This is a genomic window from Microbacterium sp. (assembly GCF_051953575.1).
Lineage (GTDB): Bacteria > Actinomycetota > Actinomycetes > Actinomycetales > Microbacteriaceae > Microbacterium.
In genome coordinates this window covers 1-57671 of the sequence record NZ_JBQCIP010000248.1, presented here as the reverse complement: position 1 = coordinate 57671, position 57671 = coordinate 1, and the positions used below count along the sequence as shown (strand labels likewise).

48 protein-coding genes and 2 pseudogenes (1 of these 50 running past the window's edge) are annotated in these 57671 nt (G+C 65.5%); 35 read left to right on the top strand and 15 right to left on the bottom strand.

Annotated features, from left to right (window positions below):
* Positions 1 to 693 carry the 3' portion of a sugar phosphate isomerase/epimerase family protein gene (locus ACTHNQ_RS15470; RefSeq protein ID WP_440334794.1) on the top strand. 420 nt of this gene lie to the left of the window's left edge, so the window shows 693 of its 1113 coding nt (coding positions 421-1113); its start codon lies off the left edge, out of view; the stop codon is at positions 691 to 693.
* A gap of 59 nt (positions 694 to 752) precedes the next feature.
* Here the strand turns inward: ACTHNQ_RS15470 and ACTHNQ_RS15465 are convergent, their stop codons facing one another.
* Positions 753 to 1730, bottom strand: a complete 978-nt coding sequence (locus ACTHNQ_RS15465; RefSeq protein WP_440334792.1) for a hypothetical protein — start codon at positions 1728 to 1730, stop codon at positions 753 to 755.
* 47 nt (positions 1731 to 1777) lie between these two features.
* Here ACTHNQ_RS15465 and ACTHNQ_RS15460 point away from each other — a divergent pair, with 47 nt between their 5' ends.
* Together ACTHNQ_RS15460 and ACTHNQ_RS15455 are read left to right on the top strand one after the other, a co-directional pair.
* Positions 1778 to 2218 carry a hypothetical protein gene (locus ACTHNQ_RS15460; RefSeq protein WP_440334790.1) on the top strand — a complete coding sequence of 147 codons (441 nt, stop codon included), beginning with the start codon at positions 1778 to 1780 and terminating at the stop codon, positions 2216 to 2218.
* A gap of 59 nt (positions 2219 to 2277) precedes the next feature.
* Entirely contained in the window at positions 2278 to 3459 is a 1182-nt protein-coding gene (locus ACTHNQ_RS15455; RefSeq protein ID WP_440334788.1) for an alpha-hydroxy acid oxidase, read from the top strand.
* Positions 3460 to 3813: 354 nt separating this feature from the next.
* Here ACTHNQ_RS15455 and ACTHNQ_RS15450 read toward each other — a convergent pair whose 3' ends face one another.
* Positions 3814 to 5001 (bottom strand): ROK family protein, encoded by a 1188-nt coding sequence (locus ACTHNQ_RS15450; RefSeq protein WP_440334787.1) that lies wholly within the window; start codon positions 4999 to 5001, stop codon positions 3814 to 3816.
* Between the two features lie 227 nt (positions 5002 to 5228).
* Here ACTHNQ_RS15450 and ACTHNQ_RS15445 point away from each other — a divergent pair, with 227 nt between their 5' ends.
* The 6 genes and pseudogenes from ACTHNQ_RS15445 to ACTHNQ_RS15420 all read left to right on the top strand — a co-directional run bounded on the left by ACTHNQ_RS15445 (position 5229) and on the right by ACTHNQ_RS15420 (position 11566).
* Positions 5229 to 6536 carry an aldehyde dehydrogenase family protein gene (locus ACTHNQ_RS15445; RefSeq protein WP_440334785.1) on the top strand — a complete coding sequence of 436 codons (1308 nt, stop codon included), beginning with the start codon at positions 5229 to 5231 and terminating at the stop codon, positions 6534 to 6536.
* Positions 6537 to 6657: 121 nt separating this feature from the next.
* Positions 6658 to 7278 (top strand): aldo/keto reductase, encoded by a 621-nt coding sequence (locus ACTHNQ_RS15440; protein ID WP_440334783.1) that lies wholly within the window; start codon positions 6658 to 6660, stop codon positions 7276 to 7278.
* A complete protein-coding gene (locus tag ACTHNQ_RS15435) occupies positions 7271 to 7522 on the top strand; it encodes an aldo/keto reductase (RefSeq protein WP_440334781.1) in 252 nt (83 codons plus the stop codon). The genes ACTHNQ_RS15440 and ACTHNQ_RS15435 overlap by 8 nt, the downstream gene beginning before the upstream one ends.
* Positions 7523 to 7557: 35 nt before the next feature.
* The gene (locus ACTHNQ_RS15430; RefSeq protein WP_440334780.1) at positions 7558 to 8655 is read left to right on the top strand and encodes a hypothetical protein; all 1098 of its coding nucleotides are present in this window, start codon (positions 7558 to 7560) and stop codon (positions 8653 to 8655) included.
* Positions 8656 to 9234: 579 nt separating this feature from the next.
* Positions 9235 to 10637: pseudogene (locus tag ACTHNQ_RS15425) on the top strand (M24 family metallopeptidase).
* The gene (locus tag ACTHNQ_RS15420; RefSeq protein ID WP_440334778.1) at positions 10634 to 11566 is read left to right on the top strand and encodes an NAD(P)-dependent oxidoreductase; all 933 of its coding nucleotides are present in this window, start codon (positions 10634 to 10636) and stop codon (positions 11564 to 11566) included. Before ACTHNQ_RS15425 ends, ACTHNQ_RS15420 begins: the two are co-directional and overlap by 4 nt.
* A gap of 55 nt (positions 11567 to 11621) precedes the next feature.
* Here ACTHNQ_RS15420 and ACTHNQ_RS15415 read toward each other — a convergent pair whose 3' ends face one another.
* Both ACTHNQ_RS15415 and ACTHNQ_RS15410 read right to left on the bottom strand, forming a co-directional pair.
* Positions 11622 to 12311 carry a GntR family transcriptional regulator gene (locus tag ACTHNQ_RS15415; RefSeq protein ID WP_440334776.1) on the bottom strand — a complete coding sequence of 230 codons (690 nt, stop codon included), beginning with the start codon at positions 12309 to 12311 and terminating at the stop codon, positions 11622 to 11624.
* Entirely contained in the window at positions 12308 to 12835 is a 528-nt protein-coding gene (locus ACTHNQ_RS15410; protein ID WP_440334774.1) for a VOC family protein, read from the bottom strand. Before ACTHNQ_RS15410 ends, ACTHNQ_RS15415 begins: the two co-directional genes overlap by 4 nt.
* Positions 12836 to 12996: 161 nt before the next feature.
* Between ACTHNQ_RS15410 and ACTHNQ_RS15405 the strand changes: the two genes are divergently transcribed.
* From ACTHNQ_RS15405 to ACTHNQ_RS15385, 5 genes and pseudogenes are all read left to right on the top strand, one after another.
* Positions 12997 to 15174, top strand: a complete 2178-nt coding sequence (locus ACTHNQ_RS15405; RefSeq protein ID WP_440334772.1) for an alpha-ketoacid dehydrogenase subunit alpha/beta — start codon at positions 12997 to 12999, stop codon at positions 15172 to 15174.
* A 1-nt stretch (position 15175) separates the two neighbouring features.
* Positions 15176 to 16491, top strand: a pseudogene (locus tag ACTHNQ_RS15400) (dihydrolipoamide acetyltransferase family protein).
* A gap of 94 nt (positions 16492 to 16585) precedes the next feature.
* On the top strand, positions 16586 to 17119 hold the full coding sequence (locus tag ACTHNQ_RS15395; protein ID WP_440334770.1) for a MarR family winged helix-turn-helix transcriptional regulator: 534 nt from the start codon (positions 16586 to 16588) through the stop codon (positions 17117 to 17119).
* A 101-nt stretch (positions 17120 to 17220) separates the two neighbouring features.
* Positions 17221 to 18228 carry an amidohydrolase family protein gene (locus ACTHNQ_RS15390; protein WP_440334768.1) on the top strand — a complete coding sequence of 336 codons (1008 nt, stop codon included), beginning with the start codon at positions 17221 to 17223 and terminating at the stop codon, positions 18226 to 18228.
* 56 nt (positions 18229 to 18284) lie between these two features.
* Complete coding sequence (locus ACTHNQ_RS15385) at positions 18285 to 19196, top strand: hypothetical protein (RefSeq protein WP_440334766.1); 912 nt, start codon at positions 18285 to 18287, stop codon at positions 19194 to 19196.
* An 11-nt stretch (positions 19197 to 19207) separates the two neighbouring features.
* On the opposite strand, the gene ACTHNQ_RS15380 is transcribed toward ACTHNQ_RS15385, so the two are convergent.
* Genes ACTHNQ_RS15380 through ACTHNQ_RS15370 form a run of 3 tightly spaced genes read right to left on the bottom strand, consistent with a single transcriptional unit; the run spans position 19208 to position 22309 of the window.
* Positions 19208 to 20845, bottom strand: a complete 1638-nt coding sequence (locus tag ACTHNQ_RS15380) for a thiamine pyrophosphate-binding protein (protein WP_440334890.1) — start codon at positions 20843 to 20845, stop codon at positions 19208 to 19210.
* A 52-nt stretch (positions 20846 to 20897) separates the two neighbouring features.
* Positions 20898 to 21281, bottom strand: coding sequence for a C-glycoside deglycosidase beta subunit domain-containing protein (locus ACTHNQ_RS15375; protein WP_440334764.1), 384 nt, complete (start codon positions 21279 to 21281; stop codon positions 20898 to 20900).
* A 2-nt stretch (positions 21282 to 21283) separates the two neighbouring features.
* Complete coding sequence (locus tag ACTHNQ_RS15370; protein ID WP_440334762.1) at positions 21284 to 22309, bottom strand: sugar phosphate isomerase/epimerase family protein; 1026 nt, start codon at positions 22307 to 22309, stop codon at positions 21284 to 21286.
* A gap of 303 nt (positions 22310 to 22612) precedes the next feature.
* Between ACTHNQ_RS15370 and ACTHNQ_RS15365 the strand changes: the two genes are divergently transcribed.
* The 15 genes from ACTHNQ_RS15365 to ACTHNQ_RS15295 all read left to right on the top strand — a co-directional run bounded on the left by ACTHNQ_RS15365 (position 22613) and on the right by ACTHNQ_RS15295 (position 39413).
* On the top strand, positions 22613 to 24199 hold the full coding sequence (locus tag ACTHNQ_RS15365) for an ABC transporter substrate-binding protein (protein ID WP_440334760.1): 1587 nt from the start codon (positions 22613 to 22615) through the stop codon (positions 24197 to 24199).
* Positions 24200 to 24284: 85 nt separating this feature from the next.
* Positions 24285 to 25964: a GMC oxidoreductase gene (locus ACTHNQ_RS15360; RefSeq protein ID WP_440334758.1), complete on the top strand. Its 1680-nt coding sequence runs from the start codon at positions 24285 to 24287 to the stop codon at positions 25962 to 25964.
* An 80-nt stretch (positions 25965 to 26044) separates the two neighbouring features.
* Complete coding sequence (locus ACTHNQ_RS15355; RefSeq protein WP_440334756.1) at positions 26045 to 27100, top strand: ABC transporter permease; 1056 nt, start codon at positions 26045 to 26047, stop codon at positions 27098 to 27100.
* On the top strand, positions 27097 to 29118 hold the full coding sequence (locus tag ACTHNQ_RS15350; RefSeq protein WP_440334754.1) for a dipeptide/oligopeptide/nickel ABC transporter permease/ATP-binding protein: 2022 nt from the start codon (positions 27097 to 27099) through the stop codon (positions 29116 to 29118). The genes ACTHNQ_RS15355 and ACTHNQ_RS15350 overlap by 4 nt, the downstream gene beginning before the upstream one ends.
* A complete protein-coding gene (locus ACTHNQ_RS15345) occupies positions 29090 to 30178 on the top strand; it encodes an oligopeptide/dipeptide ABC transporter ATP-binding protein (RefSeq protein ID WP_440334753.1) in 1089 nt (362 codons plus the stop codon). The genes ACTHNQ_RS15350 and ACTHNQ_RS15345 overlap by 29 nt, the downstream gene beginning before the upstream one ends.
* Before the next feature lie 77 nt (positions 30179 to 30255).
* Entirely contained in the window at positions 30256 to 31224 is a 969-nt protein-coding gene (locus ACTHNQ_RS15340; protein WP_440334752.1) for a hypothetical protein, read from the top strand.
* A complete protein-coding gene (locus ACTHNQ_RS15335; RefSeq protein WP_440334750.1) occupies positions 31221 to 32261 on the top strand; it encodes a Gfo/Idh/MocA family oxidoreductase in 1041 nt (346 codons plus the stop codon). Before ACTHNQ_RS15340 ends, ACTHNQ_RS15335 begins: the two co-directional genes overlap by 4 nt.
* Positions 32262 to 32290: 29 nt before the next feature.
* Complete coding sequence (locus ACTHNQ_RS15330) at positions 32291 to 32731, top strand: hypothetical protein (protein WP_440334749.1); 441 nt, start codon at positions 32291 to 32293, stop codon at positions 32729 to 32731.
* Positions 32732 to 32826: 95 nt separating this feature from the next.
* Positions 32827 to 33456 (top strand): YceI family protein, encoded by a 630-nt coding sequence (locus ACTHNQ_RS15325; protein ID WP_440334747.1) that lies wholly within the window; start codon positions 32827 to 32829, stop codon positions 33454 to 33456.
* A 190-nt stretch (positions 33457 to 33646) separates the two neighbouring features.
* On the top strand, positions 33647 to 34636 hold the full coding sequence (locus tag ACTHNQ_RS15320; protein ID WP_440334745.1) for a hypothetical protein: 990 nt from the start codon (positions 33647 to 33649) through the stop codon (positions 34634 to 34636).
* 140 nt (positions 34637 to 34776) lie between these two features.
* Positions 34777 to 35412: a flavin reductase family protein gene (locus ACTHNQ_RS15315; RefSeq protein WP_440334743.1), complete on the top strand. Its 636-nt coding sequence runs from the start codon at positions 34777 to 34779 to the stop codon at positions 35410 to 35412.
* The gene (locus ACTHNQ_RS15310) at positions 35402 to 35983 is read left to right on the top strand and encodes a flavin reductase family protein (protein ID WP_440334741.1); all 582 of its coding nucleotides are present in this window, start codon (positions 35402 to 35404) and stop codon (positions 35981 to 35983) included. The genes ACTHNQ_RS15315 and ACTHNQ_RS15310 overlap by 11 nt, the downstream gene beginning before the upstream one ends.
* Entirely contained in the window at positions 35980 to 37149 is a 1170-nt protein-coding gene (locus ACTHNQ_RS15305; RefSeq protein ID WP_440334739.1) for an acyl-CoA dehydrogenase family protein, read from the top strand. The genes ACTHNQ_RS15310 and ACTHNQ_RS15305 overlap by 4 nt, the downstream gene beginning before the upstream one ends.
* Positions 37146 to 37853: an SDR family NAD(P)-dependent oxidoreductase gene (locus ACTHNQ_RS15300; RefSeq protein ID WP_440334737.1), complete on the top strand. Its 708-nt coding sequence runs from the start codon at positions 37146 to 37148 to the stop codon at positions 37851 to 37853. The genes ACTHNQ_RS15305 and ACTHNQ_RS15300 overlap by 4 nt, the downstream gene beginning before the upstream one ends.
* 96 nt (positions 37854 to 37949) lie before the next feature.
* Positions 37950 to 39413 (top strand): MDR family MFS transporter, encoded by a 1464-nt coding sequence (locus tag ACTHNQ_RS15295; protein WP_440334735.1) that lies wholly within the window; start codon positions 37950 to 37952, stop codon positions 39411 to 39413.
* A 47-nt stretch (positions 39414 to 39460) separates the two neighbouring features.
* Here ACTHNQ_RS15295 and ACTHNQ_RS15290 read toward each other — a convergent pair whose 3' ends face one another.
* From ACTHNQ_RS15290 to ACTHNQ_RS15265, 6 genes are all read right to left on the bottom strand, one after another.
* Positions 39461 to 40291 carry an ABC transporter permease gene (locus ACTHNQ_RS15290; protein WP_440334733.1) on the bottom strand — a complete coding sequence of 277 codons (831 nt, stop codon included), beginning with the start codon at positions 40289 to 40291 and terminating at the stop codon, positions 39461 to 39463.
* Positions 40263 to 41087: an ABC transporter permease gene (locus ACTHNQ_RS15285; protein ID WP_440334731.1), complete on the bottom strand. Its 825-nt coding sequence runs from the start codon at positions 41085 to 41087 to the stop codon at positions 40263 to 40265. The genes ACTHNQ_RS15290 and ACTHNQ_RS15285 overlap by 29 nt, the downstream gene beginning before the upstream one ends.
* Positions 41088 to 41141: 54 nt before the next feature.
* Positions 41142 to 42170, bottom strand: coding sequence for an ABC transporter substrate-binding protein (locus ACTHNQ_RS15280; protein WP_440334729.1), 1029 nt, complete (start codon positions 42168 to 42170; stop codon positions 41142 to 41144).
* Between the two features lie 108 nt (positions 42171 to 42278).
* A complete protein-coding gene (locus ACTHNQ_RS15275) occupies positions 42279 to 43241 on the bottom strand; it encodes an amidohydrolase family protein (protein WP_440334727.1) in 963 nt (320 codons plus the stop codon).
* Position 43242: 1 nt separating this feature from the next.
* Complete coding sequence (locus ACTHNQ_RS15270) at positions 43243 to 44868, bottom strand: thiamine pyrophosphate-binding protein (RefSeq protein ID WP_440334725.1); 1626 nt, start codon at positions 44866 to 44868, stop codon at positions 43243 to 43245.
* Between the two features lie 125 nt (positions 44869 to 44993).
* Positions 44994 to 45179 (bottom strand): hypothetical protein, encoded by a 186-nt coding sequence (locus ACTHNQ_RS15265; protein ID WP_440334723.1) that lies wholly within the window; start codon positions 45177 to 45179, stop codon positions 44994 to 44996.
* 23 nt (positions 45180 to 45202) lie between these two features.
* On the opposite strand from ACTHNQ_RS15265, the gene ACTHNQ_RS15260 reads away from it, so the two are divergent.
* Entirely contained in the window at positions 45203 to 46000 is a 798-nt protein-coding gene (locus tag ACTHNQ_RS15260; protein WP_440334722.1) for an ABC transporter ATP-binding protein, read from the top strand.
* Positions 46001 to 46169: 169 nt separating this feature from the next.
* Positions 46170 to 47312 carry an alpha-hydroxy acid oxidase gene (locus ACTHNQ_RS15255; RefSeq protein WP_440334721.1) on the top strand — a complete coding sequence of 381 codons (1143 nt, stop codon included), beginning with the start codon at positions 46170 to 46172 and terminating at the stop codon, positions 47310 to 47312.
* An 810-nt stretch (positions 47313 to 48122) separates the two neighbouring features.
* Here the strand turns inward: ACTHNQ_RS15255 and ACTHNQ_RS15250 are convergent.
* Positions 48123 to 48899, bottom strand: coding sequence for a LysR family transcriptional regulator (locus ACTHNQ_RS15250; protein WP_440334719.1), 777 nt, complete (start codon positions 48897 to 48899; stop codon positions 48123 to 48125).
* A gap of 198 nt (positions 48900 to 49097) precedes the next feature.
* Between ACTHNQ_RS15250 and ACTHNQ_RS15245 the strand changes: the two genes are divergently transcribed.
* The gene (locus tag ACTHNQ_RS15245; protein WP_440334717.1) at positions 49098 to 49904 is read left to right on the top strand and encodes a LacI family DNA-binding transcriptional regulator; all 807 of its coding nucleotides are present in this window, start codon (positions 49098 to 49100) and stop codon (positions 49902 to 49904) included.
* A gap of 149 nt (positions 49905 to 50053) precedes the next feature.
* A complete protein-coding gene (locus tag ACTHNQ_RS15240) occupies positions 50054 to 50191 on the top strand; it encodes a hypothetical protein (protein WP_440334716.1) in 138 nt (45 codons plus the stop codon).
* A 103-nt stretch (positions 50192 to 50294) separates the two neighbouring features.
* Here ACTHNQ_RS15240 and ACTHNQ_RS15235 read toward each other — a convergent pair whose 3' ends face one another.
* A complete protein-coding gene (locus tag ACTHNQ_RS15235) occupies positions 50295 to 51506 on the bottom strand; it encodes a tyrosine-type recombinase/integrase (protein WP_440334714.1) in 1212 nt (403 codons plus the stop codon).
* A 586-nt stretch (positions 51507 to 52092) separates the two neighbouring features.
* Here ACTHNQ_RS15235 and ACTHNQ_RS15230 point away from each other — a divergent pair.
* Together ACTHNQ_RS15230 and ACTHNQ_RS15225 are read left to right on the top strand one after the other, a co-directional pair.
* Complete coding sequence (locus ACTHNQ_RS15230) at positions 52093 to 55014, top strand: family 43 glycosylhydrolase (RefSeq protein ID WP_440334712.1); 2922 nt, start codon at positions 52093 to 52095, stop codon at positions 55012 to 55014.
* A gap of 103 nt (positions 55015 to 55117) precedes the next feature.
* Complete coding sequence (locus ACTHNQ_RS15225; protein WP_440334711.1) at positions 55118 to 57577, top strand: family 43 glycosylhydrolase; 2460 nt, start codon at positions 55118 to 55120, stop codon at positions 57575 to 57577.
* Positions 57578 to 57671 lie beyond the last annotated feature (94 nt).

Below are 57671 nucleotides of genomic sequence, written 5' to 3'. Positions count from 1 at the left end.
GCCGAGCGCGCCAATGTCACTCTGGGCATGGAGATCCATGCACATCACAGCCCCAATCATCCGACCATGCTGAGGCTGCTTGAGCGCTATGAGAAGCTCGACTCCCCGCTGCTCGGTTTCATCCCTGACTGGGGCGCGACGATGGTCCGGGTGCCACGCTCGCTTCTGGAGAAGTGGCGCCGCCGCGGAATCTCGCCTGAGGTGATTGCGGCGGTCGACGACTACTGGAATGGCAAGCACGGCAATGGCGGGCTTACTGACGAGGAGCAGGAACGCCAGCTCGTGGAGTTCGCCGAGCTCGCCAGCTCGCTCGGTGCGGAAGAGATCGCCATGGAGCTCGCCGTCAACGCGGTTACGCTTTTCGGGCACGCTCCACTCGAAGAATGGCGCGACATCATGCGCTGGGCCGTGCATACTCACGGCAAGTTCTACGAGATCGACGAACACGGCGAGGATCCGTCCGTGCCGGCGCGCGACATCATCGACCTCTATGTCAAAGAGGGATATTCGCGAACCATCTCCAGCGAGTGGGAAGGCTTCCACTGGAACGATTGGGAGAACGCCTTCGACGTCATCGCCAAGCAGCAGGCGCTGCTGCGGGATGCGGCCTCGAAGAGCGGATCTCGAATGATCGTCGACGCCGCGGAAGCGCGGACCCTCCGCGGGTGGGACCGACGACGACCAGAGAAGTGAAGGGGTGCCGTCCGCGTCGGCGGCGCGGACGGCACCTCGATGTCTCGGTCGTGGTGGGGCTATTCCGCTAGGAGTGACCGTCTGAAGAGCTTCCGGTGCGAACGGGTCATCGTCGTCGCGTCGGCGTCCTCCATCGATAGCCACTCATGACCGCCCCACTCGCTGGTGATCGGGCCCTGGAAACCGATCCGCGTGAGCTCCCCGGCAAGGTCTCGCATCGGGAATGAAACGATGCCGTCCTGGTCCTCGAGGTCCCAGAACTTCAGATGCACGATATCGACGAGCCTCAAGAAGTCCCGGAACTCAGCGACCAGCGAGTTTCCGAACCGTCCGAAGGGCATGGACAGACGCAGTCGCGCCTCCGGGCTCACGGCGCCCGCCGCGTCGAACACGCGATCCCGGATGGCCTGACCCGACGACGGCCATTCATCGGCGAGGAGACGCACGGCTGCTGCCGGCACTCCGCGTCGTCGAAGGTCCTCGAGGTAGGTGATCGGGAGGCCGTACATACAGGCGGACAGGTCGAAAACGAACCCGAAGTTGTCGGGGAAGCGCAGTGCCATCGCCACACGCCGAGCGAGGTCCGCCGAGTCGGCGCGAATGGATCCCTGAGCCTCCTGCGTAAGGGTCACTCCGAATCGATCCAAGCACGGTCGCAGCCCGTCGAGGACGTCGAGATCGACTCCCCAGGCGATCTTCGCGGTCCGAAACCCCAGATGTGCTGCGGAGGCGATCTGTCGTTCCAAGTACGCGACACGAGCAGTCACGTCGGCGCGACGCTTGGGGTTGACGAACAGGTCGTCGTAGATGCCGAGTTGTGTGAGGCGGACGCCGTTCTCATCGACGGCCCTTCGAAAGGCTGCTGTCTCGCATTCGTCGACATCAGGAAGAGTAGCGAAATGCTGGAATCCATCTATCTCGAAGGCAGAACCAAGATCTGCTTTCCGCGCCCGCACGAGCAGGTCAGTCGGGCGCACGTTTCGGGCCATGAGTTCACGAGTGAACGAGAACATCGTGACCGCCCACTGATCTTCCACCGCACTCCTCCTCAAGACTGATAGTTTTGTAGGCCGCAGCATAGGTTATGCTTGCCAAGAGCATAACTCTCTCACAAAGGACGCGCGTGTCGTTCACAACGGGATTCATCGTCGAAGTGTCGCCGGCAGCCAGCGATGGCGAGATGGTCGTGACGCTCCGTCTTCCGTGGATGCGCAGCATCCCGTGGTCCTGCGTCGAGGAGATCGCCGTCTACTGCGGGCAGGGGGCCGCGCTCGCCGGGGTCCGCCTCGTCCGCGGGGGTGACGAGATTCCCGTTCGGCTCTGTCAAACACTTCGTGGCTACTGGACCATCGGGGAGCGGATCCGACTCGTCCTCGGGCGCGATGGGGGATTGCCGAGGGTGACCAACCTGGAGGTGCACGTGAACTTCTACATCCCTTATGTGAACGACGCGGGGCGCCCACCCATGCTGTCCGCACGGGACACCATGCCGCACGTCCTTGCGGTGCCTGGGGAGCTGGCATGAAGCGGGGGGTGCCGCGGGCGAGCGAGCTTCTGCCGCTTGTGCAGTTCCAGCGGCCCCCGATGAACCTGCGTGAGCGCCTTGCGCACGCCCACACCATCGGAGATCTTCGTCGTGCCGCGCAACGCCGCACTCCAAGGGGCGCGTTCAACTACACCGACGGGGCGGCGGATGATGAGATCTCGATCCGCCGGGCCCGACAATCCTTCGCCGACGTGGTCTTCCATCCGTCGGTGCTCCGCGACGTGGCGACGGTGAACCCGGCCGTCGCGGTGCTAGGGCAGCCTGCGGGGTTGCCTTTCGGCATCGCTCCTACCGGGTTCACCCGGTTGATGCACACCGAGGGCGAGCTCGGTGGGGTCTCCGCTGCAGCAGCCGCAGGTATTCCGTTCACCCTGTCGACGATGGGGACCGCGGCGATCGAGGACGTGGCTCGGACAGGAAGGTCGATCTCGGCGTCGGCGCGAACGTGGTTCCAGCTGTATATATGGAAAGACCGAGCGCGATCGATCGAACTCATCCAGCGGGCGGCGGCTTCCGGGATGGAAGCGCTCATCGTCACCGTGGACGTTCCGGTTGGGGGACGTCGGCTGAGGGATATCCGCAGCGGGATGACCGTGCCTCCAGCGTTGACACCAAGAACCATCATGGAGATGCTCCCGCATCCCGCCTGGTGGTTCGACGTCTTGACGACCGAGCCGCTTGCCTTTTCGTCGTTGGACCAGTCGACTGGCAGCATTCGCGCACTGTTCGAGAGCATGTTCGACCCCTCTGTGACCCTCGAAGATCTGGAATGGATCAAGCAGAACTGGCGCGGACCGCTTGTCGTCAAGGGGATCCAGACGGTGGGTGACGCTGTGCGCGTCGCCGACGCCGGGGCGGACGCGCTCGTCGTCTCCACCCACGGCGGGCGTCAGCTCGATCGAGCGCCTGCCCCGCTCGCACTCCTACCCAAGGTCGTTTCATCGCTCCGAGAGCGAGGGAGCCGTACAGAAGTCTGGCTCGACACCGGAATCATGACCGGAGCTGACATCCTGGCCGCGATAGCACTCGGAGCGAATTTCACGCTGATCGGGCGAGCGTATCTTTACGGGCTGATGGCCGGGGGGCGACTCGGTGTCGACCGAGCAATCGAGATCCTGCGGAGCGAGATCGAGCGGACGATGCGGTTGCTGGGCGTCAGTGAGCTGAGCCAGCTCAGCCATGATCATGTGTCGCTCATGCAACGATCGGACTCGTTCTGACCGCCACGCCGTGAGCGAATCACGCCGCGCTAGCTGCGTCGCGAAGATCTCGTGCGTGTAGGCGGAACCGTGGTGTTGATCGACTCCAACGGCATTGGCGTCTCGTCGGCCTATCACGCTGTTCGCCACTCAGGGCCGATCCGTTCCACGGCTGGCGCGGCTGGCGGGCGCGCGGGGTTACGACGGCCAGGAGGCGCGGTGGCGTTCAACGCCGCCTTCCCCGGACGCCGTAGCGGTCCGCTGCGGAGGGCTTCTTGCCGCCACCGTCGACCGGTCCGGTCGTCGCCGGCTTCCCCTGGGCCGAGATCTCGACTCGAGCGATCGAGCCTGTTAGGCGACTCGTTGATCGCTACGTCAACGCGACTCAGACAGCGAATCGAGGAATGTATCACTGGCAAGGCGTGCCGCGCCGATCAGGCCCGAGGTCTTCCCGAGGGTGCTCGGTATGACCTCCAGCCCGGCGGTCGAAAGCGATGACGAGCGCTTGAGGATCATGCTGTGAACCTCGCTGAGCAGGGGAGGCCCGAAGGTCGCTGAGGGACCGCCGAGGACGATGCTCTGAGGATTGAAAAAGTTCACCAAGGCGGATAACGCCTCTCCGATGAGGGCTCCTGCTTCCCGGATGATGCGGGCCGCAGCGGGGTCGCCGGCCGCGCTCGCCAGTGCCAGATCATACGCAACCACGCTGCCAATACTGGCCAGGCGTTCGGCGAGGAACGGCGACTCCCCGGATCGCGCGGCGGCCAGCGCGCGCGCACTCAGCGCATCCGCTCCAACCTGCGCCTCGAGGCAGCCGCGTCGTCCGCAGTGGCACAGAACATTGGAGTCGCCTGCCGAGACATGGCCAATGTCCCCTGCGGCACCCGAGTGCCCTCGATAGAGCGCGCCCCCCACGACAATGCCGCAGCTGATGCCCGACCCGAGCTTCACGAACAGGTAGTCATCGACACCCTGCGCGGCTCCGCGGTGCCCTTCGCCGAGGACCATGAGGTTTGCGTCCTTGTCGACAGTGACCGGTATCCCCAGCTTTTGGCTGAGTTGATCGCCAACCGGGAATCGGTCCCACCCAGGCATCAGGGCGGGATCGACGGGTTCCCCCCGCTCGATACTGACCGGGCTCGGTATGCCCATACCCACGCCCGAAACGCGGAGGGGACCGTGAGCGTCTCCGGTGAGCCGACGTGCGCACTCCTCGATCTGCGCCATCACGGAGGCGGGTCCCGCCTTCAGGTCTGTTGGTTCCTCGAGGGTCGCGACCACCTCGAGGTAGGCGTTCGTGATCCCCGCCGAGATGGAAGCGGTGCCGACATCGATTGCCAGGAACTGGACGGCCTCCGAGAGCTCCACCACGCGCGAGGGTCGCCCGCCCCGCGAGCGGGACTCCATTCCCTGGGCGACGAGGCCATCGCGGACGAGGGCGCCGATCTCCTGCATCGTCGTCGACCGAGAGACGTCCCGGGACTCCACAATCTGCGCCGCCGGCAGCGGTCCGCGGTCACGCAGCAACTCGACGATGTCTCCTGGCCGCCCGACCACGCTCACCCCCGACCTTGTCATTCCTCGGCACATCTTGGCAGAGACCGTTCAATGAACCAACCGCTTTCGATAGTTTCGACAAAAGATATGTTAACTCTAGCGAATCTGCGCCGGTGCCCCCGACGCAGTCGGTGGATTTCAGTCGAGGAGCATCCATGAACCTTACGAGCACCCTCTACCCGATCGAGGTTCTCGGACCGAGCGGGCGGTACACCTCACGACAGCCATCGTCGGTGACCGACGTCGCCGGCGAGCCCGTGGCGGAACTCAGCCTGGCCCCCGTGCCTTACGTCGCCAGAGCGATGGCAGCCCTGCGCAAGGCCGAAGATCGCGCCATCGACCGGCCCGCGATGATCGCCGAAGCCGGTCGTCGCTTCCGCGACGAGCGGGTAGCGGGCTTGGACCCGAACGAGTACAAGCACCTCGTGAGCCGCGTCACCGGTCTCCCGATCGTGGAGATCTCTGCGGCGACGGACCAGGTTGCCGCAGGAGCAACGGATGTCGCTCGACGCGCTCGTTTCGGCATCCCTTCGGACGCGGTCCTCCGTCGTGAGGATGCCCCGCACGGCGTACCTGCCCCACTTTGGGCCCGTCGCGGACGGGTCTTCGCGATGCACGCCTCGGGCAATCACCCGGGCATCAACGGCTCGTGGCTGCAGGCGCTTGCCCTCGGATTCCGAGTGGCGGTCCGCCCGTCGAGGCGGGAGCCGCTGACGGCCTACCGGCTGGTCTCCGCGCTCTGGGAGAGCGGGTTCCGCCAAGACGAGGTGGTGTTCCTGCCCACCGACTACGCCGCCGCCGACGAGATCCTGCGAGGCGCGGATCTTGCGATGGTCTACGGCGGCGACGACGTCGTCGCGAAGTACAACGGACTGAAGGTGCGCCCGAACGGGCCGGGGCGGTCCAAGATTCTGATCACCGCCGACGTGGACTGGCGCGATTACGTCGACCTCGTCGTCGACTCGGCGGCCAAGGGCGGTGGCGCCGGCTGCGTCAACGTCACTGCCGTGTTCGTCGAAGGCGACCCCACCGGTCTCGCGGAAGCGGTAGCCGAGAAGCTCAAGAGCATGCCGAGCCTGCCCCCGGAGAACCCGGCGGCGGTGTTGCCGGTTCACCCGATCGCACAGGTGCAGAAGACCGCGGATTACGTCAACGCTGCGGCGGAGGGAGCGCGCGTCGTGCTCGGTGGTGCCGACCTCGTCGGCGATCTCGGAGACGGCAGTGCCGTCCAGCGACCGAGCGTTCACGTCCTGCCGTCCGCTGACGACGCCCGCGCTCGGATCGAGTTGCCCTTCCCCTGCGTCTGGTTTGCGGCGTGGTCGCCTAGCGACGGCCTCGACCCGCTAAAGGACACGTTGAAGCTGACCGTGGTCGGCGCCGGGGACGATCTCATCGACGACCTTGCCGGAGAGGCCTCGATCGACACCGTGTTCGTGGGTCCTCGCCCGACCTACTGGGCACCTCCCGGACTGCCGCACACAGGTTATCTGTCGCACTTCCTGCTGGAGCCGCGCGGCTACTTCGAGGGAGGGGCGGCCTGATATGGAATTCCGCAGAGCTGGCGCGTCCGGCCTTCACATCTCCACCGTCGCGTACGGCAACTTCCTGACGCACGGCGACAAGATCGATGTCGACCGCGCGACGGAGATCGTGCGCGCAGCCGTGGACGTCGGCATTACGACGTTCGACACCGCCGACTCCTACGCCGGCGGCGCCGCGGAAGATGTTCTTGGGGCGGCACTGCGGGGACTGCCGAGAGACTCGTTCGAACTGAGCACCAAGGTCTTCTTCGCGCTCGACGACTCCGACCCCCGTCCCAACTCTCGCGGCCTGTCCCGCAAGCACATCCGGGAGTCCATCGACGCGTCCCTGCGTCGCCTCGGCGCCGACTACCTCGACGTGTACATCGCCCACCGCTTCGACCCGGAAGTTCCGCTGGACGAGATCATCCAGGCTTTCGCCGACGTGGTACGCGCGGGTAAGGCGCTCTACTTCGGGGTCAGCGAGTGGCCCGCCGAGCAGATTCGACAGGCTGCGCCCATCGCGAAAGAGCTCGCGGTACCGATCGTGCTCAATCAGGTTCAGTACTCGATGCTCTCTCGTCGCGCTGAGGCTGACGTTGCCGCGGCATGCATCGACGCGGGCATCGGGCTGTGGGCATGGTCGCCACTGCAGCAAGGCGTGTTGACCGGGAAGTACCTGCCTGGACAGCAGCCTCCCCCCCGGCTCACGCGCAGTCGACACCGGCCGTGGGTCCCAGCTGATCCGACGCTGGATGACTGACGAGATCCTGGTCGCAGTTCAGAAGCTCGGCGCGCTGGCAGCGGAGCTGGATGTCCCGCTGGCGCGGCTCGCCCTTGCGTGGGTTCTCGGCCGGCCCGGCGTCTCAGGTCTCATCGCCGGTGGTTCGAGCCCCGCCCAGGTCGCGCAGAACGTGGAGGCTGTCGATCTCGTCATCCCCTCCGACGTGCTGGCCCGCGTCGACGAGATCCTCGTCGGCGTCGAGCCTTTGCCGGTCGGCAGCTAATTCATCCAAGACCCCACAGAAAGCGAGACAAGCTCATGACGACGCCCATCCTCGACCTCCCGTTCGGCGAACGTCCCGATCCTGACGAGTTCATCCGTGCGGCCATGGCGTGGCACTTCGATCCCGACACTGGTTCGGAGTTCTGGGTCGAGCGCGCGAAGACGCTTGGCTTCGACCCACGCAGCGACATCCGCTCGTGGGACGATCTCGAACTGTTCCCGAATGTCACCGACGAGATCCGTGATGTGCCTGCGGCGCAGCTGATTCCGCGCGGGTACGGGGCCAAGCCCGACGTGGCGGGCATCATCGAGAGCGGCGGAACGACCGGAGCCCCGAAGTGCCTTCCGCTGCTGTATGACTACGCCAACCGCATGGTCCAGCGCGACATGTACCAGTTCGAGCGGTACGGCATCCAGCACGGCAAGAACTGGCTTTCGATCACCCCGAGCGGACCGCACGGTGCGTTCGAGGAAGTGCGGCGGTCTGCGCGGGAGTGGGGTGCGCTCGTTTTCGCCGTCGACATGGACCCTCGGTGGGTCAAGAAGCAGATCTCCGCCGGGAACGCGGCCGAGGCCGGCGCGTACGCCGAGCACATCCTCGACCAGGCGACATACGCGTTGCGGCTGCAGAACATCGGCTACCTGCGTCTGACCCCGCCGGTGCTCGCTCGCATCGCCGGACGAGACGAACTGGTCGACAAGATCAATGAGAACGTCGACGTGATCACGTGGGGCGGGGCGTCCATGGATGCAGACTCGCGCGACTTTTATCGCCGAGAACTGTTCCCCGACGTGAACATCGTCGCCGGCTTCGGTACAACCATGGCGTTGGGCAGCTGCGCCGCCGAGCGCCTCGGCGTCGATACGGAGGACGCGATTCTGGACCCGACTATCGACCCGTACAGCACCTTCCAGGTGCGCAATCCCGACACGGGCGAGATCGTCGAATACGGCGAGCGCGGCCAACTGGTGGTGCATCACGTCAGCAAGTCGTTCCTGCTTCCCAATAACGCGGAGCGCGACTCTGTCATCCGTCACGCACCTAGCAGGGGAGATCAGCTCGGCGACTCGATCGGCAGCATCGCGCCCCTGGACGCATTCAAGGGCGTGGAGGTTATCGAGGGCGTGTATTGACACCTGCGCATGGGCTCGGTTTGCTACCTCGTGGGGTCGACCACCGGTCGCAACTCCCACTGAGCCGTCTCGTCTGATCGGTCCCGGAGGGACAGACTTCTCGGCGACGCCGAAAGGTGCCGCTTCGTGTTCGAGCGACGCGGTTAGGGCGATCAATACGGCCTTCGAAGCCTCGGGAGGGCCAGGAGCCGGCTGTGCGATGCCCACGGCGGCATACTCTGTCTCTATCGCCGCATCGTCCAGCGTTGACTTACGTCGGCCGAGGCGGAACACGTTCGCGCCCCGGGCTGCGGGCGATCGGGATAGGGCCTCCCCTCCCGATCCGGCGGCAGCACGACGGCGGTTTCCCTCCGAAATGCGTTCACGATCCCGGGACTTCCATCGTCCCCGACGTGCCCCACCGGCGCCAGGACCCGCAGGGTGCCTCGGAATGTCCCTCGCGCAGGACTGAAGCATGTCTCCGGCGGGTACGCATGCAAAGAAGGCAACCCATTTACTTGCTTTCTTAATGATGAGGCTTCAAACTACCATCGATGGTTTACGCTCCTCTGGCAGGGGCCGGGTGGGCCAGCACCACGCATGAGGTCGGAAAGGAAGTTCATGAGTATTGCCACTCGCGGGACAATGGGCGTCGACTGGGAGGCTCGCGTCGACTTCGATCGCTTGCGGGACGAGCGGCTGGTGAGGCTTCGTGCTGAGCTGGAACGGTCCTCATTAGGGGCCGTCCTGGCGTTCGACTTCAGCAACATCCGCTACGCGTCCGGGACGCATATTGGCACGTGGGCAATGGACAAGCTTATCCGCTTCTGCTTGGTCACACGGAAGTCGGATCCCATCGTTTGGGACTTCGGCTCCGCCGCAAAACACCATGCGCTGCTCAGCCCTTGGCTTCACGACACGCACATGGAGGCGGACGCTGATCCTCACGCGCCGCACCACGGCGCGAAGCGCCCGCGCCTGGAGTCGGGAGCCCGGGCTGGCATCTCGACACTCCGCGGCGCGTTCCCCCCAGGCGCAGGGATCGCGGAGGAAGTGGCGCACAAGATCAAGCGCGAACTTCTTCGGTTCGACCTCGCGGGAGAACCTCTCGGCGTCGACGTCGTCGAGTTGCCGATCCTGTTCGCACTGCAGAATGAGGGATTGCAGGTCGTCGACGGCCAGCAGGTGTTCCTCGAGGCACGGCGGGTGAAGACACCGGACGAGATCACCCTCCTCTCGACCGCGGCGTCCATGGTCGACGCCGCGTACGACCAGCTCTACGAATTCCTGCGACCCGGCGTGCGCGAGAACCAGTGTGTCGGGCTCGTCGCGAAGAGTCTTTACGACCAGGGATCCGAGTACGTGGAAGGCGTCAATGCCATCTCGGGTGAGCGTTGCGCACCGCACCCGCACGTATACTCCGATCGAGCGGTTCGCCCTGGCGACCCCGCCTTCTTCGACATCCTTCATTCCTTCAACGGATATCGCACCTGCTACTACCGCACGTCGCAGTGGGGTCGGCGAGTTCCGCTCAGGTCGACGCATACAAGCGAGCCCGCGAGTACATGGACGTCGCAATCGCCGCAGTCCGGCCGGGGGCGACAACTGCCGACATCGTCTCGCTCTGGCCGCGCGCAGAGGAGTTCGGTTTCCCCGACGAGGAGGCGGCATTCGCGCTGCAGTACGGACACGGAGTCGGTCTATCCATCTGGGAGAAGCCGATATTCTCGCGCTTGACGTCGCTCGACCACCCGGAAGTGCTCGAGGAGGGCATGGTCTTCGCGCTCGAGACGTACTGGCCTGCCTCTGACGGCTGGGGTGCAGCGCGCATCGAGGAGGAGGTCGTCGTGACTGCTGACGGTTGCCAGGTGATCACCAAGTTCCCGGCTGAGGAACTGCTCGTCGCTGGCGGTGGCCGCTACTTCACTGTGAACGGGCCCATGCCCCGAGTGCGCGACTCGCAGTCTCACCTCAACACTCCAGAAGGGCGCGGCGGGCGATGACGGAGACGGCCCCCCGGATCGGCTGGATCGGCGTCGGCCGGATGGGGGAGGAGCTCGTGAAGCGTCTTCGGTCCGCCGGATACCCTGTGACGGTCTACAACCGTACTCGGGCGAAGGCCGAGCGACTGATCGACATCGGGGTGGACATCGTCTCGCGACCTGTCGACCTCGTCGACTGCGACATCGTCGTTAGCATGGTCGCCACCTCTGCCGACTTCGAGGAGGTGATGCTGGGCGCGTCGGGGGTCCTCACCGATTCGACGCGCGCCCCCGGTGCGATAGCCGACGCCTCGACAATCTCGACCGAGGCGAGCCAAGCGGTGAGAAGCGTCGCCGAGGCGCGCGGGGTCGGGTTCCTGGCAACGCCGGTCTCCGGAAACCCCCGCGTCATCGCGGCCGGCAAGCTGACCACCGTGGCGTCCGGGCCCCGGGCGGTGTTCGATGCGGTCAAGCCGGTCCTCGCATCATGGGGACGGGCAGTCGTCTATGTGGGCGAAGGGGATCTCGCTCGCACCGTGAAGATCGCCCACAACGTCTTCCTCGGCGTTGTCACCCAGTCGTTGGCCGAGGTGACCGTGCTCGCTGAGCAGGCGGGGGTGCCGCGACATGCATTCCTCGAGTTCCTCAATGACTCCGTGATGGGTTCGGTGTTCACGAGATACAAGACGCCCGCCCTGGTCAATCTCGACTTCACCCCGACCTTCACCACAGCGCTGCTACGCAAGGATCTCGACCTCGGCCTCGCTGCGGCGGATCGACTCGGCGTCGCCATGCCCGTTGCGCGGCTTTCGCGAGAACTCGTCGCCCAAGAGTCGGACGCGGGAGCGGCTGATCTCGACTTCGCGAGCATCATCCTGGCGATCGCGCGATCCTCCGGCGTGGACATCCGCCCCGAGCATGCAGCGGTCACCGACGGCTTAGAGGATTGAGCGGGGTCACTCGCGAAGAGGACCTCCGACGGCTCCGCAGGCGCAACTGACGATATCAGCGGCTTTCGGCCGTGTCGAAGACCTCGGGATGCCGGGTTAGCTCGAGTCGGCTCCTGCGGATATGCCCCGCAAGCACTCGCTCGGCTTCCTCGGCGTCACGCGTTCGCAACGCGTGGACGATGAGCTGATGATCGTGGTGCACACTCCGGTCGCCGTCGGTGTAGAACAGTCGAGTGGCGCGCCGGCGGTAGTGCTGCGTCCGATTCCACAACCCCCGCACCGTGTCGGCGAGAAGCGTCGTGGGTGCCGCCTCGAGACAGGAGAGGTGGAACTCTCGATCGAGCTCGAGGAAGCGTTCGATATCTTCTGACGTCTCCATCGTGTCCGCGAGGACCTGGAGGCGATCGATCTCGCTCTCGGCAAGCAGTGGGACGTTCAAGCGGAGCAGGAGCGGCTCGAGACGCTCGCGCATCTGATACAGCTCCTGACACTCCACGGCATTCAACTGCGAGACCCAAGCGCCCGTGTTGGCGACCAGATTGACGAGGCCCTCTGCTTGAAGCATCCGCAACGCGTCGCGGACCGGAAGGCGGCTTGCGCCCGCCTCTTCAGCGACCCTGTCGGGGTGGATGCGTTCGCCGGGCCCATAGTCGCCGGCCAGGATGGCGCTCCGCAGTGTGTCGGCGATTCGGGCTCCGGTCGCTCCATGCGGCGCGCGTGTGACCTGCATCGATTCGCCCTTCATCGTCTGTCTGGATGTGCCGGGTGCCAGAGAAGGCGGCTTGCGCCATTCTCGTACGCCTTGCCTTCAGGGAAGCTCACCAACTCGAACTGCAATCCCCACGGGCTGCGGAAGTACAGCCATCGCTGCCCCTCAGCGGACTCCCTACTCGCCGTGGGTGTGCCCATGATCTCCACGCCGCGTTCCCTGAGGTAGTCGCATGCCGCGTCCAGATCGTCCACGTAGAACGCGATGTGGAAGCCCCCCAGATCACTGTTGCGAGGTTGCGGCGCCTGCCCGTCCGCGGAGTCGTAGAGGAAAACTTCGAAGTTCGCACCCAGGCCCAGGCGATAGAACCGGATGCCGCGCACCACCGTTCGCGGGTGAACGCCGAGGTGCGTCTGCATCCAGTCATCGTCCGACTGCTTGGGACCCAGCGTGTAGATGTGCTCGCAGCCGAGCACGTCGACGAGGAAGGCATGGGCTTCCTCGATATCGGGAACCGTGAATCCGATGTGATCCGTCCCGCGCAGCCCTGGAATGCCCATCTGGTCTCACCTCTTGGTAATGGTTGGATCCAACTAGGCGTTCGTCGCCCATCTTCGGCCCCAGAATATGCGGGCCGTTGACTGGAATTATATCCAATCGTCGCCTAGCCTCGCAGAGGCATCGGCGACAGCCGCGCCGTTCGACGAGGGGAGTGGCGAAGATGCCGATCAAGAAGCGACTAGTGACAGGCGTCGACTGGTTCGAGCTCTCGACGACGAAGGACGACTGGGATGCCGCGGATCGTCAGCTGCTGGGGACAATGCTCGCCGAGTTGCACCTCATCCGCGCCTTCGAGGAGACCGTGCTCGAACTGGCCGGGGAGGGCCTTGTGCACGGTCCGGCTCACTCGAGTATCGGCCAAGAGGGCGGTGCGGTTGGGTCGATCATCGGGCTCCGCTCCACGGATGGTGTGAACGGCTCCCATCGCGGGCATCACCAGTTCCTCGCCAAAGCGCTGACCCATGTCGCTCGGGGCGTCATCGATCCCGCTGAGCCGGTGACCGACCAGATTCGCGCGGTGCTCCGTCGCACCCTCGCAGAGATTCTGGGCCTCGCGGAGGGCTATTGCCACGGGCGGGGCGGGTCCATGCATCTGCAGTGGTTCCAAGCGGGCGCGCTCGGCACGAATGCGATTGTCGGCGGTGGGGCGCCGATGGCCGCGGGGAACGCCTGGGCACAGAAGCACAGCGGCACCACCGATCTCACTGTCAACTACTTCGGCGACGGCGCCGCGCAGATCGGCTCCGTGCTCGAGTCGATGAACCTCGCGGCAGCCTGGAAGCTGCCCGTCTGCTTCTTCATCGAGAACAACCTCTACGCCGTCTCGACACGGGCGGACGAGGTCACCGCCGACCCGCGCTTGTCCGTACGCGGACAGGGATTCGGCATCCCGTCATGGCGCGTCGACGGCATGGATCCGCTCGCCGTCCACCTGGCGATGTTGGAAGCCGGCGCGCACATGCGCGCTGGCGACGGGCCGGCGGTCGTCGAGGTCGAGGTGTATCGCTATTTCCACCAGAACGGCCCGTATCCCGGAAGCGCGTTCGGCTACCGCACGAAGGATGAGGAGGCCTCGTGGCGCGCCCGCGACCCGCTCGAGCTGGTGGCGACGCGCATGATCGAGCGGGGTCTCAGCGACTCCGCAAGTATCGACGCACTCCGCCGGCGCGTCGTCACGGCGATGACCGAGATCGTGGAGGAACTCCTCGAGTCCGACCCGGAGAGCCGGGGCAAGCGGCGCATCCGCCCGGAGCTATGGCCGGAACCCGGTTTCGTGAACGTCGGGGTACGCGGCGACGCTTCCGAGCTCGTCGGGCTTCCCGGCGAACCGTCGAGTTCGCAGACCCGCTCCGTGAAGTTCATTGATGCCGTTGCTCAGGTGATGGACCGCCGGATGGAGGCGGATTCTCGGATCGTCGTCCTGGGTGAGGACATCCATCGCCTGAACGGCGGAACCAATGGCGCGACCAAGGGCCTGCGGAAGAGGCACGGGGAGGACCGCGTGCTCGGCACCCCCATCAGCGAGAACGCCTTCACCGGGCTTGCCGGGGGAATGGCCCTCGACGGACGCTTCCGTCCCGTCGTGGAATTCATGTACGCGGACTTCGTGTGGGTCGCCGCAGACCAGGTCTTCAATCAAATCGGCAAGGCGCGGCACATGTTCGGCGGCGAGAACCCCGTTCCCCTCGTCCTGCGTGCGAAGGTCGCGATGGGCTCCGGCTACGGTTCGCAGCATTTGATGGACCCCGCGGGTCTGTTCGCGACCAGTCCCGGTTGGCGGATCGTCGCGCCGTCCAACGCCGCCGACTACGTCGGCCTGATGAATGCGGCGCTGGCCCTCCAGGACCCCGTCCTGGTCATCGAACACGTCGATCTCTACGGCAAGTCGGACATGGTGCCGGTCGGCGATCTGGACTACGTCATTCCGCCGGGCAACGCTGCGGTGCGGCGCAGCGGTGGCGACGTGACCGTCATCGCCTATTTGTCCATGGTGGACCACGCTCTGGAGGCGATCGACCAGACGGGCATCGATGCGGACTTGATCGATCTGCGGTGGCTCGACCGAGCATCGATCGACTGGGACACGATTGAACGCAGCGTGAAGAAGACGAACGCGGTTCTCATCGTCGAGCAGGGCGCGCAAGGAACCTCGTACGGCGCGTGGCTCGCGGACGAGATCCAACGCCGATTCTTCGACTGGCTGGATCAGCCGGTATCCCGCGTCACCGGCCAGGAGGCATCCCCGAGCATCTCCCGTGTCTTGGAACGTGCGGCGATCGCACGCACAGAAGAAGTGGTGAGCGCATTGCGCTCCGTGCGCGACGGGCTGGGAGACTGACATGGCCGATGTGATCCGCATGCCGGAAGTTCTCGCCGGCGCCACCGAGGCGGCCATCCAGACCTGGCTCGTGGCAACGGGCGCCACAGTGGCGGTCGACCAGGCGCTCGCCGAGATCGAGACGGATAAGGCCATCGTCGAGGTCGCGGCGGAGAACGCCGGGATCGTCGGCGCTCTACTCGTGGCGGAGGGTGAAAGCGTCGCCGTGGGCGATCCCATCCTCGTGATGATCGGTGAGGGCGAGGGCGAAGACGACATCACCGCGGCTCTCCAGGCAGCGGTCGCACGCACAACCGGTTCGACGCCGGCAGGTGAAGATCCGGACGCCCCCACCGAGCACGATGGCACGCACGCCGCACCGGAGTCTTCGTCAAGGGCTCCTTCCCGCTCCACGACCGGGGCAGGGGGCAGGCTCTTCGCGAGCCCCTTGGTTCGCAGGCTCGCCGCCGACTCGGATGTGGACCTCGCGACCATCGCGGGCACGGGACCGCGCGGCCGCATCGTGAGGCGCGACCTCGAGCGTCACCTCGCGGAAGGGCGTGGCACGGCGCTCTCACCGGCGGGACCGGTGCTCTCACCCGCGGAACCGGTGCTCATCGCCGCTGATGCTCGAGATGCCGGCTCCGCATCGGCGGCGCCCTACACGGTTGTCCCGCTTGACCGTGTGCGCAGGGCCATCGCACGCCGACTCACTGAGAGCAAGGCGACGGTTCCGCACTTCTACCTCGTCGTCGATTGCCGGGTGGACGAGCTTCTGAAGCTTCGAGCGTCGGTCAACTCGTCGGCGCATCGCAAGATATCGGTGAACGATCTCGTTGTGAAAGCTGTCGCGGCTGCGCTCGTCGAAGTGCCGGCCGCAAATGCGGTGTGGGCGGAGGATGGCATCCGCCGCTTTTCGTCCGTCGACATCTCCGTAGCAGTGGCGACCGACGGCGGCCTCGCCACTCCGGTCGTCCGCGGGGTCGACACGAGTCTGCTGAGCGTTGTCAGCCAGACCGTCGCCGACCTCGCCGAGCGCGCCCGCGCAGGCAGGCTCAAGCAGCATGAACTTGAAGGAGGTAGCTTCTCCGTCTCCAACCTGGGATGTATGGGATCTCTCACTTCGCCGCAATCCTCAATCCTCCGCAATCCGGCATCCTAGCGGTGGGCGCTGCTCGACGGGCACCGGTCGTCGGCGCCGATGGACAGCTCGCTGTCGGCACGATCATGACGGTCACTCTCTCGGCTGATCACCGTGTCCTCGACGGAGCCGTCGCAGCGAAGTGGTTGGCCGCGTTCCAACGCCGCATCGAGAATCCGCTGTCCATACTGACTTGAACCCGCGGTCCACAGCGGTGAGAGTCCTAGGTGATTGAAGATCAAACAATCAGAAGCTAGCATAGCGTCGGGGACGGCAACGACAGGAGCTCAGGTGACGACGACGGCCACAGTGCCACCGACGGGAACGATCGATGAGATCGCGTACCAGGAGAAGGCGAACGAGCTCTACGCGCGGCTCTTTCCGGACCTCGATTCCGAGCCGTACCTTCTGGGGATGGCGCTCCAGCGAGTAGCTGCTCGCATGCGTTTGGAGATGGATACTGAGATCTATCAGCCCGCCGGTGTATCGATCGCGCACGTGCGCATTTTGATTGCCCTCGCGGCTGTCGGTCCCACAACCCCGACCGAGCTGGCACGCTTCACTCAGGTCAGCCCATCGAGTGTCTCCAGCGTCCTGCGCACGCTGCGCAAGAACGGACATGTCGTCGTCGAGAATCCCGACGACGATTCGGACGGACGAGTGAAGAAGGTGCGACTGCTCCCGGCGGGGCAGGCTGCGATGGAGAGCACGATGTCGCAGATGCGCGAGCTTGAGGAGAACTGGGCCAGTCCCCTCAACTCCCGCGAACGCCAAACGCTCCTCCACCTGCTTCGGCGGATGGCCAGCGCTCCGGATCGATCCTGACGATCTCGAAGTCCCGGCCCGCACCGGATCGGTGCCCTGAGCAGGTCGAGTGTGACGCTGTGGTCACGTAACTGCCATCCGGAAAGGAAAGCTTCGAGTCCATGAGGGTCGACGTACACGCTCATTACTCTCCGACCGTCTACTTCGACCACATGGCCGAGCTGGGCGCTTTCGAGGAGCTTCCTGTCTTCCGCATCATGAAGGCGCTCTATCGCCCGGGATCGGGTAAGCCAGGAGGCGAGCGTCCTCCCAGCCGCGACGACGTCGAAGGTCGGATTGCGGACATGGATGCTGCCGCCATCGACATCCAGATCGTCAGCCTCGGGGCGGCGCAGCCGTACTTCTCGGAGGAGGCGAAGGCCGTCGAGGGAGCCTCGCTTGCCAACGATCTCTTCCATCGTCTGATGACGAGCCATCCCACGCGATTCTCCGCATTCGGCGCACTTCCGCTCCCGCACGTTCGTCCGGCGATCGCGGAGATCGCGCGATGCCTGGACGATCTGGGGTTCGCGGGGCTGTCGATGGGTTGTTCGGCGGGGGGCGTGCCGATCGACGATCCGGTTTTCGACGACCTCTGGCTCGAGCTCGATGCCCGGCACGCGCCCGTCTACATCCATCCCGGCGCGGCGATCGACGGCGTCGTCGGTTGCACGGAATTCCATCTCGCACCGGACTTCGTCAGCCCTGCAGAGATGGGCGTGGCAGCGGCACGCCTGGTGATCGGCGGGCACCTGGAGCGTTTTCCGAACGTAGACATCATCCTTGCGACGACCGGAGGCAGCCTGCCGTTCTTCGCGCGCCGTTTCGATCGCGGGCTCCGCCAAGATGACGCCGTCCGGTATGAGGAGCTCGGCGGCTTCCTGACGCACCTGGACAAGTTTCACTACGACACGAGCGTGCTGGAGGAGCCGTTGGTCCTCGAGACGGCGCTCGGACTCGTCGGCGCGGCGCGGCTGATGCTGGGGAGCGACTACGCGCGCCCTGGAGTGACCTCTCGCGCCGCAGTCGACTATGTCGAGGCCGTTTCCGGTCTCACCGACCAGCAACGGCGAGACATCCTGGGATCCAACGCGCTGCGCGTGCTTGGTTCCCGGTTGCCCGCGGTGTGACCGTGGAAGGGTGGAGCCCCTCATCGCCCGCCTGCCGGCGGACGGTGCGAACGTACTTGACGGACTTCGCGGCGTACCGCGACGAAGTCTTCGGCCAGCACGCGAAGGGCTATGCGGCGCGAGAGATCGGAGACAGAGCGACCGAATGGATCGATCGATACCTGTTCCGCGAACCCCCACCGCTGGACTCCGAGGCCGTCTCGTCGCCGTGGCATCTCAGAGCAGCACTAGTGCGCGGCATAGGTGGTGACGCAGCCTGGGTCGGACAACTGCTGCGGGCCGTGGAGCTGCTCGCCTTGGGGGCATCGATGCACGACGCGATCGGTGCCGAGCGGCCTCTGGCGCCGATCGCCGAACGCGATCTCGTGCTCCTGGGAGACATCCTCTTCAGCCGCGCGTTCCTCGAGATCAACCGAGGTCCCGCCGAACTCAGATGGCTGATCGAGAACACATTCCGCGAGCTCGTCCTCAATCAGTTCCTTGCAAGCTCGCCGCGCAAGCGCGAGGCGACGAGCGTCCTTCATGCCACCACCGTGGGGGGAAGCGGCGTGCTGGCGTCGGCATCCGTTCGCTGCGGCGCGCGCCTTGCCGGCTTCGATGAGCGCGTCTCCGCGCAGGCGGGAGCCGTGGGTGCGCGCCTCGCGCTGAGCGCTCAGCTCGCCTTCGACCTGACGCATCCGGAACGTGGGGTCGGCGGATTCGACGAGCTGAACGTCCGGAGTGCCCCGATGCTCGCTCTCCGCGAGCTCGGCGGCGAGCCTGCCGATCTGTTGCCCTTCACCAGAACGTTTCGCGAGGCCAAGAGCGCGGTCGCCGAACGCGGGATCGGTTGGCTCTGGCACGCTCGGAAGCTGGGTGAGGGGCTGTCACCTTCACTCCTTGCCCCGCTGCAGTCGGTCGAGCGAGTGCTGGAAGGAGCGCTTCTCGTCCATGCGGGAACCGCCCAGCATGCGATCGCATCTCGGTAGGCGTGCCCGCCTCAGCTGTTCACCCGAATGATTTCCTGCTGGTAGGGCGCGATAATGGAGCTGGAGATGCGCACGTCGAGCACAAGGAAGCGGCGCGAGTCGACCGGCTGAGATGCCCATCGCTCCAGGTGCGCCAGGTCGGCGAGCGCGCTGACGATCACCCCCTCGGCGCCGAAGGCGTCCGCCAGCGCCGCGAAGTCCACCTGTGGAATCAACATGGGCGGAGTCGCCGCCCCCATCAATCCGTAGAGATTCAGTTCGGCACCGTACGCACTGTCGTTCCACACCACAGCGATGCCTCGGCCGCCAGCCACACGAACGGCCGATTCCAGATCTGCCAGCGCCATGAGTGCTCCACCGTCACCCGTCGTGAGAACGACCACCGACTCAGGTTTCGCTCGGGCGGCCCCCGGAACGCTTGGCAGACCGAAGCCGATGGACTGGAACGCCGTCCCGACCATCATCATGCGATCCGGAGAAGTGACGGGCCAGTACATGTTTGCCCAGCCGATGAAATGACCGCCGTCCGAAACCACCACACGGTCCGCGGGCAACAGCTCGGCCATCCGAGAGGCGACTGTGCGCGGGTCGAGACGCCCGTCCGCGGCGACGCCGCCACCGACGTCCCGTCGAGTCAGCGGCGCCACATCGATGGCTTCGCGCCACGGTGTCGAAGCCGCACCGGTGAGCTTTAGATCCCGTGCCAGGATCCCGGCCGTCGTCGCCGCATCGCCCCGAATGAAGTCGTCGACTCTCCCGTGAGTCGCAGCCGGCTTGATGTCGATCTGCGTGACGTGGGTGTCGGGGTGGAAGAGGTCGCCGAATCGCATCGTGAACTGGTTGAGGGATGCCCCGAACACAACCGCGACGTCTGCCTCGCGTACGGTCTGCATCGCCGCCTCGGCACCAAATCCGCCCGTGACGCCCAGGTCGTACTCAGCTCTCGGAAAGATTCCGCGAGCGAGCGCGGTCGATGCCGTCAGTGCGCCGCAGGCGTCGGCCAGTGCACCCAGTGCAGGGCCGGCGCCGGCCACCCACGCGCCGCGGCCGGCGAGGATCACGGGGCGCTTGGCTGAGCTCAGTCTGGCGTGGAGGCCCGCCACGGCATTGGCGTCCGGCACGAGAGGGAGTATCTGCCGTGTGCTTACGACGCCGTCGCCGTCAAGGGCGGCGGCAGTCGCAAGATCGTAGGGGATCGCAACGACCGCCGGAACCTGATGCGTCTGCGCGTGGGCGACGGCGCGAGCAACCGTCTCGTCGACGTCGTGGATGCCGACGCGGAAGGTCTCGGCGCCGATGAGGGCTGTCACACCCTCCTGATCGACGTCCCACGGCCGAAGCCCGCCGGTCGGAGCATCACCGACTACGAGAAGCAGCGGCACAGACGCGCGGACCGACTCGGCCAGTGCCGTGAGGGTGTTGGTGAAGCCGGCTCCGTAGGTAGCCGTTGCCGCGGCGATGCGACCTGACGCGCGAAAATACGCGTCGGCGGCCACCACAGCGCCGGCCTCGTGGCGTACCGCGGTGAAGGTCACCGGCGTGAAGCGCTCGAGCGCGTCTAGGAACCAGGCATTGCCGTTGCCCATCACGCCGAACACGTCATCGACATGCCGTGCGGTGGCCAGCGCCACGCGGGCCGACACCGACATCTGCGAGGAGGGCGGTGTCGTCCGTTGTGACAGCGCGACGAGCTCGCTGCTCTCAGAGGCTGGAGAGCTCAAGTGTCTTGGTGTCCTCTCCGCGCAGAATCCCGCCCGGCATGTAGATGATCCTGAGGGACTGCGCGAAGCCCACCTGATGACTACCCGCTTCGAGCGGATGGCGGCGGTGGACGCGGATCGTCGCGATCTCGCCGAACTCCCAGCGGACGGCGCTCTCGTCGTCCATCTCGATCTGGCTGTACGCGTCGCCGCGCAGTACGAAGCGGATGTCTCCCGCGGGGACGGGTTCGCCGTCGATCGACACCTTGAACGCATCGACCATGGATAGGGCCACGCTTCGGTAATACGCCACACGAACATCGAACTCGATCCCGTCGGGGGTCGATCGCAAGCTGTTCTCGACGATCAGGTACTTGTCATACATCCTCAGGCCTTGCCTTCCGCATCGTCGCCCTCACCGAGAAGTCGTGACAGAAGCGCGTGCTGTCGTGCCACCTGTCCGACCTCATCGACCTCGAACGCGTCCTGAATGTGCCGTTGGCCCTCGTACTCCGATGAAAGGTAGCCGTCGAAGCCGCTGGCCTGGAGGATCGGCACGATCTCCTCGTAGGGGATGCTGTGGTCGGTGCCATCGTCGTCGATCTCGTAGAACTTCGCGTGTACGTGATGGATGTACGGACCGAAGTCGAGGATGCGGCGAGGGTCCGACCACAGAAGCATGACCGCGGCGAAGTCGACGACCTCGAGGTCCTTGTCGGTGCCACCCAGACGACGGACGTCGCTGGAGAGTGTCTCGCTGTTCGGAGGTGCGCCATTCTCGGCCACCGACCGGTCGTACGCGGCGACGATGTGCTCGACGATCTCCGGGGTGGCGCCATCCCGGATGAATCGGTCGGCCACCACGCGGGGGAACCTCCGGACGTAAATGCCCAGATCGAGCACGAAGCCCAACCACTCGGGGCCGTAGCGCTCGTAGACATCGAAGTGCCGCTGCGTCTGCTCATGGTCGAAATCGCGCGGAGAATGAATCTCGAGCGACAGGCGCACGCCCTTCGCTTCGGCATGCGGCAAGCATGCCTCCACGATTTCCGCCGGCGTTGCGGAGGTGGTGCGGACGAGTGTGGCGCCGAGGCGGGCGGCGTGGTCGATATCGCGCTGCACGAACTCGATCATCTCGTCCCGGGTCAGAAGTCGGCCCTTGTGCCGGCGCACCTCCAGGAACATGTCGTGGGCAGTCGGTACCGTGCCGTACCTGTCCATCCACTGGTGCCACTGGTAGTAGAAGTCGTCGCCGAGGCGAGGATATCCCGGCATCATCTGGTCGGCGATCGTCTCGATGCCGTAGGCGCCCACCACGGCCGCCTCGGCGATGCACTGCTCCAGATTTCGCTCACCGAGGTAATACGCCTGCTGGTAGCTGTACAGGCTCACGCCGCGCTTGATCGAACTCATGCGCGAACGCGCCGATCGCCCAAAGCATCCTCATGATTCGTCGTACGCATCTCGCGTCCTCTCTACGTCGCTGTGGAAAAGCTGCTTGCGATGTAACCGGCCCGAGTTGGGTGGCCGACTACCGGCAGACTGAGCAGTGCTTGCTCGGCAGATTGTGAAAGGTCTAACCGTTGACACCCTAACAGTTTTACGTTTATCTTACACAAGGTGCTCACGGATGAGCCCGGATGGAACCCCATCAGAAGCACAACGGAGTGCTCCCGGATCAAGTCCGGCGCACTAGACAAGGATGTGAGGACTGGTATGAGCGAAGGTCGCGTCGCCAGGTCGCGCAGGGGAATCGCGGTCGCCATGATCGCAATCGCCGCTCTCGCCGCAACTGCTTGCAGCAGCAGTGGCGCTGAGCCGAACTCCACTGCATCGGACCTGCCCATCGGGGGAACCCTGCAGCTGGCCACCAGCACGCCGGGCGCGTACTCGAGTTTTGATCCCTGGAGTGCCGGATTCGGCATCAATAACTCGCTGTGGATCTCGCAGGCCGTCTATGACTCGCTCGTTCACCTCGACGGAGACGGACAGCCGGTGCCGTCGGTCGCCACATCGTGGGAGGTCGACGGCGAGACGGTGACTCTCGAACTTCGCGAGGGGATCGAATTCGCCGACGGCACGCCGCTCGATGCCGAGGCTGTGAAGGCGAACCTCGACTACGCCGGAGCGAACGCCGCGGGAGCGGAATGCAATTCGCACATCGAAGGCATCACCACCGACGTGGTCAGCGCCACTTCGGTGAAGCTGACCCTTCCCCACCCGATGCCCGATCTCCTCCAGAACTTCGGTCAGTGTGCGGGGTTCATCGTGAACCCGAAGGCGCTCGAGACGGAGGGCGCGCTCAGTTCAGATGCGGACGGCACAGGTCCGTACACCGTCAACACGGCGGAGACCAACATCTCGCAGAGCCGATTCGTGTTCGATCGCAACCCGGATTACTGGGACAAGGAGAACCCGGCTCGCTTCCAGAAGATCGTTCTCACGGGGTACGAGAGCCGCACGGCCGCCATCAACGCCGTGCGGGGCGGCCAAGCGGATGTGCTCGCCAACCAGCCGCCTCGTGAGGTGGCGAACATCGGAATCGACGTTCTGCAGACGGTTCCCCAGCAGCTCAACGGAGCTTGGATCATGGATACGACCGGTGATCTGGTTGAGCCTCTCGGCGACGTCCGCGTTCGGCAGGCGCTGAACTACGCGCTGGACCGCGAGGCGATCGGCAAGGCGATCTTCGGAGAAGACCTGGAGATCGTCGGGTCGACCCCCTTCCCCAGCTTCTACGACGGCTACAAGGCGGAGCTCGAAGACTTCTACACGTATGACCCCGACAAGGCGCGTGAGCTCCTCGAGGACGCGGGATATGCGGACGGCTTCGCGCTGCCGGTGCTGATCAGCCCGAACGGTCAGCAGCTGGCCGAGGCCTATGCCGGCTACCTCGCCGACATCGGTGTCGACATGCAGCTGAGTGTCCACACGTCGGACTACATCTCCGAAATGCTTACTGGCAACTGGCCGATGATCTTCGCAAACTTCACGCTGAACCCCGCCCAGCTCCAGACGGTCGAGGGAGTCGTGGGACCCAACGGGTTCTGGAACCCTCGAGGCAACTCCGACCCGGCGGTCGAGAAGCTCATCGAGGAAATCCAGAACACTCCGGTCGACGACACGGACACGATCACCGACCTCTATGAGGAGTTGTCGACGGTGATCGCCGAGCAGGCCCTGCTGGTGACTCCGTTCATCATCCCGGCCGCGATGGCATTCAACGCGGACAAGGCGGAGATCTCCGAACTCGTGCCCGGGCTCTCGGTTCCCATGCTGTACGACCTAGTGCCTCCCAGCTGATCCAATGACCGGGGTGGGGCTGGGTCGCGACCCGACCTACCCCGGTCGTTTGATGTGCACAGGCGAAGATAATGATTGGACTGGCGTGAACAAGCGATTTGACGTTGTCGTGGTGGGATCCGGAGCGTCAGGGAGCATCGCGGTCAAAGAACTGACCGAACGCGGGCTCGAAGTGCTCCTGCTCGAGGCGGGCCGGGACATCACCGAGGCGGACTTCGCGCCTACCCCTCCGCGGCCGCCGAAGCCGATGGGCGTGGGGATCCTGCCGCGGGGTCGCGCCGCGTTGCGAGGTCAGCCGATCCAGGCCAGGCGGGCGTTCTACAGCGACAAGACCACGCCATTCCTGGTCAACGACATCCAGAACCCGTATCGCTCGTCCGGCGAGGACTTCCTGTGGATCCGCGGTCGGCAGCTCGGCGGGCGCCTGAATGCCTACGGTCGGGTGCTGCTGCGCATGTCGGACTATGACTTCGCCGGCGGTGCCACTGTGCACGGCGATGCCACCCCGTGGCCGATCACCTACGCGGACGTGGAGCCGTGGTACGACCGGATCGAAGAGTTCCTCGGTCTCTACGGCAACGAGGATCGGATCGCCGTGCTGCCTGACGGGAAATACCGCGGTGGCTCGAATCTCAGCAGGATGGAATCTGATTTCGCGGCGAAGGTCGAGGAACGGTGGCCGGGACGCCGCTCGGTCGCGTGGCGCTTCGCCGCCCCCAATCTTGGCCGGATCCCCATGGGGGTAGCCGCTGCGAAGCTGACGTCCCGGCTGACGATTCGAACGGACTCCGTGGTGCGGCGCGTGGATGTCGATGATTCCACCGGGCGGGCAACCGGGGTCACCTTCGTGGATCGCCGCACGAAGCGGGAGCACTCCGTCCACGCGGACGTCGTCATGCTGTGTGCATCGACGATCGAGTCGTTGCGGATCATGCTCAACTCGGGCGGGACGCGGCATCCTGATGGTCTCGCGAACTCGTCGGGATTGCTCGGCCACTACTTCATGGATCAGACTCCCGGCCTGGTTTTCGGATCGAATCCGGCCTTCCGCGGGTCCGAGCGAGACCTCGGGGCGCCACCGGACGAGTATTACGGACCATCCGGTGGGGTGTACCTCCCGATGATCGAGGACGATCACACCCCGACGCGCTTCGTCGGCGGCTACGCCGTGCAGGGCGTGATGGGGCGGATGCCGCTTCCTGACGACGCGCCCTCGGCATTCGGCATGATGAGCTTCGGAGAGATGCTGCCTGCCCGAGAGAACCGGGTCACCCTCGATCGCTGGGTGAAGGACGCATGGCGGATGCCGGCACCGCGAATCCATGTCTCCTTCTCGGAGAACGAGCGCGCCCTGCTGCGCGAGCAGGTGCGCGGCGTGCGCGAGATGGTCGAGTACACGGGAGGCCAAGTGAGCTTCGCCGGTTCGTCGCTCGGGCTCGATTCGAAGAAGGTCTTTCCCGACGCTGATCCGCTAAGCCGACTCGTGTTCCGCATGGCCTTCAAGAAGAGCCTCGCCCTTGGTGCGGCGATCCACGAGTGCGGAGGCGCCAGGATGGGTGGCGATCCCGCTACATCGGTTCTGAACTCCTATAACCAGGCATGGGATGTCCCGAACTTGTTCGTCACGGACGCCAGCTCCTACGTCACCAACGGAATCGTCGGTCCGACGCTCACCATCATGGCTCTGACGGCCCGGACGGCCGAGTACATCGCCCGAGAGCATGCGACCGGCGAGATCACGCGAGGGCAAAGCCGGCAGTGGTGAATCGGCAGATTGGATTGAACTCCAATAATCAAAGCTTTGACGATTGACATCGACATAGTTTAGCCGTAACGTCATATCTGTTGGCAGCCATTGGCGGCCCACTCCGAATCAAGCGTGACCGCAGTCCCGACTGCGGGATGGAGCAAATCAATGTCGATTCTGACTCGTGTCGCAGCGTCGAGAGAGAAGTCGGCGTGATCAGGTACATCGGTCGTCATCTCCTGACGTTGATCCCGATGGTCTTCATAGTGAGTACGCTCGCCTTCGTTCTGGTCCAGCTGGTGCCCGGTGATCCGGCCACCTACATCCTCGGCGAGACGTCGACACCCGAGAAGATCGCCGAGATCAACGCCCGTCTCGGCCTCGACCGCCCGCTCGCCGAGCAGTACTTCTCGTGGCTGGCCAGCGCCATCCGGGGCGACATGGGAGCGTCGTTCATCACGAACGTGCCGGTCACCCAGACGATCGGGCAGACGATCGAATCGACGCTCTCCATCGCGGTGCTCGCCACGATCGTCATGCTCGTGATGGGGATGTTCCTCGGTATGCTCAGCGCCATCCGGGGGGGCGCGCTGGACACCTTCCTCCAGTCGATCTCGAGCTTCTTCCTCGCGGTTCCCAACTTCTGGCTCGCGCCGCTTCTCGTGCTCGTCTTCGCGATAGGTCTCCACTGGTTCCCCGCAGTCGGGTACACGCCGTTCGGAGTCTCGCCCACGGCGTGGGCGACAGGATTGGTCATCCCCGTGGTCGCGGTCGCATCGAGCTACATCGCGCAGGTCGCATTGCACGCCCGCAGCAGTGTGCTCGATGTGATCAGCCGTGACTTCGTCCGTACCCTGCAGGCCGCTGGCGTCCCACGCCGACGGATTCTCTATAAGCACGTCCTTCGCAACGCCGCGATACCCGTCGTCACAATCGGCGGGCTGAACTTCACCTCCATGCTCTCGGGGGTGATCGTCGTGGAAGTGCTCTTCAACATCCCTGGAATGGGCTCCCTCATGGTGAATTCCGTCTATCGACATGACTTACCGATCCTTCAAGCCACCGTCATCTACTTCGCCATCGTCGTGATGGTGGTCAACCTCGCCGTCGACCTCCTCGCCGCCTGGCTCGACCCCCGGATTCGTGTGCGATGAGCCAGAACTCGACAGTCGCCATTGCGACGCAGACGCGGCCGGCAGCCGAGGTCTCGCCCCTTCGGGCCGCCTTTGCGAAGGTGGTTAAGAAGCCTTCCTTCATCCTCAGCATCACCTGGCTGCTGATCGTCGTCCTCGGAACCGTCTTCGCGGGACTGATCGCGCCATACGACCCCTACGACCAGGACATCGCCAGCTTCCTGCAGCTGCCGAATGCGGCTCACCTGCTAGGAACCGATCACGTCGGCCGCGATCTTCTGTCGCGGCTGTTGTTCGGGGGCGGTCCCCTGCTCGTCGGGGTCCTCATCGCCGTCGCCGTCGCCCTGCTCATCGGGGTGCCGTTCGGGCTCCAGGCTGGGTTCCGCGGCGGGAAGGTGGACGCCGTCGCATCGTTCTTTTCGGATGTGCTCCTCGCGATGCCCGGGTTCGTGGTAATCATCGCGATCGTCGTGATCTCGAACAATGAGCTCGCGATCGTCATGGGCTTTCTCGGCATCCTCATCAGTGCGAACTTCTTCCGGCTGGTGCGCGCGACGACCACGTCGACCAGAGCACTGCCTTACGTTGATGCCGCACGGATCTCGGGGCTGTCGACAGGCCGGATCCTGAGCAGGCATATCCTGCCCAACATCACGGGGCCGCTCCTCGTCCAGACCTTCGTCACGTACGGCATCTGCCTGCTCATCGCGTCGGCGCTGGCATTCCTGGGACTCGGGCTGTCGCCGCTCACCCCGAGCTGGGGGCAGATGATCTATGACGCGACGCAGTACCTGACGTCCCAACCTTGGCTGCTCGTGCCGGTGGGAGTGGTCATCACCCTAACGATCCTCGCAGTCAACCTGATCGGCAGCGGTTTGCGCGATGCGCTCCCGCACGCGCAGCGACAGAGGCTTCTCACGGTCTGGAAGCTGCCGTCGCGCCCGGATCGCAGCCGAGAGACGTCCCGGCGGCTCACACCCGACACCGTCATCGGCATCGCGGGCAGCTCCCCCGACGGCGACGGCAACCGCGGCGACGAGCTTCTCCGGGTGGAGAATCTGACGATCTCCTTTCCCATGGGGAGCAGCTGGCACCCGGTGGTCAGCGGCGTGAACATGACCGTGACCCGCGGTACATCGCTGGCGCTCGTCGGTGAATCCGGATGCGGAAAGACCATGACGGGCCTCGCGCTCATGGGTCTGGTTCCGCCGCCGGGGCAAATCACGGGAGGGTCGATCACGCTCGATGGCACGACCCTCACGGGTCAGCCGGAGTCAGTCTGGCAGCATCTCCGTGGTCGGAAGATCGCGCTTATCTCCCAGGAGCCGATGGTGGCCCTCGACCCGTGCTTCACGATCGGGTCACAGCTGGCCGAGGCCGTGCGACTGCATCGGAAGAAGTCGAACCGTGCGGCGAAGGCGGTGGCGCTGGACCTGCTCCGTCAGGTCGGAATCGCCCACCCGGAGGCCGTGCTGCGAAGCTACCCGCATCAGATCTCGGGTGGGATGGCGCAGCGCGTCGTCATCGCGCTCGCCCTAACGGGTGACCCGGAACTCCTGATCGCCGACGAGCCCACGACGGCACTGGACGTGACGATCCAAGCCGAGATTCTGGACTTGCTGCGCTCGCTTCAGCGCGAGCGGGGGATGACGCTGATCATCACCACCCACGACCTCGGTGTGGTCGCGGACATCGCCGATGAGGTGGCGGTCATGTATGCCGGCCAGATCGTCGAGCGGGGGACCGCCGATGAGGTTATGGACGCTCCGGTCCACCCATACACGCGAGCGTTGGTGGGGGCCTTTCCCGACACGGCCCAGCGCGGTCGACCGCTGCCCAGTGTGGACGGCAGTGTCCCCCTTCCTCAGAACTGGCCGTCCAGCTGCAGGTTCGCCTCACGGTGTGCCTATGCCACCGAGGAGTGCAGGGCGGCTCCAATTCCCCTGATACCTGTCGGCGTCGAGCACGTCGCTCGCTGCATTCGAATCGCAGACCTGCCTGGAGGTGAAGATGTCCGCCGAACCGCTGCTGTCCGTTAGGGATCTGCGCGTCGAGTTCCGAGACCCGACGCGGCGCCGGGCTAAATTGAACGCGGTCGACGGAGTGTCGTTCGATGTCAACCCGCGAGAGACCGTCGGTCTCGTCGGTGAATCCGGCTCCGGCAAATCGACCATCGGCCGCGCGATCCTCGGTCTCATCACGCCCTCGGCTGGATCCGTAGTCCTCGGGGGCCGTGACATCAACGGTAAGAAGGCGAGCGGGGCAGCCGATGCGTCTCAGGTGCTGCAGGCGGTGTTTCAGGATCCGTTCGGATCACTCAACCCCGCCCGCACGGTAGGGCAAACGCTCCTCGAGCCGCTCGAGGTACGCGGTCGCCTGGGCCGTTCCGTCGCCGACGCGCGGCGGCGCGAGCTGTTGGAGAGTGTCCGCCTGCCCTCGAACTCCTCTACCCGGTATCCGCACAGCTTCTCGGGTGGCCAGCGCCAGCGCATCGGCATCGCGCGGGCGCTGGCGCCGTCGCCACGACTGCTGGTGTGCGACGAGGCGGTCAGCGCGCTCGACCTGATCAGCCGTGCTCAGGTGATCAATCTCCTCGCGCGGCTTCAGCGCGACGCGGACCTCGCGATGCTGTTTATCGCGCACGATCTAACGATCACCACACACCTCTCACACCGCACCGTCGTCCTCTACCGCGGGCGCATCATGGAGCAGGGGCCCGCCGAGACAGTCCATCATCGTCCGCTTCATCCGTATACCCGTGCGCTCCTCGCTGCGGTGCCGGTCCCTTCGCCCCGGCTGCAGCAACGCCGGCGGGAGGAGCGCAAGAATGCGGTGGCGATGACAACGGCAAACGCCGCAGTGGCACCGAGGGAGGGCTGCCCATTCGCGCCGCGCTGCCCCTTCGTCTCCGACATCTGCTGGTCCCAGCGGCCGGCCGACACCGTCATCGGTGAGGTGACGGTGGCATGCCATCGATTCGATCCCAGCTCGGGCCACCCGGACCCCGAGCGAGTCGAGACATCGACCGTGCGCGCCCCGGCCTCCCCCGCATCGGCCGTTCCTCCGCCGGCCGTCGCTGCGAGCGGGAAGCTAGCGTGAGACCAGCTGAGAATTTTCCGTCGACGATCGTGCCGGCTGCACCCGATGGTGCCGCCGGCGTGGCGGATCGGTGGGCCGTGGCGATGTTCTCGTTCACACCGAGCATCGTCGACGGCGCACGCCGTCCCCAGCAGATACTCGTCGATGCCGTCCGTGGAGGGGCAGCCTCCGGGGTCGGGCTGGACGGCTTTCAGCACTTCGTGACCTTCCCTGATGTCTCCGATGAGGAGGCCGTGGCGTTCCGGGCGGACGTCGAGCGGCTGGGCATCTTCGTCACCGAGCTCGGACTGTACGACGATGTGTTCGTGCAGCCCGGTCGCCGCGCAACGATCGCCGAGCGTGCAGGGCACCTCGAACGGCAGATACGGTCCGCAGTCAAGCTCGGATTCGCGCGGGTCAAGCTCGGCTGGGGCACTGACTTCGAGCTTCTGGATCAGCTCGCTCCCTGCTTGCGCTCAACCGGGGTTACCCTCCTGGAAGAAGCACAGGGGCCGCTTCGGGCGGGCACCGACGACTACGAACGGCGCCTGGCCTACGCCGCCGCGCACGCCGACCACTTCGGGTTCGTCTTCGACCTGTCCGCTTCCATGGCGGATCTTCCGGTGACGTTCATCGAGGAACTCCACCGGCTCGCCCTCCCTCCGGAGGTCATCCGGCTGCTGGCGGACGAGTGGGCGGAGGACCGCAGTGGATCGTTGCGCGATCGGGTCACCGCGATCACATCCAGTCTGGATCTTGGAGCCGATGAAAGGCTGCGCCTGATGACGCCGTTCACGAGGTTCGGCAACGCCACGGTCTCGGATTTCCGTGATCTGTTCGCACACCTCGGTGGCGTTCACGTCAAATTCTGGGATCTCAGCGACGACGACGGCCGCGTTTCCCGCCCCATCGCAGACCTGGCGAGGGAGCTCGATCGTGTCGGTTACCAGGGATCAATCACTAGCGAATGGGGAGGCCACGCATGGCTGGACTCGTTGACTCACGACTCACTCCGCATGGTTCGAGCGCATCGAGCGCTGTATCTGAAGACGGTGGACCGGGGATGACCGTGTCACGTCCCCGCGCGGTCATCGCGGGCTTTGGTTTCGCCGGCAGTAAGCTGCACCTCCCGTTGCTGCGAGACGCAGGCTTCACCGTTGTCGGGGCGCTTGCGCGGTCGGATGCGGCCGCCGAGCGCGCGGCAGCGCTCGGCATCGCCGCGACAAGAGAACCGGCGTCGCTTTCGGAGCTGCGGCCGGACGTGGTGATCGTGGCAGTCCCCGATGACGCACATGAAGCCGTCGTCGATGAGATCCTCCCCTTCTCGCCCCGCGCGATCGTTGTGGACAAGCCTGTCGCGCCGACGGTCGCCGCAGCCGTTCGCATGGCCGAATCGGCGGCCTCGGCTGGTGTCGCGCTCGTCCCGTTCCACAATCGACGGTGGGACGGGGACTACCTCACCCTGAAATCGGTCGTCGACGAGAACCGGCTTGGCGATCTCATTCGCGTGACATCTCGCTTCACGCACTGGTCGCCGAAGTCGGGCGCGGGGTGGCGTTCGCAATCCCGCTGCGGAATCGACGGCTGGCTTGGCGACCTTGGCAGCCACCTCGTCGATCAGCTCGTCCACCTGCTCGGCCCCGTCGAGTCCGTGTCCGCCGAGATCCGATCCGTACGTCACCCGGGTGGACCCAACGATGACTGCTTCCTTCAGCTTCAGCACATCTCTGGGGTGTTCGGACATGCCTTCATGTCGGCGGTAGCACCCCCTGCTGGCGCGCGATTCGAGGCGCAGGGGAGAGAGGGATCGTTCCGCATCGAGGGGACGGACCCGCAGTTCGATCAGATCTTCCAGGGCGTCAACCCGGGCGAGCCCGGCTGGGGCGAGAACTCCAGCCGTGCGAACGGAGTCATTGCGGGGTCGCTCACTGCGGAGGTGCCCACGGCAGCGGGCGACTGGACGAACTTCTACCGGGCTCTGGCCGAGCACCTGGATGCGGGCGCACCGGCGCCCGTCGACATTCAGGACGCCATCCACGGACTGCGGGTCCTGGATGCAGCCCGCCGTGCAGCCGCGACGCGCTCTGTCGTCGAAGTCGTCTGAGCGAACGCTCGTCAGCCGAGAGGGAACGCATGCCCCTGACATACCCCGTGCTGCGAACGGACTCGCTATCGATCCGGGAGCGTTCGCTGGAGATCCGCGTCTGGCTACCGTGGATGCGCAGTCTTCCCTGGACCTGCATCACCGACGTCGCGGTCGAAATCGATGGGCGAGCCCTTGAGGGTGGCGTGGCGGTGTTCGATGACGTGGAGATTCCTTTGCGGGCAATCGTCGAGCTGCCCGGCTACTGGATGGTGGGTACATCGCTGGCGGTCAGGGTGCCCCACGCGCCGGCGTCGGTCGGCGAGCGGCCCGTCCGTGTGCGGGTCACCGCCGCGATTCCCTATATCTATTCGGACTCCGGGCCGCTCACCGTGACGTCGACGGGCGAAGCGACGCTCAACGACGCCGGAGAGGCATCGCCCGTCACAGAGGCGAGACAGATGCAGTCCCAATCATTGATTGACAAATAGTGAAAAGGCTAAGTACTATTTTGAGCAGTAATCGAGCAGACGACGCTCGCCCGGCTTCGACCGGCGCTGTGCACGTCATCAATGGAGAGACGATCGTGTCGAACACCGAACAGACCACCGCTGAAGTGCCGTCCTGGATCCCGGGCGACTGGTACATCGACCCGACGCACAGTCAGATCACCTTCACCATCCGGCACGCTGTGGTGGCCGTGCGCTGTGCCTTCCTCGATTTCAGCGGCGACATCCGCATGGGGGACTCGCCCGAGGACTCCGAGGTGCACGTCGAGATCAAGACCGCCTCCTTCACCAGCGGCTTCGAATACCGCGACAATCGCGTGCGGACCTTCGACGACCTGCTCTGGAGTGAGAAGTTTCCGACCATCACGTACGACTCCGTGCGTGTCACCAAGGAGCCGGATACCGACAAGTACCGCATCTCGGGCAACCTCACCGTGCTCGGCGTCACCCGGCCGGTCGACCTGGACGTGAAGTTCCTCGGTCTCGGCCGCGTCGAGGAGTACGGCACGCGAGCCGGCTTCATCGCCCATGCGCGCATCGACCGGCGAGACTTCGGCCTCACCCGTGACACGAGTGTGCTGGTGAGCGACCGCCCCCTGGGCGATGGGAACCGGCTCCTCGGCTGGACGCTCGATGTCGAGATCAACCTCGAAGCCGTTCTCGCCTCGGACCCGGGCAAGTATGGCGTGAGCCGGATTCGCGGCTGACGAGACCGCGATGACTGCGCACAGACAGAACATCGCGAGGGTAGGCCGACTCTCTGAAGGAGGCCGATTCGCCGAAGTCCTCGAACACGTCGAGAGCATCGGCGACGTCCTCCGGTCGACAACGGACGAGTCGGAAGAAGCCGGCCGCTTGGCCACGTCGGCGTTAGAGGCCTTGCGTGAGAGCGGTGCCATGCATATGCGCGCTCCGCTGGAGCTCGGCGGCTCCGACCTCGCACTGGCCGAGCAGATGAGCGTGATCGCGAGACTTGCCGAGTTCGATTCGGCCAGCGCCTGGTGCACGATGGTGGCGAACAACGGGATCGGCGCCATATCCGAGTATCTCGACGATGAAGGCATCGCGGAGGTCTACGCGGCACAGCCCAAGCCGATCGGGGCCGCTGTGGCGGCCGTGGGCGGCCCGGCCACGCCGGTCGCAGGCGGCTACAAGGTGAGCGGACTCTGGCGATTCTGCAGCAACGTTCACGGGGCGGACTGGGTGCGCTGCACCGCGCTCGTCGAGGGTGATCCGGGGCATCCCGTCATGATCGTTGTTCCCCATGAGGATCTGCAGATTAAGCCCACGTGGCGCGTCACAGGCCTCCGGGGGACCGGGTCGGCCGACTTCATCCTCGAGGACACCTTCGTCCCCGCGCGCCGCACCGCCGACATGCGGGCCCGTACGCAGCTGAGAGGCGACCGTGACTACACGCGGGACGTCGGCGGGGCGCTGGCGGTGTACGAACATGCCGCATTCGCGATCGGACTCGCCCGCCGGGCGCGCACGGCCCTGGCCGAGTCGCTCCGAAACAGCCCCGATCGCGCGCAACGCGAGGTCGTGAAGGACGAGTTCGCGCGAGTGTGCCTGGAGATGGATGCGGCAGAACTGCTCGCGTTCTCTGCGTTCGGGGCTGTCGACGATCCTGAAGCGACGTGGAGCAGCGATCCTCTGCAGGGACTCCCCGCCGTCGCGACCTACGTCACCGAATTGTCGCAGCGGTGCATCGCGCTGGCCGGCCGGCGCGCCGGCAGCCGAGCTCTGTTCGTGCCGAACGAGTTCGACCGTCTTAGTCGCGACATCACCGCCGCGCTGGCGCACGCACTCGTGAACGACGCCAATTACGCCCGTTTCGGCGAGCACCTTATCGCGTTCGGCGCGGCACCACAGCTGGCGTCGGCCTAGGCGGACAGCGCTCTTCCTAGCCGGGGTACGGCAGACTCAGGCTAACTGATTGATTGACAAATAGTTGGATCTTTAAGTACATTGAGCTTGAGCGGCGATACTGCGATCGCCGACAACGATCGATCGGGTAGAGGACGAGGATGTCAACTGTCGAGACGCCGATGTGGCTTAGAGCCACCTCGGCAGATGAAGATCTGTCGCCAGACGCGTTCAAGGCGGTCTTCCGGGATCACCCTGCCGGCGTCGCCGTCGTCACCGCCCAGGGCGGTGACGGCCCCGTTGCGATGACGGTGAGCTCGCTGTTCTCGGTCAGTGCGGTGCCGCCACTTCTCGCGTTCTCGGCGTCTGCGCTGTCGTCCGGCACGCCCGGCATCCTCGGCGCGGAGTTCCTCATGATCCACATGGTCGACGAAGCCAGCTTGCCCCTCGCCCAGGTCTGTGCGACCAGTGGCGCGGACCGGTTCAGCGGCGAGCTTCCATGGGCCCGCCTGGCCACCGGCGAACCGTACTTCCTACAGCCAGCGGTGCGGATCCGCGGGCAGGTCGTGCGCTGCGTCGATGCCGGTTCGTCGACGATCGTCATCGTCCGCGCCCTCGAGGTGATCTCGAATGCAGTCCCGACTGCCGCATCGCGGCCGGTCGTCTATCACGATCGCAGCTGGCACGTGCTAAGCGACGACTCCCGAGTGGGGGAGTCGCCGCGGAAAGGCACGGCAGGCCGAGTCGCCGCAGGAGGCGCATCGGAGGCCGGGAAAGGATCAGCTGGTGACTGCTGAGCTTGTGTGGAACGTTGAGTTCTCTGAGTGGCAGGCCGACGCCAAGACCCGCGAGGCGGCGTCGCACCCGCAATCTGACGCATCGGCGACGGATCCCCGCGTGCTGCGCAACGCGCTGGGGAACTTCGCCACCGGCGTCACGGTGGTGACGTTCGAGGCGGGTGGCAAGTTCCGCGGGGTGACCGTCAATTCGTTCACGTCGGTGTCGCTGGATCCGCCGCTCGTCCTTGTGTCGCTGATGCGATCCAGCCGATCGCTCGCGTACGTGCAGGATCGACCGTTCGCCATCAACATCCTGAGCGACGCGCAGCTGAGGACGGCACTCGAGTTCGCGGGGAAGCCTCAGGGGCACCCGATTGAGTGGGTCACGGACGGAGTCGCCCCCCGCCTGGGGAACTCCCTGGCACACTTCATCTGCGACCCCTGGGCGGGGTACGACGGAGGTGATCACCTCCTGCTCCTCGGGCGTGTTCTCGACTTCGGACAGCAGGACGCGATCGATCCGCTCCTCTTCTATAGGGGCAGCTGGGGAGCATTCGGCCCGCACGCATCAGAAGGAGCATCGGCATGAGCGGCTCGACCCGAGTACTTTCGACCGCCGAACAGCTGCGCTCGCGACTGGCGCCGGCCCTGGACATCTTCCAGGCTGAGGCCGAGACGGCGGAGCGGCTTCGCCGACCCACACCCGCGACACAGCGAGCGCTGCGCGAGAGCGAGGTCTTCACGCTGACGGTGCCGGCAGAGCTCGGCGGAATCGATGCTTCACCGCTCGAGGTGCTCGATGTGGTCTCGGAGGTCGCCTACGCCGACGCATCCATTGGATGGCTTCTCATCGCGTTGCACACCGAGACGGCACGCGCGGCCGTGGAACTCGACGACGCGGCGGCAGCGCGCGTTTTCATGACCGAGGACCCGCCGCTCATCGCAGGCCCGGCGGCCCCGGTAGGGTCCGCGCGGCGGGTGGGTGACACTCTGGTCGTCTCGGGCTCCTGGAAGCTCGCATCCGGACTCCCCCTCGCATCACACGTGCGTGTGTCCGTCCGGATCGACGACGATGTCGTCGTCGTGCTGCTTCCACGCGAGACGCTTGCCGTCAGCGACAACTGGAATGTCCTCGGTCTTAGAGCCAGCGCAGGTCTGGACTTCACATGCGATGACGTCCCGGTTGCCGCTGACTTCATCACCAATGGGACGGTGCTGAGAGGCGGTGCGTTCCACCGGCTCTCTCCGGCACTGACCATCGGCCTGAATCAGGCTGCGTGGGCGTTCGGGGTCGGCCGTCGGCTTCTCGACGAGCTCGCCGCACACGCCACCGAGCGTACCGAATCCGCGGCTGCGTCCTTCGGCGACGAGTTCTACGTCGAACTGGGTCGCGGCGAGGCGCGACTGCGCTCCAGCCGCGCCCTTCTCAACGAGGTGTGGTCGCAGAACGAGATCCTTGTCGATCCCGGAGGCAGTCTGCCTGTCGCGCAGGTGACGCTGAGCCATCTCGCGCACTCGCAGACCGTCCGGACCGCACGCGAGATCGGCGCGCTCGTTCATCGGTTCGCCGGTCCTGCCGTCATCCGCGATGGCGTTCTGCAGCGCTTCTTCCGCGACGTCCACGCCGGAATGATGCACCGCGGATCGTCCGCCGTCGTGACGGAGAACTGCGGCCGAATGTTCGCCGGTGCGCAGGGTGCAGGCTACGGCTGGAACGGCTTCGATCTCGTGGCCCCAATGAAGGAGAATCCATGACAAGCGACCGCAATGTCGTCATCATCGGCGGAACGAGCGGAATCGGGCTTGCGCTCGCGCAGAGGCTCGTTGCGGAAGGATCTCATGTCGTCATCACGGGACGCGACCGCGAGCGAGCGCAGCAGGTGGCGGAGGGCATCGGCGAGAACGCCGTGGGAATCGGGCTGGACCTCGCGAAGCCGGACTCAATCGCCGAGAGTCTCGCCTTCGTTGAGCGCGTCGACGGACTTGTGCTGTCCGGGGTGGAGCGCGATAACAACACGGCACGGGAATTCGACAAGGACCGTGCATCGCGTCTGGCCACCATCAAGCTGATCGGCTACCTCGAGACGATCCACGTACTGGCAGATCGCATTCCGGCGACCGTGGACTCGGGCATCGTCATCATGGGAGGCATCGCCAGGTACCGTCCGTACCCCGGTTCCCTCACCGTCTCCACAGTAAACGGAGGGGTGGAAGGCATGGTGACCGCGCTGGCGCTCGAGCTCGCCCCGATCCGGGTGAACGCCTTGCATCCCGGCATCATCGGCGATACCCCGTTCTGGGCGGGAAAGGAGCCCGCGTTGGCGCAGTACCGTTCCCGCACGCCGGGTGGTGAGCTGGCAACCGCTCAGGACGTCGTGGACGCCACACTGTTCCTGCTCCACAATCGGGGGGTTTCGGCCGCGTTCCTGCATGTCGATCGTGCCACTCTCGCATCGTGAACTATGACACGAAGGACTAGGCGCACGCGGGACGAGGGAAACGCATCTTCGAACGGGAGGATTCCGCACTTCCGCTGGATGCTCACGGGATTGCTCATGGCGATGGCGCTGGGGGCGCTCGACCAGACCATCGTCACGACCGCCTTGCCGACGATCGCGGGGGACCTTCACGGACTCGACTACCTTGCTTGGGTCGCAACTGCCTACATGCTTGCGGCGACGATCGGTCTTCCTGTCTATGGAAAGGTCGGCGATCTCGTCGGCCGCAAGCCGGTGTTCGTGTTCGCGATCGTCCTCTTCCTGGTCGGCTCAGCGCTCGCCGGCGCATCGCAGAGCATCGAGCAATTGGTCGTCTTCCGCTCCATTCAGGGGCTCGGTGGAGGCGGGCTAATGATCGGTGCCCTCGCGATTGTGGCGGAAGTTGTCGCTCCCCGTGATCGCGGCAGGCTCATGGGAGTCATCGGCGCCGTTTTCGCGTTCGCCAGTGTCGCAGGCCCCCTCGTGGGCGGTTACGTGACGGACACCATTGGCTGGCGTTGGGTCTTCTACATCAACGTGCCGTTGGGTGCTTCGGCGCTCGTGCTGGTCGTGCTGACCCTGAGAGTTTCAAGGCCAGAGCGCCGCAGATACCGGTTCGACATCGCCGGCGCTCTCCTGCTCGCCCTTGTGTCAACAGCGATCGTGCTGTTCTCGACGTGGGCGGGAACTACCTACGCATGGCTGAGCCTGCAGACTCTCATCCTTGCGGGAATCGCAGTCGCCGGCCTCGTGGCATTCGTCCTCGTCGAGCGACGCGCACGGGAACCGCTCATCCCGCTGAGCCTCTTCGCCGAACGCAATTTCGTTCTGCCGACCCTCGTAGGAGTCACGGTGAGCATCATCATGTTCGTGACCCTGGCCTACCTGCCGCTGTATCTGCAAATGGTCGCGCGCGTGGATGCCACCGTGTCGGGTCTGATGCTCGTGCCGATGTCGCTCGGGATGCTGGTGTCCACCAGCGTCACGGGCAGGTTGATCAGCGCAACCGGCCGATACAAGCTCTATCCGATCATCGGGTGTGCACTCAGCGGGATCGGCCTTTTCATGCTGTCGAACCTGCATGTCGACTCGCCGCTGGTTACGCTGATCGCCGCGACGACCGTTATCGGCCTCGGTATCGGGTGCTCGATCCAGAACCTCACACTCATTGCGCAGAGCAGCGTGTCCTTCGACGTGATCGGCGCGGCGACATCCAGCCAGAGCTACTTTCGTCAGATGGGGGCCTCGATCGGGATCGCCATCGTCGGGGCGGTGTTCGTCGCTCGGTTAACTGACTCACTGTCCTCCCTCGGGGCGTCAGCTAGTGGGCGGTGGGGATCGCTCACCCCCGCTGAGCTGGCCACACTCTCCGACGCCGTGCAGCAACGGGTCGCGACCGCGTTCGCCGATGCGCTGCCACCGGTCTTCGTGTTCGGGGTGCCGCTCGCCCTCGCTGGTCTCGTCTTTGCAGTGTTCATCGAACAGCGACCGCTGCCGCGCGTTCGGGCGGGTCTCAGCGCGGGGGCGCCGATCACGGACTAGCTCCGTCGGGCGCTTCGCGGGGGCAACGCTCGAGCGGGACCGCCGGCTTACAGTGCCTCGTTCGCCTTGGCCCCACGATGCCACGCGAGGATTCGTCTCTCTACGAGGGCGAACAGCAGGTTGAGCCCATAGCCCAACACTCCGAGCAGTACCAGGCCGGCCCAGAGCGAAGTCATATCGAAAGTGCCTTGGGCGTCGACAAGGAAATACCCGATACCCGATCCTTGACTCGCCCCGAACAGTTCAGTGACGACGGTCACTATCAGGGCGACCGCGATCGCGACCCGCAAGCCGGCGAAGATCTGTGGTGCCGCGGCGGGCAGGATCACGAACCGGTAGCGATCGGCCCCCCTAATCGAATAGGAGCGCACGGAGTCTCGGAGAGTGAGGTCGATCGACCGCACTCCATCCATGGTGTTAATGAGGACCGGCCACATGCACGCGAGGACCACGACCGTCACCTTCTGGGCATCACCAAGTCCGAGAAACAAGGTCACGATGGGGATGAGAGCGACGCCGGGCAGCGAGCGGAAGAACGTCACGAACGGCAGGGCCGCCAAGCGGACGGTCGAGTACACGCCCAAGATGACTCCCCACCCGATGCCCAGCAACGTCGCGACTGCGAAGCCGATCACAAACCGCACCAACGTGGGCAGGACGATCTCCCCGAGCCCACTGCCGCCGAAGCTCTCGATGAATTGTGCGGCGATGGCGGGGGGCGTTGGAAAGAAGAACGTCCGGGCCGGGTCAACCGCGGGCATGACGACGCCCACCGCGAACCACCAGACGAGGATGATTACGACCGGCGCGACGATCCGGACACCCAGCAGCGGTATCTTCCGAGACATCTCAATCCTCCTGTCCGCGCTGTGACTCATGCCAGAACAGGAGCCTGCGCTCAAGCTGACCGATGACGAACACCACCAGGTAGCCCGTCATGCCCATCACGAGCACCATTCCGTAGACGGCAGGGTAGTTGCCGACCTGTGCATAGCCGCTCAGCATGCCGCCGAGCCCGATCCCGCCGCCGAGAATGAGCTCGCTCGAGATCGAGACGAGGACGCTCACGACTACGAAGATGCGGAGAGCGGTCGCGATGTATCCGGCAGCGCTCGGAAAGACCACCCGGAGCAGAATCGCGCTCGACGACATGCCGTAGCTGCGCGCGGTCTCGATCGCGACGGGGTTGACGTCCCGAACACCGTACAACGTCTGCAGATAGATGGGCCAGAACACGGTGAACGCGACCAAGAAGACCCGGCTCGTATCAGTCGGGCCCCACATGATCACCACGAGAGGGATGAGCGCGATGGTGGGTAAGGTTCGTAGGAAATCGACGCCGAACAGCAGACCGTTGTATACGTAAGCGTTCCTCCCCGACAGTAGACCTAGCACCAGCGCCGGGATGGCGCCAAGTGCGAAACCGCCGAGTGCGATGACGAGCGTGGAGATCAGGCCGCGTAGGAGGGCACCAGAACCCGCCGACTGCGCGAGTGCGGATCCGATGGCGGGTATACGTGGCAGAAATGTCTCGCTGACGATGACGCCGGCGACCGCGAACTGATAGATGACAAGGAATGCGACAACAGCTAGAGCCGGGATCGCGACCCGCCTGATTGAGGACCAGTAGTGATGCTGTCGGTGCTGTCTGGCCCTGCTAACGGTGGAACCCACGACGCCTCCATAGGGTCGTGCCGGGCCCCATTCCGCGATGGGGCCCGGCCATGATCAGCAGAACTTGGTCTCGACGCCCGAGTAGAAGAGATCGTCGACATCGAGAGGCTTCTGGACCCAGCCGTAGGAGACGATTCCATCCAGCAGAACAGACGTGGCCTCTTCGAAATAGCAGTCGCGCCAGTGGCCCTCGACCTTGGCGGCCGCGGCCGCATTGGGGACCTGCTGCGGGTAGTACTGGGGGAGGAGGGCGCGCCACTCCTCGATGTTCTCGTCAGCGAAGATGGCGGATTCCTGGGCCGCCGCCACGAAAGCGTTGACAACGGCGCGATTCTGGCCCGCCCAGGTCACGTTGACTCCGAACGGAATGATGGGCTGCCCGGTCGCCGTCTCGGCGATCTGGTTGCCGATCGAGCGGTACCCCTTCGATTGAAGGACGGGTACCAGCGCTGAAAAACCACTGATCGCATCCACATTCCCCGCCTCGAGTGCTGCGGGTGCGTCGGCGGAGGCGAGAACCACGAATTCGACCTTCGCCGAATCCCCGCCTGCCTCGTCGACGACCGTCCGAACCCACAGGTCCGAGACGCAGTTGATACACGGAACCTGCACACGTTTTCCTTGCAGGTTTGTCCAGTTTTGGATGTCGCTTTCAGGCTTGACGAAGATGCCGTCGGAGTCGGAGACCTCTTCCGGCGAGGTTACGCCCGCGACTGCCCACCGAACCGGGAGGCCCTTGTCGATCGCAGTTGCGAGCACCGGGGGATTGATCGTAGCGAAGTTCACAGAATTCGAGATCAGGCTTGTCACCGCGACATCGCTCGTCGCGACGTCGACGAACTCGAGGTTCAGGTTGCGCTTCTGAAAGAAGCCTTCCTCGACTCCGAGGCGAAGGTATGCCATCGAGCTCGGCGGCTGAATCCCGACCTTCACCGTCGTCAACTCGGCGGGCATCTCGTCTGTGTCGGCGGTGCTGTCGGGAGTCCGCGCGCCGGCGTCGGCCTGCGCCGCGCAGCCCGACAGCGCGATCGCAAGAGCTGCCGCGGCGATCGCCGCCGATAGGGTTCGGATTCGGTGTGTCATTCTCAGATCTCCGTTCTGAATACCCGGCGGTGGGGCGCCCTCGCCCCACTCACCCTGCCGGGGGCCTGTGCTCGGGCGCCGATACGCCGGTTGGTCATGGAGGCTCCCTCAATCGCCGAGCATGCGCTCGAAATTGGCGTGGAAGACCTTCTCGCGCACAGCGGGATCGAGGATCGCCTGCTTGACTGAGTCGATGGTGCGGGGCGCGAAGCTACTGGTGAAGCCGAAATCAGTACCGAAGACGACGTGATCTTCCCCGAAGAATTCGACTGCTGCCCGGACCGCGATCGGATTCCCGAAGGCCGCGGTGTCGGCATACAGCCGCTTCAGCAACGGAGTCGGCTCGAGATCTTCACGCTCTCGCGGCGGCTCGACAAGCCGTCCCGCGATCATAGGAATGGTGCCGCCGGCGTGATGTGTCAGGATGCGCAGTGCCGGCCATCGTTCGAGGACTCCCGAGTACGCCAGCCGCAGCATGGCGTTGGTTGTGTCGGTGGGCCAGCCCGTCTTCGAGTAGAGCGTGTAACGCGAGCTCTCCTCCGCATCCGGATACTCCGATTGCGAGAGGCGTCGGTTCGGGTGCACCCAGATCGGACGCCGGCGGTCGGCCATGTACTCGAAGAACGGCTCGAAAAGTGGATCGTCGAGGGCCCTCCCTGCGATGTGTGTGTTGATCTGCGCACCAAGAGCGCCGCGCGAGAACGCCCTCTCGAGCTCTCGGATCGTTTCCGGCATGTCGAGAAGTGGTGCCTGCGCCACCCAGCCTCGATACCGCGCGGGGTCGGAACCGGCAAGTTCGGGGAGTTCGTTGTTGGCGAGCCGCGCCAAACGGACGTTGATCGACCTATCGATGTACTCCACGGAGGTGAGCGCCATCGTCAGCACCTGCCGGTAGTCCTGCCCGACCGCGTCCATGATCGCCGCGCGCTCTCGTACTTCGGCAAGCGACGGGTCCTTTGCGAGCATGAGCTGGAAGGCGCGAGATTGCGCGTCGCCGAGCGTCCCGAGCAGTCGAGCAGCTTCCTCGCAGTATCGGGGGGTAAGGATATGCGCGTACGCGTCGACCTTCATGTCACGACGCTCCGGCCGCGAGGAGCGCTCGCTGTTCCGGCGTGGCCCGCTCCAGATACCAGTCAGCGACACGAGTGGGGTCGATCTTGCAATCAAGTACGAGCGGCCCGCGTCCATCTGTCACCCAGCGATCCACGACCTCCAGGTCGGAGAGGGATCGGATCGTGGCAGCCTCTGCTCCGAGGCCCCGGGCGACGGCAGCGAAATCAATGTCTTCGAATTGCGCGCTGGCGGGCGGCAGGCCGAAGCGGTTCAGTTCATGCACCTCCATGCCGAACGCTGCATCGTTCATGATGCAAAGAAGCATGCGAGCGTTGTAGCGGCATGCGGTGTCGAGTTCACCGATGCTCATAGCAGCGCCTCCGTCGCCTGCAACCACCACCGATATCGCGTCTCGTCGCGCGATCGCCGCCCCCACGCCCGAGGCGATGCTCAGTCCCATGGACAGGAATGCCTGCGAGAAGACGTTGGAACGTGCGCCATCCGGTTCGATGTGCCGGATCGGAAAGCCGAAGAAGTGGCCGCTGTCGACGCTGAGTGTGCGCGTTCGCGGCAGGGCCTCGGCCAGGTGGCGGCATACCTCTTCTGCGTCCACCCTGCCGGCCGCCGGAGCCGGACGCGGCGAGCCCGACCCAATCCGGCCCCACGGGCCGCTCTCCTTGCCATTGCGGAGTTTGGACCCGATCAGGTCGGCGACCTGCCTCGCGTCGCCTGCGATCTTGACTGTCGACTCCTTACCCTGCGCGAGCGCCTCTCTGGAGAGGTCGCACCGGACGAAGGCAGTTGTTGTGTCGAAGAGGCGCCCGTGCCGAAGCGTCCACTGATTCAAGCTGGCGCCGAACACAGCGACGACGTCCGCCTTGCTGAGAACCTCGGCCGCTTCCGGGCTAGCGAATCCGCCACAGACGCCGAGGTTGCGCGGGTCGCCGGCGAACATGCCGTGAGCCATGGCGGTCGTTGCGAGCATGGCTCCCGTGGCGTCTGCCAAGCGTTGGAGGGCCACGTCCGCATCAGCCACGACCGCGCCTCTTCCCGCCAGAATCAAGGGTCTCTTGGCTGCAGCCAGGAGCGTGGCAGCGGCGGTGATTGCGTCCTGACGCGGGAGAGGCGGATCGGCAATGGCGGGAAGGGCCGGATGCTCAGCCGACGCCGAGAGCTCGACGACCACCGGCTGGTGAGCGGTGCGCGCAAAGGTGAAGATGGCCTCCAGAGAGTCTTCGACATCGTTGCGGCACAGTCGGACGTAGTGAATCCCGACGGACCTCACGAGTTCTTCCTGCTCCAGGAATTGGGTGTCGTGAGGAGACGGTGCGCGCTCGCCGACAAACAACACCAAGGGGGTTGAACTCTTCCGGCACTCGACGAGGGCGGTGATCCCGTTTGCCAGCCCCGCGCCGCGGGAGACGGTCGCGACTCCGATCCGCCCGGTCACTCGCGCCCAGCCGTCTGCGGCGGCGACCACACCATTTTCGTGCCGCCCCGCGACATATGCCACGTCAAGATCGCCGAGCGCCAGGATCAGGTGCAGGTTGCCGACTCCCATAAGGCCGAACACCGGGGGGGATCCGTGTGCGGCCAGCCATTCCGCGGTATCGATCTGCAGTTGTGTGCTCGTCACTTCGGCCATGGAATCCCTTCACAAGCTCGTCATCGATGCTCGAGTTCTGGGAGCGGCCTGCTCGGTGACCGCCGCTCGCCTCTGTGCCGAGGTCGTTCTCGGCAACGGCGTCCTCGAATCTGTCGATCCTCGGGTCAGATCTTCACCACCGCTGCCCAGTTCGCGGTGGCGAGGATCACGTCGCAAGGAGCATGGCACAGCGAATCTTGAAGGTCAACCAGTTGCATCTCAAATGATGTGAAGGTTGACAGTGGGGTTTTGAAGTCATTACGCTCGCGGGAAGCCAGAAGCGTGGCACGGCGTGCCGGATACAGAGTCACGTGCACATCGAGGGAGATCGTGGATGCTCGAGGTACGCAACGTATCGAAAACGTTTGAGGGGCGGTCGGGTACGGTCCGCGCTCTCGGGGACATTACGTTCACCGTTGAGCAGGGGCAATTCATCTGCATCGTGGGTCCGTCCGGGTGCGGAAAGACCACACTGCTAAGGAGCCTCGCGGGGCTTCAGTCGGTATCCGGTGGCAGCGTGAGGCTCGATGGCGAGCTCGTCAGCAGGCCGCCCGAAAGCATGGCTATCGTCTTTCAGGACTACCGCGCCTCATTGATGCCGTGGCTGACCGTTCGCAAGAACATCCTGCTGCCTCTGCGGCGCAAGAAGCTATCGTCCTCGGAACGACAGCGGTTGATCGAGGAATCGGCTGCTTCCGTTGGCCTCGCGGACTTCCTGGACCACTACCCCTGGCAGCTTTCCGGCGGCATGCAGCAAAGGGTGGCCATCGCTCGCGCGATCGCATATCGTCCTCAGATCATGCTCATGGATGAACCTTTCGCCTCCGTGGACGCGCAGACGCGTGCGGATCTCGAGGACCTCGTTCTGCGCATTCGACGGCAGTTCAAGATGACCATCGTGCTTGTGACTCACGATGTCGACGAAGCGGTTTACCTCGCCGAGCGCGTGGTAGTCCTCAGCAGTCGCCCGAGCCGGGTTGTGGAAGAGGTCGTCGTGAACCTTCCGGAGGAGCGCGATCAGATCACGACCAAGGAACTGCCGGAATTTGGCCACCTGAGGGCGCACGTTTTCCGTGCCGTGAAAGGCGTCGCAGTCCCGACGGCGGCGACGAACCTGGGGGCGGCGTCGTGATTCGACCACTTGCCCATCGCGGTTCGCTTCGCGGGGGAACGGGAGCACCCCGTTGAGCCGTCGGCTCCCGCGCCTGCAAGAGCTTGCGCCTCTGATCCGGTTCCAGGCGCCAACCTGGAGCCAGGAGCGCAGGCTCGCAGCATCCGTCACCATCCATGATCTTCGAAGCATGGCTGAGCGCCGCACACCGCGGGCGCCGTTCGACTACGCGGATGGCGGGGCAGACGAGGAGATCGCTCTTCGCCGGTCGCGTTCCGCGTTCGCGGACGTGATCTTCCATCCGCGAGTGCTGAACGACGTCGCAACCGTCGACACCACGCGGTCGGTGCTGGGCAAGCCGGTCTCTCTTCCATTCGGAATTGCCCCGACCGGGTTCACCCGCATGATGCACGCGGAAGGGGAGTTGGCAGGTGCGGCGGCAGCCGCGGCCGCCGGCATTCCGTTCACCCTCTCCACGATGGGGACTGCATCCATCGAGGAGGTGGCAGCCCGGTCGCGGCAGGTCGACCCAAACGCCAGGACGTGGTTCCAACTCTACGTATGGAAAGATCGCGAGTGCTCCGCCGAACTGATCCGGCGCGCGGCCGCGGCCGGCATGGAGACTCTCGTCGTGACTGTGGACGTGCCAGTCGGAGGTCGCCGGCTGCGGGACGTCCGGAACGGGATGACGGTGCCGCCGTCGCTGACACCTCGAACCGTCATCGATACGGCGCTTCACCCCGCCTGGTGGTTTGACTTTCTGACCACCGAACCACTCAGCTTCTCGTCTCTGGACAAATCCTCGGGAAGCATCAAAGAACTGTTCGAGAAGATGTTCGACCCATCGGTGACGATCGCCGATCTCGCCTGGATCCGCAGCGAGTGGCCAGGAACGATCGTGGTGAAAGGCGTGCAGACCGCAGCTGACGCGGTTCGAGTGGCCGACGCCGGAGTGGACGCCATCGTGCTCTCGAATCACGGAGGGCGCCAGCTCGACCGAGCTCCTACCCCGCTGGACATTCTGCCCGGCGTCGTCCGCGCGCTCGAGCACGTACCCGTACGACCCGAGATCTGGCTTGACTCGGGCATCATGTCCGGAGGTGACATCGTTGCAGCATTGGCACTCGGTGCGAACTTCACATTCATCGGTCGGGCTTATCTTTATGGCCTCATGGCGGGCGGTCGGGCAGGAGTCGATCGATCCATCGCCATACTCCGGAGTGAGATAGAGCGGTCGATGCGACTCCTCGGAGTCGCGCACCTGGACGACGTGACGCCCGAGCACGTCTCGCGACGTTCAGTCCCGACCCTCGTGGGAGCAATCGAGCGCTGATCGTCCGGACGATGCCACCCCTTTCATGCACGCGGCTCTTGCGGCGAGTGCTGGTCGTGGCCCGGTGCCAAGGAGAATCGTTCCTGATAGAGATGCTCCACGCTGCCACCGTGGCACGGGATTCGTGACAAGGCATGCTCATGCCGTCCGCACGACGGGAAGCCGAGTAGCGGGCTTCGTCGGCACGCCCATCCACTGTGCTGCGGCTGCTAGGGAGTTGGTCCTGAAGCGCTGGCGGCGACTCCCTGGCGGAACTGATCTCGCGGCGCGTCTATGTCCTGCACGTCGCGCGCCGAACCACTTCCATCTGGCATATGCCGAGGAGGCGATCGCCCGAAACGCGGCTCGTTCGACGGAGGGCACAGCCAATCCGATTCGGCGCCCGATTGGCGTGGACGCGGAGCAAGTGCGACACGTCCGCGACGAAGCCTGCCGGTGAGCCCGATTGCCGACCACCGTGCCACTTGCTCCCATCCCCGCCCGCGGCTCTGAGGGTTGACTGGCGCAACACCGACCGAGTTTGCAGCCGTTAGTGGGCCGATATTGTCCGAACGCTCGCCCCCGGCAGGACGGCGTCCACCCATCGCCCGCTTTGGGATGGCTGAGCGGCGAGCGGCCACCGGGGTTGTCCAGGGAATCGCCGGTGGGGAGCGACCCGACGATCCAGCTCAAGTTGCGGCAGGACGGTGGGCGTTTCGGCAGCGCCTCCGGCTGGGCTTGGCCGCGCCGACCAACTATTACCGCTATGCGGTATTCAATCCGCCGTGGACGGACAGCGCCACGTTGCTACGAAGGTCGTCGATTGTCCTCTCACTTGAGCGGTGCTTCTCGGGCGATCCTCTGAAGGATCCGGTGTGCCAGGCGCATGAACTGCGCGGTGGCTGGGGAGATGGCGCCGCCCTTGCGCGTCACGAACGCGTAGTGCTCCACGATCGGCGGGTCCAGCGGCGCCCACGACAGCCCACGCGCCCGCATGAACTGGCGCCCGACGTGGAATGAGACGAGCGAGTCGCCGACACCCCGCGCCGCGAGCTCGAGCGCGTGGGTCTGGAACTCGACCTCGACGATCGGGTGGATGACGGCGCCCTCGCGCTGGGCCCGCTCGGTGAGCGAGACGCGCAGCGGGTCGTCGTGCGACCAGCGTGCCTCTGACAGGATGAGCGGCCGCGACGCGAGGGTCGCGATGTCGATGGGTCCGCTCGCGTGCTCCGGGTTGCGCGAGACGTACACCGCCTGATCGCGGAAGACCGAGGGCGTCAGCTCGAGTTCCCGATCGTCCACGGGCAGCTGAACGAGCCCCGCCTCGAGGTGCCCGTCACGCACCTCGTCGGCCACCTCCGACGAGTTGAGCCCCACCACCTGGATGCGCACCGACGGGTGCAGCTCGTGAAACTCCCGGATCAGATCGGTGAGCAGATACAAGTGCGCGCTGTTGAAGGTGCCGAACGAGACCGTGCCCTCCTCGAGCGATCGCAGACGCTTGCTCCAGTCGGCGAGTTCGCGGGCATCGCTCAAGGTGCGTTCCGCGAGCGGCAGCAGCTGCTTGCCGGCATCGGTCAGCAGCAGCCGTCGAGACGTGCGCGTCAAGACTGGGTTCCCAACAGCGAACAACGCATCGAAAGGCCGGAACTCACATGCAGGACCCTCAGCAAACCGTCGTCGTCACGGGAGCAGCATCCGGGATGGGACTGTCCACTGTCCAGACGTTCCTGCGCTCCGGATGGAAGGTCGTCGGCCTACCGCGGGAGCGCGGTCGCTCGTGATCTGCGCCGGGGGCGAGCGGGCGTGATCGGGCTGTACCTCCCCGTGGATGTGGGGATTTTCGAGTACTACATGCGCTTCGTGTTCGGTGCAACAGCGCGCGCCCGCGACGAGGGATTCGCGCTGACGATCCTGTTGGCTGGACGGGACGCCGTCTCTCAGCAGGAAAACCTGGACGGGGTTCTCATCGTCGATCCTCTGGCCGGCGACGATGGCGTGGCCGCCCTGCTGTCGCACGGTGCACCTGTTGTCAGCAGCGAGCATCCGCCCGATCTCGACGGCGGATCCGCGATCGTGGTAGAGCCCGATCACCGCGCGATCATGTTCGCACTCCTGGATCATCTCGCCGACCGTGGTGCGCGTCGTCCCGCGTTCATCGGCGCCGGCGACACGTCGACATGGGGGCGTCGTATCGCTGCCGAGTATCTGACGTGGTGCGGTCTGCGTCGCGTCGAGCCGGTTCTTCACCAGACGTCGTTCACGGCGTCGGCTGAAACTATCGGCGGAATCGCCGATGACCTCCTCCGGAGGACTGAGCCCCCGGACGCCATACTCACTGCGCCCGACGGGGCAGCGCTAGGAGTGTTGGACGCGGCCCGTTCGCACGGACTGGAGGTAGGAAGGAATCTTCTCGTGGCCGCCGCAGTCGACAGCACAGCGTTCAAATTCGTCGAGCCCGGCATTACTGCAGTCGACCTCCACCCCAGCGCACTCGGGGCTCGCTGTGCACAGCTGCTTCTGGACTGGGTGGACACGGGGGTCCGCCCGAATGATGCTGAGCCGGTGCCATTTGAACTCATCGTGCGGGGGAGCACACGCGGGGCCGAGTAGCTAACGCGGGCACGCGAAGCGGGCGCCCGGACATCCGCCAGGCCCGGCTCCGGACATGCGCAGGCCGCCGCGGTCTGGGTCTACGCCGCTGTCGGCCTCGAGGCCCTCGCGCCCCTCACGCGCATCACCCCGATCGAAGGAGACCAGCCATGACCGAAACCGTCTCTGACGTGAAGCTCGGAGCAGCACTCGACAGCTGGCGTGAATTACAGGTCCATCTCGAGGCTGGCGGCCGCAGTGCGGCAATGAAGATCCAAACGAGGGTCGAGGAAGCCCCGATGCGCTGATTCTGCTTCATGTCAGCCAAGATCGCGTGTGCCTCGGCCGTGGCTTGCCATCTCGCCTTCGGTGACCAAGCCCAACTCACCTCAGCCCAGATGCTTCTCCGAGCTATTGGTTTTCGACCCAGGCAGAGAGTGTGGTGACGGCTTTGCGGCCTTCGCTGGTGAGGACGTGGCGGTAGGGGTCGGATGCTTCGGGGCTGCCGTGCCCACTCACGCCGGCGGCGGCAGCCCAGGGGATACCGGCGTGCTCGGACAGGGTGACGTAGGTGTGCCTGAGCCAGTGGGTCGTCGCGGGGGGCTCGTCGATCCCCGCTTGGGTCAGCACGGTGCGGAGGTGGTCGTTGTCGTCGGTGTTGGTCTTCGGCGCCCCGTTCGCGCGATGCCACACCAGCCCGTACGGGTTTGGCCCATCGTCGCTGCGGCGGAGCTTTTGGAGTTGCTGGACGGCGGCGGGGGTGAGGGGGATCTGTCGGGGTGTGTCGTTCTTGGGGCGGACCAGCACGAGCCGCCCCTCCAGCGGGACGGCTTCGAGGGAGTCGGAGATCTCCAGGATGCGCCGCGGGCAGTTCCCGGCCCGTTTTTTCCCGCAGGTGCCGTTACAGCCGTGTCGGAAAGAGGCTTCGGTGAGTGACCAGGACAGTTCCGCGACGGCGCGGTCGAAGTCGATGTCTTCCCACCGCAGCGCCATGGCCTCGCCGCTGCGCAGCCCGGTCAGCAGCCCGAGCGTGACCCGAGCATCCTCGACCCGGAGGAGCGCTTTGGCCTGTTCGCGGGTGAACGAGTCCTTCGCCTTCCCCACCCGTCCCCGCCGCGGCGGGCCGAGCATCGCGACGTTCTCACCGGAGAGGACCCGTTCTGATTTCGCGTATTCGAGCATGGTGACCAGGGTGCGGTGAGCGCTCGCGACGCTGGCATACCCGGCACCCGACGCGCGGATCGCGGCGTGCATCCGCCGCACGTCCGCCGGCGTCAACTCCGAGACCACGCGGCGGCCGAGGGCGGGGAGGATCTTGGTGCGTACGTTGGAGCGGTAGTTGGTGAGGGTCTTCGGCTTCGCGCGATCCGCCACATCGGCCAGCCATACCTCGGCCAGCTCGGCGACCCGGGTGGACCGATCCATCACCATGCCCAGCGAGTCGCGCTCTCGGAGCATGGCGTTGAGCTTCTTGACCGCCTCGTCCTTGCTCTTGGACATCCGGGCCTTCTGCACCCGCTTCCCGGTGACCTCGTCGAAGCCGACATCGAGCACCGCGCGCCACATCTTGCGGGACTCCACCCAGTACAGGGCGCCCTGCCCGTGCTCACGCGACTTAGGCATGACCGTCACGATAACAACGGTGTACACAAGGGTGTACACATGAGGGTGGTGTCACAGCACGCGCTATGGGAAATCGACCGGCGGAGATCCGCGGAAAATCGATGCTCATCGAAGGCATCGAGACCGTGGCCGTTGCTTGGGAAGCAGAAGTTCTGCCATTGAACTACAGCCCCGAGGAGCGGAGCATCGTCTGCTCCAGCTGACAATCTACACGACCCGGCTCGCGGATCCGCAGACCGTTCCGCGGCGCAGAGCCGGGGGACGCAGCGTGGGTGATCCTGAGGGATGCGGCCCGACTCCGGAGGGCGGGGTCTTGCGGGCGCGTCCGCGTCGGCGCTAGTCTGCGGCTGTTAGCGCTAAACGTGAGCGCTAACACGCGATGCGGGACGGCGATGTCGGTGCACGAATCCGGCTGTCGGCGGCCCCGACCCGGTTGATCCACGCGGAGTGGCGCGGATCGTCAGGGTCGGGCGGAGGACACCTGCGGCGTGAGCGCCGGCGGTGTGCTGCGCAGTGCATCCGCGCGCCGTACGGCGCGCTTCGTCTGAACCACCTCGGATCGACCGGTCCGAACGAAGGGATCGCAATGAACAAGCGCTCGGGTACCGCCAAGCGCGTGGTGTCGCTCCTGACCGTCGGCGCCCTCCTCGGGGCCGGCATGCTCGCGGGAACGACCGCGGCCAGCGGCCAGGAGCCGACTCCGCCAGACGCGTCGTACACGTCGACCGATGCGGGCGACGGCACCTACACCGTGCCGCTGCTCAACTCCGACGTGCCTGACGTGAGCGTCACCATGGTGCCGGCCGCCGAGAACGACGAGCACCGCGACACGTACTACATGATCTCGACGACCATGCACCTGAGCCCTGGCGCGCCGATCATGAAGTCGTACGACCTCGTCAACTGGGAGACGGTCAACTACGTCTACGACCGCCTCAGCATCGGCGACGCGCTGTCGCTGCGCAACGGCAAGGAGTCGTACGGCCAGGGGCAGTGGGCGTCGTCGATCCGGTACCACGACGGGCGGTTCTACGTCCTGTTCAACACGAACAACGTCAACGGCGCCTACCTCTTCACGACCGACGACATCGACCACGGCGCCTGGCAGAAGACCGCGCTCGGACGCGGGTTCCACGACCCCTCGCTCTTCTTCGACACGGACGGCACCGCGTACATCTTCTACGGTTCGGGATCGACCAGCGCGGTGAAGCTGAGCGCCGACCTCAAGACGGTCGTCGCAGAGTATCCGTCGATCTTCTCGGCCGCCGACTACGCGGGACGGCCGTACATCGGCGGTCTGTTCGAGGGCGCCCAGGTCTACAAGATCGGCGAGTACTACTACGTGTTCATCATCACGTGGCCGAGCGGGGGCAACCGCCAGGAGGTCGTGTTCCGCTCCAAGTACCTGCTCGGAAAGCACCAGGCACCGGGTGGCGCCAACACCTACGAGGCCCGCAGCGCGCTCGACTCCAACGGCTTCGCACAGGGCGGGCTCGTGGAGATCACTCACGAGGGCGCCGCATCCGACTGGTACGGCTTCTTCTTCCGCGACACCTACCCCGTCGGGCGGATCCCGGCCCTGATCCCCGCGACCTGGACTGACGGGTGGCCGACGTTCGGGAACAACGGCGTCGTGCCGTACGGCGGCACGTTCGAGAAGCCGATCCGACTCACGCCCGACCAGGAGAACCTCGAGCGGCAGAAGTCGATCGTCGCGTCCGACGACTTCGACAACGACGCGCCGCACCGCGCCTACATGGACGAGGAGTGGGACATCCCTGCCTCGCCGGGCATCGACCCGACGCTGCTCGGCACGAACCTTCTGCAGAACCCGGGCTTCGAGGACGCCACGGTGGCCCCGTGGGGGACGCAGTACGGCGCGACGGTGACGCGCGACACCAGCGGCCCCGCCACCGGAACGGCGGCGCTGCTCGTGTCGAACCGCACGCTCAACGGCTCCGCACCGAACCAGTTCCTCCAGAACACGCTGCAGAAGGGCGTGACGTACACGCTGTCGGCGAAGGTCAAGCACCCGCACACCTCGGCGATCACGTTCAACCTGTGCCTGGATTTCGGCGCCCCCGTGAACCTGCAGTGCGCCTCGGGCGGATCCGTGCCGCCGAACACATGGACGACGATCACGCGGACGTACACGGTCCCCGACAACGCGGTGCTCTCGAACGTCAAGTTCGCCCTCGAGACGCCGTGGGGCAGCCCGCAGCCGGTCACCTCGTCGGTCTCGTACCTCGTCGACGACGCCTCGGTCGTCGGCCAGGTGCCGACCACCGAGGTCCCGAACGCCGACGAGATCGCCTTCAACGGCTCGACCCTCGACACGGCCTGGCAGTGGAACCACAACCCCGACAACCGCTACTGGTCGCTCACCGACCGCGACGGCTGGCTCCGCCTGACGGCAGGCAAGGTCGTGACGGGCGGCTACACCTACGCGAAGCTGTCGACCAAGGACGAGCTGACGTGGTTCGAAGAGGCGCGCAACACGCTCTCGCAGCGGACGTTCGGCCCGAAGCAGTCGGTCGAGACCAGGCTCGACGTGTCGGCGATGAAGGACGGCGACGTCGCCGGGCTGGCGGCGTACGCGCGCAGCTTCGCCTACGCAGCGGTGAAGAAGGTCGGCGGCGAGTACACCCTCGGGATCGTCTACCGCGGGCAGCCCTTCACAGCGGCCATCGACCAGGCCGGTGTCGAGGCCTTCGTCCCGGGGTCGACGGTCGCACTGGGTGCGAACCGCGACGTGTACCTCAAGGCCGATCTCGACTTCGCATCGAACAGCGGGCAGCTCTGGATCCGGTACTACTACAGCCTCGATGGCGCCACGTGGTCGCAGCTGGGCCAGCGCACCGGTCCGCTCACGATGGACTGGAGCCTCTCGCACTTCATGGGCTACCGGGTCGGCCTGTTCACCTACGCCACGCAGTCCGCGGGCGGCTCGGTCGACGTCGACTACTACAGCCTGAGCGATGTGCTGACGGCGGACGGCGCATCGCTGTCGACGGCGGAGCTGGATGCCGCGATCGCGCGGGCGTCGGGCCTCGACGAGGCCGACTATCCCGCGGCGGCATGGACGGCGTTCACGTCCGCGTACTCCAAGGCCGTGGCGGCGAAGGCGAAGGGGTTCTCGACGCAGAACCAGATCGACGCGCCGGCGCGGGCGCTGTCCCGCCAGCTGGCGGAGCTTGCGCTGGTCAAGGCGGCCCCGGCGATCGATGCGACGGCGACGACGGCATGGCGCTGCGTCGCCGGCAAGTCGGTGCTCACCGTCACCGTCGCCAACGGCGACGACGTCCCGGTCAAGGTCGACATCACCACAGCGTTCGGTGCGAAGTCCATCGCCGCCGTCGCGCCGGGCAAGAGCGTGTCGCAGGCGTTCACGACTCGGCAGAAGTCCGTCGAGGCGGGGGCTGCGAGCGTGACGGCGTCGGCCACCGTCTCGGGTGAGACGGTGTCGAGCACGCTCGACGCGCCCTACCCGGCCAGCACCTGTCAGTGACACCCGCTCCCGCCCTCGGCCCGCGTTGCGGGTCGAGGGCGGGCACCACTCGGCGAGCCCGCCGAATCCCTCCTCAGCCCGATCAGAGAAGTGAGTGTGAGATATGCAGAGAACCAGATCGAAGACGTCGCTGCGTGCCATCGTCGGCACGCTCGTCGTCGCCCTGGCACTGAGCGGCGGATCCCTTGTCGCCGCAGCGGCCGAAGGCGACCCCGTCGAGCACCTGACGAACGGGAACATCGAGAGCGGCACCGGCTCGTGGTTCGCCAAGGGCGCGACGGCGAACCTCTCGCTCGGCTACTCGACGCGCCACGGGGGCGCGATGTCGTTGAAGGTCAACGCGCGCACGGCGAACACCGACGGCGCTTACCAGAATGTGGGCCGGCTCGTCGCAGGCGAGTCGTACACGACCTCCGCCTGGGTGCACTTCCGTGACGCCGGCGATCCGACGGTCGCGTTCGCGCTCACCCTGAGCGACGCCGCAGGGCACTCGGTCACGGTCGCGCAGGCCCCGGTGGCCAAGGGCAGCACGGCGGACACCCTGCTGTTCACCCAGATCGCCGGCACCTTCACCGCGCCGACGACCGACTTCGACCTCAAGACCGCTCGCCTGGCCGTCGAGACCGTCGGCGCGACGGTCGTTCCCGACATCTACTTCGTGGACGACGTGTCGCTCGTGGGCAAGGTGGCGCCGAAGCCGCCCCGCCCGGTCGGCACGGCGGACGCCGCCAAGGCGATCGGTTCGTCGAACCCGCTCATGGACTACGAGTACGGAGCCGATCCGTTCGTCATGGAGTACGACGGCCGCGTCTACGTGTACATGACCTCGGACGCCTACCGGCTGAGCTCCACGGGCAAGGCGGAGTACGCGTACGAGACGAATGCCGACGGTGACATCGTCGACAACTCGTACGGGCAGATCAAGACGATCACGGTGATCTCGTCGGGCGACATGGTGAACTGGACCAACCACGGCCAGATCAAGGTCGCTGGCAGGAACAACGGGTTCGGCGTCTCGTCCTGGGCGAGCAACTCGTGGGCTCCGTCGGCCGCGCACAAGACGATCAACGGCGTCGAGCGCTTCTTCCTCTACTACGCCAACAGCGCCGGCGGCATCGGCGTGCTGACGTCGAGCACCCCGGTGGGTCCGTGGACCGACCCGATGAACGGCGCCGCCCTGGTCTCTTCGAGCACGCCGGGGGTCAACAACCTCGCGGGCGCGAACAACGTCGTGTGGCTCTTCGATCCGGCCGTCCTCGTGGACGACGACGGATCGGCGTACCTCTACTTCGGCGGCGGCGTGCCGACGGGGCAGAGCGACTGGCCCAAGACCGGACGCGTCATCAAGCTGGGCGCCGACATGGTGAGCGTGGAGGGTAGCGCTGCGCTGGTCGATGCGCCCGCGCTGTTCGAGGACTCCGGCATCCACAAGTTCAACGGCAAGTACTACTACAGCTACTGCACGAACTTCACTGCGCGCCCGAACGGGCTGCTGATCGACGGCGTCACCCGCACCGTCGGCACCGGCAACATCGCCTACATGGTGTCGGATTCGCCGATGGGCCCGTTCACCTACGTGGATCAGATCATGCCCAACCCGGCGAACTTCTTCGGCGTCGGCGGGAACAACCATCACGCGATCTTCGAGTTCAAGGATCAGTGGTACGTGGCCTACCACGCGCAGACGGTCTTCAAGGAGTTCGTCGACAACGGTCAGTTCAGCGGGGTCAAGGGCTACCGCTCCACTCACATCGACAAGGTCTCGATCGCCGCGGACGGCAAGATCAGCCCGATCACGATGACCATGGCCGGAGTCGACCAGGTCGCCGACCTGGACCCGTACGAGCGGATCGAGTCCGAGACGATCGCCTGGGACTCGGGCCTGCGCGATCCGTACACCCCGACGACCGGCATCCGCACCGAGTTCCTCGGCACGACCAACGACCAGGGCATGAAGCTGACGAACCTCAATGGCGGCGAGTGGACGGCCCTGTCGAACGTCGCGTTCGGAACGGAGGGCGCGGCCTCGGTGTCGTTCCACGCGCTTGCGAAAGCCGGCGGGCAGATCGAGGTGCGCCTCGACTCGCCGACCGGGCCTGTCGCCGGCACGGTGTCGATCCCCGCAGGAACGGGGACGGAGTACGCCGACTACACGGCGGAGCTGACGGGTGCGGCCGGTACCCACGACGTGTTCTTCACGTACGTCGGCTCGGCCACCGAGGGGCTGTTCGACCTGGACTACCTGGAGTTCGCGCCGGCCGTTGCGGCGGGACTGGCCGACGCGGTCACCGTCACGACGAACGGCCGCTGCGTGGCAGGCAAGTCCTACCTCGTGGTGACGGTGGGCAACGAAAACGACGTGCCCGTCGAGACCACCATCACCACGCCGTACGGAGCGAAGAAGGTGACGGTGCAGCCGGGCAAGACGACGGCGCAGACGTTCGCCACCCGCACGACGGGCTACGCGGCCGGTCACGTGACGCTCGATCTGGCGGCGACCGTCGCCGGCCAGGCGGTCACCGACAGCGTCGACTCGTCGTACACGGCGTACAGCTGCAACTGAGAGCGGGGGATGGGCGCCCCCCCCCGGGGCGGCCACCCACCCCCCGGGGCCGGGGACCCACCCCTAAGCGGGGCCCCGGCGGGGAACGTACCCT

Coding starts and splice junctions, on each gene's coding strand:
- ACTHNQ_RS15255 (WP_440334721.1), top strand. CDS start 46,170: ATGGCTGAGCGCCGCACACCGCGGGCGCCGTTCGACTACGCGGATGGC.
- ACTHNQ_RS15430 (WP_440334780.1), top strand. CDS start 7,558: ATGACGACGCCCATCCTCGACCTCCCGTTCGGCGAACGTCCCGATCCT.
- ACTHNQ_RS15290 (WP_440334733.1), bottom strand. CDS start 40,291: ATGAGTCACAGCGCGGACAGGAGGATTGAGATGTCTCGGAAGATACCG.
- ACTHNQ_RS15295 (WP_440334735.1), top strand. CDS start 37,950: ATGGCGATGGCGCTGGGGGCGCTCGACCAGACCATCGTCACGACCGCC.
- ACTHNQ_RS15455 (WP_440334788.1), top strand. CDS start 2,278: ATGAACCTGCGTGAGCGCCTTGCGCACGCCCACACCATCGGAGATCTT.
- ACTHNQ_RS15345 (WP_440334753.1), top strand. CDS start 29,090: ATGTCCGCCGAACCGCTGCTGTCCGTTAGGGATCTGCGCGTCGAGTTC.
- ACTHNQ_RS15350 (WP_440334754.1), top strand. CDS start 27,097: ATGAGCCAGAACTCGACAGTCGCCATTGCGACGCAGACGCGGCCGGCA.
- ACTHNQ_RS15275 (WP_440334727.1), bottom strand. CDS start 43,241: ATGAAGGTCGACGCGTACGCGCATATCCTTACCCCCCGATACTGCGAG.
- ACTHNQ_RS15435 (WP_440334781.1), top strand. CDS start 7,271: ATGACTGACGAGATCCTGGTCGCAGTTCAGAAGCTCGGCGCGCTGGCA.
- ACTHNQ_RS15365 (WP_440334760.1), top strand. CDS start 22,613: ATGAGCGAAGGTCGCGTCGCCAGGTCGCGCAGGGGAATCGCGGTCGCC.
- ACTHNQ_RS15320 (WP_440334745.1), top strand. CDS start 33,647: ATGCATATGCGCGCTCCGCTGGAGCTCGGCGGCTCCGACCTCGCACTG.
- ACTHNQ_RS15375 (WP_440334764.1), bottom strand. CDS start 21,281: ATGTATGACAAGTACCTGATCGTCGAGAACAGCTTGCGATCGACCCCC.
- ACTHNQ_RS15380 (WP_440334890.1), bottom strand. CDS start 20,845: ATGTCGGTGTCGGCCCGCGTGGCGCTGGCCACCGCACGGCATGTCGAT.
- ACTHNQ_RS15260 (WP_440334722.1), top strand. CDS start 45,203: ATGCTCGAGGTACGCAACGTATCGAAAACGTTTGAGGGGCGGTCGGGT.
- ACTHNQ_RS15240 (WP_440334716.1), top strand. CDS start 50,054: ATGACCGAAACCGTCTCTGACGTGAAGCTCGGAGCAGCACTCGACAGC.
- ACTHNQ_RS15300 (WP_440334737.1), top strand. CDS start 37,146: ATGACAAGCGACCGCAATGTCGTCATCATCGGCGGAACGAGCGGAATC.
- ACTHNQ_RS15410 (WP_440334774.1), bottom strand. CDS start 12,835: ATGGGCATTCCAGGGCTGCGCGGGACGGATCACATCGGATTCACGGTT.
- ACTHNQ_RS15270 (WP_440334725.1), bottom strand. CDS start 44,868: ATGGCCGAAGTGACGAGCACACAACTGCAGATCGATACCGCGGAATGG.
- ACTHNQ_RS15335 (WP_440334750.1), top strand. CDS start 31,221: ATGACCGTGTCACGTCCCCGCGCGGTCATCGCGGGCTTTGGTTTCGCC.
- ACTHNQ_RS15390 (WP_440334768.1), top strand. CDS start 17,221: ATGAGGGTCGACGTACACGCTCATTACTCTCCGACCGTCTACTTCGAC.
- ACTHNQ_RS15415 (WP_440334776.1), bottom strand. CDS start 12,311: ATGAAGGGCGAATCGATGCAGGTCACACGCGCGCCGCATGGAGCGACC.
- ACTHNQ_RS15370 (WP_440334762.1), bottom strand. CDS start 22,309: ATGAGTTCGATCAAGCGCGGCGTGAGCCTGTACAGCTACCAGCAGGCG.
- ACTHNQ_RS15315 (WP_440334743.1), top strand. CDS start 34,777: ATGTCAACTGTCGAGACGCCGATGTGGCTTAGAGCCACCTCGGCAGAT.
- ACTHNQ_RS15405 (WP_440334772.1), top strand. CDS start 12,997: ATGCCGATCAAGAAGCGACTAGTGACAGGCGTCGACTGGTTCGAGCTC.
- ACTHNQ_RS15420 (WP_440334778.1), top strand. CDS start 10,634: ATGACGGAGACGGCCCCCCGGATCGGCTGGATCGGCGTCGGCCGGATG.
- ACTHNQ_RS15280 (WP_440334729.1), bottom strand. CDS start 42,170: ATGACACACCGAATCCGAACCCTATCGGCGGCGATCGCCGCGGCAGCT.
- ACTHNQ_RS15225 (WP_440334711.1), top strand. CDS start 55,118: ATGCAGAGAACCAGATCGAAGACGTCGCTGCGTGCCATCGTCGGCACG.
- ACTHNQ_RS15460 (WP_440334790.1), top strand. CDS start 1,778: ATGCTTGCCAAGAGCATAACTCTCTCACAAAGGACGCGCGTGTCGTTC.
- ACTHNQ_RS15230 (WP_440334712.1), top strand. CDS start 52,093: ATGAACAAGCGCTCGGGTACCGCCAAGCGCGTGGTGTCGCTCCTGACC.
- ACTHNQ_RS15235 (WP_440334714.1), bottom strand. CDS start 51,506: ATGCCTAAGTCGCGTGAGCACGGGCAGGGCGCCCTGTACTGGGTGGAG.
- ACTHNQ_RS15305 (WP_440334739.1), top strand. CDS start 35,980: ATGAGCGGCTCGACCCGAGTACTTTCGACCGCCGAACAGCTGCGCTCG.
- ACTHNQ_RS15330 (WP_440334749.1), top strand. CDS start 32,291: ATGCCCCTGACATACCCCGTGCTGCGAACGGACTCGCTATCGATCCGG.